Genomic DNA, 56,346 nt, shown 5'->3' on the forward strand with positions numbered 1-56,346 from the left:
TGATTAACTCAGCCTTGCTGGGTCATTTTGCATGGCTTAGTCTAAACTCCAGTAAGAAAAGCCCAAAGACTTATTGTATCCTGGTTCCCAGCCTTCAGGCTGGGAACGAGTTCTGAGAGGCTCCGCCTCCAGTGGCTTGACCAGAGGCAGAGCCTCTGGCAATACATTCCCAGTCTGAGGACTGGGAACGAGGCGAAACGGTGCTACATAAGCCTTTGGGCTTTTCTTAGTGCCATGTATCCCTTTATGTAACAATTACGAATGACGGATTTTTAAAGTTCGGTGTTTGTTACGGACTATCCATAGTAGAACAATTATCAATACAAGCGCTTTGATCGTTGATGGCTCCACTACCTTCTTCACTTCCGTGGGGGTTTGAGGAGTAACATTACACGGAATCTCAACGATCTGTGTGTGATCGGAACTATTACCACTAGGAGTCAGATCGCATTCGCCTTTGTTGGTGAGAGACAAAGGTGTATTTTCTGGAGAAACAGGTATAGGTGGTTGAGATGAAGAAACAGATGGTTGAGCTGAAGAACTATCGCCACTCAGTAGTAGAAGCAGAATTAAACCAAGACCCCCAACGCCAATTATTGGCCAAAGTGGAAAGGAACCAGAACTCTCTGGTACTAAGACATCTCCCGTAGAGCCAGGGAAAGCATCAAAAGCTATTGTTTCTCCGTCCAACGGTAGTGGATTTTCACTCAGCAAAGTATCTCCTGCGATATCTTCTCCTAAGAGCTGATTAAATTCCGCTGGAATCGCATTATTAGGGCGTCCGAGTTCCCCACCATCTTCGGAGTATGGAAAGGATAGGACTTCAAAAATCTTCTGTTGGAGTTGATTCTGATTACCAGAACTCAACGCATCCAAGCCTGTAGAGATTTTATCTAAATAAAAATTTGTCATCTCTGGCGACAGACCTAGAGACTGAATCTGCTCTTGAATATTGGAAATTTTTGAGGCCTCTTCAAACAGCAGTCGTCCGTATGACAATTTCAGGTCTAGTAATCCATTACGGAGGCTAACAGAATCATTGACTCCTGAGTATGGTGCCCAGTAGAACTGCTTGGTTACAAGTCCGAGTCCTTCTACTGGATTGCGACCAAAAGGTTGTCCAAGAAGGTATTGAGATCCATCCATGATTGCGGGGGATGCGTTTCTCCAAAAGGAGGCGTAAGGCACCGCAGAGAGATTAGGATTATTGCCATAGAAGCTAGCGAAATTCTGGAAGTTTTTTTCCCCACCGGCTGCTCGGATCAGAAGGTTTTGATAACTAGTCCCATTGTTTAACTCTACTAATCGTTGGATTACCGATCCAGTCTTATTACAGGTCAGACCAAATCCCACATCACATCCAGGAATGACTCGCATCCGGCTCAAATTCTGGTTATTGATTTGGTACTGGAGATACTCAGACTCCAATCCTTGTTGGATGCCATAGCGTCCAACATTTAGTTGTGCAAAAGCAGACTGACACGTAGTGAGTACTACTGCAACAGATGAAAATGCGATCGCTGCAAAGCGAACTACCTTCGGCATCGCAATTCTTTGAACAATTGATTTAGGCAAGATGCACCTCCACTAGACGACATCAATTTAATTGGGGATTGGTCATTTGTCATTTGTCATTTGTCATTTGTCATTGGTCAAAAATTATTATTCCCCCCTGCCTCTCCTGCTTCCTACTCCCCAATTCAACTCTTAGGTAAATCAATGTTGATTGTGATTCCTGTACCTTTGAGATTTCCTGATGAGAGTGTGTGATATAAGACCAATGCTCGGTTTGGTTGGTCGAAAAGATACCCACGACGCGTAGGTTTAATCTTCCCTTCCTTGACCAAAGAAACGAAGGCTTGTAGATATCTACGTATACCTTGACGGTTGTCTTGAGTAGTATTCGTATGATGCTCAATCAGCATCATAAAGAAGTCTAAGCTACGATTTTCCTGACCTTGAATTAGACTGCCTTCATCTAGGAAAGAACTTGCTATGAGCCTGCTATTAACTTGTTTGACCTTAAATAAAGTAAAGTAACGTCCTTCTTTTTTAGGATCGTTCGCATAACAGACCCAAGAACCCTCTTTATTTTGTGTAAAACCCTGTTCAGCAAGGTAAGAAAGCAAAGAATTACTTGTCTTAGTTTGTGGTGGAGGTAATAAATCTTCAATGGGATCTAAAGAGCAAATCCTCTGTGTTGTTTTTAGTGGATAAACAGCAGGTGTCTGCTGGGTATTGACGCGAAAGGGCTGTGTTGTTTTTCGTGGATAAACAGCAGGTGTCTGTTGCGTATTGATGCGAAAGGGCTTGTCATCAGACATTGCCATGCTAGACATTGCAGCCAACGCAGATAATTGCAGAACGATCGCTCCAAACAAACGAACTATGATATTCATGTTTTTCCTGTTACTCTTACTGACTTTGTGAATAATCGAATTTTTACTAGATCGAGATCGATCTAGCAGTCCTAAACTATTTGTTAAATTTAAGTGTTTGCCTGATTTGATCGAGGGTAGCTTAAGTTTTCACTAATCAAATAGGACTTTTATATATAGGTAACTAAGCACAAAGAGAATCAATATCTAAATAAAACACACAATATTAATGTCTTATTGGCAAGATAAATTAGGCTTTTTGATATTTTTAAATATACAAAAAACTGTTGACATTACGTCAAAACTTTTCTATTTACTCTTGTCTAATTTTTTGCCATCTTAAGAAGGTTTTATGCCTTTCTCGCTGGCTTTGATGATTCCTAAAAAAGAGCTTTAGTTAGCTCTTTAGTACCTTATATAAGCAGAGTTTAAAAAGCTCTGTGCTTTGCACGTTAGGGCTTTTGTTGATTTCCTGGGTAGGTTGAATAATTTTTTGTTTTTTAGAGGTAGCGCACCTAACTAGCTCTTTCAGCATGGTTACAAATTGATGTATAAATAATATCTCCCTGACAGTAAAATAATATTACCATGAGCTTGAGACATGCAACAGTATTGTGGACAGTTGTCAAAGTTGTACACTATGAATCGTAACTACCTCTTCATTAAATTTCATAGCAAATAGGTGAGAGGCAAGCTTAATCTATATTACACACTACTAGTATTAAATTATTAAATAACAACAGTGTGGAAACTGATAGTACTAAGTATTAAATATAGCCTTTGTCTAAGTAAAACACGTATAAAGAATAAATTGCGATCGCTAACCCAACTGTTTAATTACCCTACTAGTAGTCTGTCAACCTAAAAATGTGCTTGTGAGGTTTGGAGAAAGGGGAAAGGGACGAATGTCACTAAGATAAGCGTTAACCCTTGGTATTACTGGTTTTGGGGTGTAGGGTGTGGGGTGTGGGGTGTAGGGAATTACGAACAACTTGGTTTTGTCTGGCGCACTAAAATTCAATTTTTATTAACACTACACCCAACACCCTACCCCCAACACCCTGCCCTGACGATATTTCTACATGAGTCTTCGTGCCATTCGGGAAAGGGACTCATGGTAAGGGATTATAAAACCTTTTCCCTTTCCCCCTTACCCTTTACCCCGCCAAGTTTACTTGGCGAACTACTAGGCGATGTCTATGATGGTCTACGCCTATGCATCAAACAAAGTTGAGTTAGATCGCAAGTATAAAATTTGCGATTTAGCACGCTGTTGGTGTTGTTGCCACAGACCTTATAAGCCTGTAAAGCAGATATTTACGACTTTTCTAATACCAATTCAAAAAATGTTTGCGACAGATAGGGCATCTAAAATAAAATCATAGCCTCAACATTATTCAGGTTGATAATGTTGAGGCTATCAGGATAACAAGCAGCAAATTCTGTAAATAATTATTGATAAACAGAACTTACGCATTGACAGATAAAACAAAAAATGCGTAAGTTCTAAATTAGTTAATTCAATTTAATTTATTACAAAGCACTGCGGCTAGTTAAGGCATTCCACAAGAAGACTGCAACAATAGCACCCAGAACTGCTACTGCAATACCGGGAATACTCAAAGAGGGAGCCGCTAGAGCAAAGCTTCCTGTACTGAAGAATACACCCAAACTACCACCAATAAAAGCACCAACGATTCCTAATAAAATTGTTGCTAAAATTCCGCCGCCTTGATGACCAGGGTAGATAGCCTTTGCGATCGCACCAGCAATTAGACCTAAAACAATCCAAGCAAGAATATTCATTGTTTTTATTTGATAAACGTTTTTTAGTGACAAATACACAATAGCAATCCAAATATTGACATTCAATCTATCAACAGAAGCAATGATCCATAGCCTTGAGGATGAATGCTATTACTTCTCGTGATGAACTCTCTTAATTGAAATGAATAATAAAAAAGCTCCTAGTAGGTATAAAACCAGGAACTAATAAATTTATTGCTTGATAATTGCAGTATATACATTTTTAATGATTGTTCTCATCTACTCCTTTACTTGCATGAATGTAAAACAAGAAAACCAACTGCTTTACCAATTTATCTTTCTTGCATTTCTTGCTGACGCATCGGCATAGCGTCAATTTGCTCAAAAATTGCTATCGCTTGCACTGGTGTAGTTTCTTGGCGCTTAACGCCACCATCTTTGCCGATCAAAATGACGCGAAAATTTTCTTTATTAACCCCAAAGCGATTTCGCAAATAGGCAGCAGAAGACTCATCTATTAATTGTCCGTTGGCATAGCTTTTATCTGTTGCCAAAACTTGAACAAGAACTAAATCTCGATCTTTAAAATCGTTTTGGTGCTGTTTAAATACTTGCATCTGTTGCTGATAGTTATGGTTATCAACAGATGGTGCAAAGAGTAACAGCACCCGATTTTGCCATTTTTGGGAACTGAGGTTAAATGAAGACATTTTGATCGTATGGGTTGAACCTTGAACAGTACCAGCAATACTAACAGGCGATAGGGCTATAGATGCAGCGATCGCCAGAGCGATTAATACTGAGTTATTCACTTCGGGGCTTGTTAGGCTCATAATAACAATGACATAAACGAGGTTTGATGAAATGTCAGAAGCTTGGACAGACTCTTCTCAACTACAACAGTGGCATCAAGGTATTGAAATGGCTAACCGCAATAACATTTTCTGTCATTATCGTAGTTGTAGCGATAAATGGGTAGACTCTGTGATGGATGCATTTTGTAGTAAATGCGGCAGCAAAGATATTGAACATATCTCGTGCTGGCAGTTTCCAGATGATTGAATTAATATCCAAATCAGGCGATAAAATAGCGATCGCTACTTTTGACATTTCCTCTGAAAATTTTGGGTGATTACTTTGTTAAGCTGCGGTAATATCTGCTTGTGCATCGAAAGCGGAATTTGCAAAAATACTCCAGCTTTTCAGATCGATCAACGGTTAACAGTACTCATGTCAGGATAGCGATCGCCAGCTGCTACATTTTTTGGTGCAACTGTTTCCAGTCGATTCAACTCTTGTTCAGTTAGGGTAATTTCGGTAGCTGCAATATTCTCCTCCAAGTAAGTACGGCGTTTTGTACCAGGGATTGGGACAATATCTTCTCCTTGAGCGAGTAGCCATGCTAAAGCAAGCTGACTAGAAGTTACTCCTTTTTCGCTGGCGATCGCTTTGACTTGCTCTACTAATTGCAGGTTTTTATAAAAATTCTCACCTTGAAAGCGAGGAGAATTTCTGCGATAGTCATCAGGTGCAAGATCGTCAGGACTAGTGATCGCACCTGATAAAAATCCTCTTCCTAATGGGCTATAGGGAACAAACCCAATTCCTAATTCTCGCACGGTAGGTAAAATTTCATCCTCTGGCTCTCGACTCCAAAGAGAGTATTCTGTTTGCAGTGCAGTAATCGGGTGAACTGCTACAGCTCGGCGAATCGTCGCCGGGGCAGCTTCCGAAAGCCCCAAATAACGAACTTTTCCTAGCTTGACTAACTCTGCCATTGCCCCGACAGTATCTTCAATGGGGACAGTTGGATCTACTCGATGTTGATAATAGAGGTCAATTACTTCCACCCCCAAACGTTTTAGCGAGGCATCGCAAGCTTGATGGACATATTCTGGTCTGCCATCAACCCCTTTAAAACCACCATCTTCAGTACGGACATTGCCAAATTTTGTTGCTAAAATTACTCGATCTCGGCGATCTTTTATTGCTCTGCCTACTAATTGTTCGTTGGTAAACGGCCCATACATATCAGCAGTATCAAGAAAATTCACTCCGAGTTCTAATGCCCGATGAATTGTCGCGATCGCCTCAATTTCATCACGACCGCTATAGAACTCAGACATTCCCATGCAACCAAGCCCGATAGTTGAAACTTCTAACCCAAGTTTCCCTAGCTTTCTGGTTCTCATAAAAGAATTTCCTACTCAGTAATTGGTCTTAGAATATTACCCTTTTCAGCATTATCCCTTTCCCTTCCACCAAGTCATCTATTATTAGAAGTATTTACTGATATAAGTAAGTTGATTTGCGGGTAATTGACATTCAATTTTACCAGCCGTGTTAAGACGGCTTTCTAGCTTAGGCACATTTATTATGTATTTTCTAATAAATTACTAGCCAGTTGTAGAGAAGCGATGACCAAACGCTGTAAATTGTCTGCTGAGTTCTTTTACAGCTTTGGGTCAACAACTGGCGATTTGTGGTTGTTCTGTTCTGTTGATATCTCATTTAAACTGCAAAATACATAGTTGTAATGCCAAATTGCCAGAACCTTTGAATATAGTATCGTCACTTCAACTTGTTCACTTTTAGCAAAAGTTCGTTAAGCACGCACAATAATGGTCGGTTGTTACATACACCAGTCTGATTGTTATTCGTCAGAATGTAGTGGTGCAATATATTGCACTGTTACAAAAGCTAAATTCAGAGGTAAACTATGTTTCCTTTTTGGGGTAATCCATGTTATGGAAGCGAACCCATTTCGCACAAATCTAGCTTAGAGCGGAAATTAAAATTCTTGATTTGGATGCGAGATGATTTAGAGTCTAAACTGGCTGGTATTAATGCTTCTATTGATACCGTTCGTCAGCAAATAGAACGTTCAAACTCATCTACTTAGAACTTAGCTAATACAGCAATTCATCTCATCAACTATCTAATAAGCAGGTGATGAGATGAATTGCAAGTGAATTGACGACTATTAACCTAGTTAATTAATCAGTCCGTTGTAACTAATAATTGATTGCTGACCTACTCTTTTGGTTAAAGCAGCTATTAGTTATAACGGACTGATTCCTGTGAAGCACCTGCTTCATCCAGGGAGTTTCAAATTTTAGAAATAGCAAAAATGCTTGAAATAGTAGGCATTCCCATCTCTGACAGAAAAGTGCGTAACTCGATGGCTCCTGTCGGTCAAGCGATTACCGAGAAAGAAATTATCCACTCTTCACTCTTGTGGGGTGGACATCTTGTCCGCCCTATGAACTAGGCTCTCGTGTCGCCTACCCCACAATAAAAGTTGTATATTTTTTTATTTGGAAGTCCCCAACAAACTAATAGACACACTTCCAGTTTTCCTTCGACCCAACCCAAAGAATCCAGCTTCAAATCAAATATCAATAACTTTAGGCGATGCTACAAGGATCTACGCCTATGCTTTAACTATTTTATTGTCAACTCATCTCTGTGATTAATAGGTGTGAGCTTTGTGAAGGCATAATCTACACCGCTTGCCAATCACGCGCCACTTCAAGGTTAACCTAGACCTGCCACTAACCCAGGATTCAGTTGCAGTCAGGCTCACCATCAAAAATTGGAATATTTTACAAAAATATTTTTCAACGGTGATTTAAGTACAACATTTGGGAACAATTTATGGAACTCAGATTTTTGTAGGTACTTAGGTAATTTCTAAGTATCTACAAAAAGTAGATAAACCTGTTCAAAATGCAGCCTGAGTTTCCCCAAAAGGGAATAAATCACTAAACTGGCAATATCTATAAAAATGCTTAATTCTGAACTTCAAAAAGACCTTCGCCATAACTTTACTGTCAATGTTATTGAAAGTGGATTTTTTGGTTTTGGGAGTGGTTTTGCTTCATTTTTCACGATTATTCCACTATTTGTTAGCACTCTTACCGATTCTGCATTGCTTATCGGTCTGATTCCAGCTATTCCACGTTTAGGCTGGCAATTACCTCAGCTATTAACAGTTAGTAAAGTAGCTCGCCTACAGTGTTACAAACCAACTGTAATGTCGTTGACAATTCATCATAAGCTTCCTTTTTTGGGATTAGCACTGGTGGCTTTATTACAACTAAAACTCAATCACCAAACTATCTTACTGTTGACATTTGCCATACTCATTTGGCAAGGGCTAGGCGGTGGGTTTAGCGCCACTGCTTGGCAAAGCATGATTGCTAAAATTGTTCCCTCCAGAAAGCTTGGGATTTTTTACGGTACTTTAGCAGCATCTGGTAATTTGATGAGTATTTGTGGTGCTGCGATCGCTGGTTTAGTCCTTAAAGAAGTTGCTCAACCATTTAACTTTGCTCTGTGTTTTTTGTGTGCCAGTTTGGCAATGGCTCTATCTTGGTTTTTTATGTCTAGGACGCGAGAGCCAGTAAATACCACATCATCAGCCTTTGAAACTAGACGTGAATTTTGGGACACTCTGGGTGTAATTCTCCGGTGCGATGAGAATTTCCGTTGCTTTGCGATCGCACGTATGATCTCACAGCTAGCACTGATGCCACTTCCCTTCTATACACTCTATGCCATACATCAATATGGGATGGGAGAAGTTTCTGTTGGGTTAATTACGACTCTATTGATGGTTACACAAACTATTGCTGGATTGGTTTTGGGTTGGTTAGGCGATCGCACAGGTTGCAAGTTAATTTTACAAATTGGTTGTGTGGCTTGTGCATTCAGTTCGATTTTTGCTTGTTTAGCACCCAATGCAGACTGGTTTTACTTGGTATTTATAGGAGAAGGAATAGGTATGATGGCTCTGCAAAATATTGCTGCGGTAATGACCTTAGAGTTTGGCAACCAACATCAACGACCAGCCTATATTGGTCTTGGTAATACCCTTATTGCTCCTGCCACCATCCTTGCTCCCCTACTAGGTGGATGCATAGTAGAGAATATTGACTATAGAACTACCTTCTTAGTAGCAGCTATCGGTGCATTAGCTACAGCACTGCTTTTGCACGTAGGAGTAAGCAATCCACGCTATCTTGAACAAAATTTTGGTAACGATTCAGTTAATATTTTGCCTGAGTAGTAAGCATTTGATATTAATTCGTCATCCCTAATCCGAATGCGCTAGCGTGCTATAGGCGAATGGCACTAAGATAAGTCCAAAGTCTTGTGTTGTCTCGTTCCCAGTCTGAAGACTGGGAACGAGGTTAAATAAGCCTTTCGCGTTTTCTTAGTGCCATTCTGCTATAGGCCCATACACCTGTCACTAACACGCCCTTACTGAAGAGTTGTTAATTAATCAAAAGCAGGAGGCAGAGGAAATATTTTTTATTAATAGTTATTTTTGCCAATCTACACTGTTGATTGACTAACCCAGCATTTTTATCACCCCCTATAACCCTGTATAAATCACTCTTGGGAGTGAAAGTTGGATGATTCTAACTATGGTATGAACCTAAAAGCAGTTAACAAAGCATTGCAAGGTTTAGGCTCATGATATTCATGCCTCATAATTTTCTACTTGTATGGCTGTTTCAACTGCTGTCCGTTGGGGTGCTTGGCGGGGGAATCTACATTCTCTATGAGTGGTATGAACGAGAACTTGTAGGAACGCCCTACTTAGTAGCTGGACTAGTAATGTTTCTGTGGTCTTTTGGCGGTCGTTTTATCAGTTTGCCACTGCTGCGCCGTCCTGGAAAACAGGAACCGAAGTTTATGCGTAGCAAAAGCGTGCAGCGCTTGTCACGCCCAGATGGGAGTGTGTTGCAGGTAGAGTTTTTTGGCCCTGAAGATGGTCAACCAATTATCTTGTCACACGGTTGGGGGCCAAACAGTACTGTATGGTATTATGCCAAACGACAACTAAGCGATCGCTTCCGAGTAATTGTTTGGGATCTACCAGGGTTAGGAAAATCCGCTAAACCGAAAAACAACGATCACTCTATAGCAAAATATGCCCGTGACTTGGAAGCTGTTGTCGCCATAGCAGGGGACAAACCTGTTATCTTGTTGGGACATAGCATGGGCGGCATGATTAACCTGACATTCTGTCGCCTGTTTCCAGAGCAATTAGGGAGTCGCGTGGCTGGCTTAATTCTTGTAGATACTACTTACACTAATCCGGTAAAAACTTGTATCTTCAGCAATCTGGTACGGAAATTACAGAAACCTCTACTCGAACCTGTGTTGTACCTGACTATCGTGCTGTGGCCGATTTTTTGGTTGATGACTTGGCTCTCGTATTTAAATGGTTCGCTGTACATCACCGTCGAACTATCTGGATTTACGGGTACTGAAACACGCGGTCAACTAAATTTTGCAGCATTCTTATCAGCATTGGGTTCGCCTGGTGTTCTGGCTCGTGGCACACTGGCAATGTTGAAGTTCGACGAAACAGACACACTTGCAACTATTAACGTTCCTGTGTTGGTTGTTTGCGGTGGTTCAGATATAGCGACAAAACCTGTGGCAAGCGATCGCATGAAAGCAGAATTACCTTACTCTGAAAGAGTCACCCTAAAACCAGGTGGACACATGGCATTGATGGAACAAAACCAGCAGTTTTCTGAGGCTGTTAGGAGATTTTCTGCTAGCTGCTCATAGCTACCTGAATACTGCACGCTTTGTACATTTTTAACTCAAAATTGGGTTTGGGGAAAAGGTTAAAGGTTTTTGTCCTTTTCCCCTTTAACATGCACCCTTTTCCCCAAGAGTGCAAAAAGTACAAATGCCAAGAGGTCTATTGATAGCTACCTGAATTCCACATTTAGCATCCATCAAAAAATATTGCTCCAGAGTTGACGTTTCGGTGTTTCGCGCAGTCTGTAAGAGCTTCCGCCTTCCCTGCAAGAACTTCCGTCAACACGTTTCGGTGTTTCGCGCAGTCTGTAAGAGCTTCCGCCTTCCCTGCAAGAACTTCCGTCAACACGTTTCGGTGTTTCGCGCAGTCTGTAGCAACTTCCGCCTTTCGTGCAAGAACTTCTGCTTTAACCCCAGTTTTGCACTTTATTTAATCCGCATTGCTTACTACCTTTTGATTAGATCCAAAGTAGAGTTCGCTCAATTCTTCCAAAGAAACATCGGTCTGCGATTCTGGATTACGGAAGTAGGGATGGATAGGAAGGAGTTCAGCGCGAGGGCTTTCCGGTGAAGACACAATTTGCTCAAGCAAAGACAGGTAGTTTTCACCAGTAGATTCCCAAGTGTACTTCTTCAACACCCTTTCCTGACCAGCTTGGGCAAAATACTCCCACTCCTGAGCATCACATAGCAACCGCTCCAAGCCTCGTGCAATATCAGCAGGATCTTCTGGATTGACAAGTACGCCATATTCCCGATCTCCTTGTTGCAAGCTCTCGCTAGGGCCACCGTTCTTGGTTGCTACCACTGGTAAACCTGCTACTGCTGCTTCTAAGGGAGCAAGCCCAAAAGGTTCGTAGAGTGCGGTCAGCGCAAATACTGAGCGGCGTTTAACCATAAACCTATAGGTTGCTGCTAGTGACTCTTGAGATTGATGTAACAAGCTAAATGCACTGATTTTGCCCCACAAATCGTTTTCTTTGACCGCTTCCCGAATCGGGGCTAATACTTCTTCAGCGATTTCGTCGCTAGTCTCTTCTCGTAAAGGATTGTCCAGCGCCCCTGTAATTAGCACCAAGTTAGCTCGTTCCTGAAGTGTTGGACTAATTGCGAAAGCTTGCACTAGCCCCAATATGTTTTTTTTCAGTTCTAATCGACTGGAAGCTAAAATGACGGGCAAATCTCGACGGTCTTCTGCAATGTCCCGTGCCAATCGTTCCTGAATGAACTCGTAAGTAGCCTCCTCGTTTTCGTAACGCGCTTCTGCACCGAAAATCGAGAAATCTGCTCCCGGTGGAATCACTGCAAAGCGGTTTTCGTTGTCTACATCCACTGCACTACTATAGACTCGATGAGAATACTGTTCAAAACGTTCTTGTCGCGTGCTGGTGATATTAACCGCCGAGCGATTCATGCTCAGGCGTTCGGCTAAAATACGATATCTAAAATTAAATTGCTCGTCTATTCCTGTGAGATTTTCTGGGGTGGCTTCCAGTTTGTCGATCTTTTGAGCGCCGAGAGAATGAGCAGTAAAGGTAAAAGGTATGCCTGTCTCCTCTTCAATTAGAACGCCACACAGTCCTCCATCAGCGTAGTGAGCAGTCATAGCATCGGGTAAGCTACCTTCCTGTTGATAAAATTTCAAGATATTGGGTACCCAATCAGCGACAAGATGAGGCCATAACAATTCTTTAGAGAGAAATTCTTTTGGCCCAGCTGGTAAGCGGATAATGCGGACATTATCGATCCCTGAATAAGTGTCAATCGTTTCGGCAAACTCTGGCCACTCCGGGTCAATAATTTGACGGGTGATAATATCAACTTTATGACCCATTTGAGCTATGGCTATAGCGACTTGCCTAACGTAAATTAGTTGACCCCCAAAATCTGGGTGTTTAGTGATGTGACTATTGCCTGAATCAAAATTGCCTTGAGGGTTGAGAAATCCAATGTGCATTGCCCGCTTCCTAATACAGGTTAATTTCTACTAAAGATTTTGCCTGAAGATGGCAGCATAACAGCTTAGTGAGCTTGTTAAAAACTCTCAAGGCTGAAAAATGCAGGCAGTGAGACTGTAGGTAAATACCATCAAAAAGTCAGTCAAAGGGCTTTTATTGATTCCTTTGAGCTTAAACTCAACCAGTACAGTCATTTTCCTAATGCTTAAAGTTAATCATTACTGCGGTACGCGCACATATACCGAATGACATATTTGAAGCGTCCAGATAAATCTGGCTTGCTAGGATGGCATTAGAAATTCATCACATTTGAGTATGACCAAGCAAGACATTCCACTTACGGGAGAGGCGCTGATTAAAGAAGTCTGTCGGCGGATTCGAGTAGCCCGTAGCTATTGGGATGCTCACAACAATGCTGCTTGTCGGGGCGAACGCGATCGCGCTTTAGCCCTTTACAATACCCTGACTAAGGAGCAAAAAGACCAGATTCCGCAAGTGTTGCGGGTGTGGTTGCGTTACCGCAGTGAGAAATATTTTGGCGCACACCGAACGCCGCCAAAGTCAGCACGAAAATCAAAACATATCTAATTTATAGTTATCTACCTGAAGACCAGCGTACAGGCAACAGTGCGCTCACGCTAAAAACCACAGCTAACCCACCCATACCAAACATTCCCCAAGGTACTAAACCTTCCAACGGATTCACCACACGCGCAGTACTTATGGGTTGTTGAGGATTGTAACGTATCACCACTATTTGACCGTTGCTGGAGCGGTAAGACTCATAACTGCCTGTAAAACGAGTGCGTTTGCCGTTGGCTAAAAACTCGATAACTGGCGCATAGGTTTCTTTTTGCTCATCCTTGTTCGTACTGCTGCGATCGCGACGACTGATGCTGTCTACCACCGTACCACGTGTTTCGTTTAGCGTTGCACCTTCGTGGGCGATTATGTTACGTACCCAAAAACCACCGCCAATAAACAGCAATCCAATGGCCAGCCCAATACTTGCGCTTAGTTTGTCATCAAAAGTGTTTTGGTGAGGTTGGAAATTCATGGGTTTGAGGATGGCATCAACAATAAATTTCATCACAGCATCTCAATTACAGCTTACATTTGAAACATTTCTATTTGGCACCACTAACCTTATAACTGCGTCAACTATCTTGCAGCTAAATTACTGCATCAGTTTTTCTGATGTAGTAATTTAACGTTTATATGGTATTAAATATAACCAATTAACCTCATTTAATAAGCAGAAGTAATGACAACTCAGTTTTGGGAAAAAAGTAGAGAAATTAATGCAACTCTAACTAACTTACTATTTAAGCCTGTACACAGACGAGTACTAGTAGGTCTAAGCAAGCTACAGGTAACGAGTCAACAGACATCGCCGTGGATTTTGAAAAAGCGTCTGTTGCCATTATTATGTCTGATATCATTCTTTCTAGTATTGCTACTAAATAGTTTTGCGCCTGCCGTTGCCCAACTACCTGCTCAACCCCGTCAGGAAATTCGGGGAGTGTGGCTAAGTGGTAACGATTTTAGTGTTTTTAGAAATCGTTCACAGGTGCAAGCAGCCATGAGCCAACTGCGGCAGTTAAACTTTAATACTGTTTATCCCGTAGTTTGGAATGATGGTTATACACAATACCCCAGTGCCATCATGCAGAAAGAGGGGATACCCTTTTTCTTCAAGGGAGCAGATGGACAAGATGTAATTGCAGATATTATTACTCAAGCCCGCAGACAAGGGTTACTAGCAATACCCTGGTTTGAATTTGGTTTTATGGTTCCTCTAACTTCGGAACTTGCATCACAGCATCCAGATTGGCTAACACAAAAAGGGGATGGGACTCAAACTTCAATTAGTGCTGCGGGTGAAGTAGCGTGGTTAAATCCCTTTCACCCGGAAGTGCAAAATTTTATCAGGGAACTTGTAGTGGAAGTGATTGCTAAATACGATGCTGATGGCGTTCAATTTGACGACCATACGAGTTTACCTGTGGATTTTGGTTACGATAAGTACACGATTAGTCTATATACTCAAGAAACTGGCAATCCTCCTCCACCCAATCCCCAAGCCCAAGCATGGATAAAATGGCGGGCAGATAAAATTACTGCCTTTATGGTAGACCTTTACCAAACAGTGAAAGCTAAAAAAGCGAATGCTATTTTTTCAGTTGCTCCTAATTACTATAATTTCGCCTATAAAATGCAACTGCAAGACTGGCTAAACTGGGTACGGTTGGGTATTGTCGATGAGTTGGTGATGCAGGTGTACCGTAATGATGTGGAAAGTTTTATCGCTCAAATTACCCGTCCAGAAATTTTAGAAACCCAACAAATTATTCCAACTGGTATCGGGATTATGGCGGGTTTACGAAATCGTCCAGTTGCCATCCCACAAATCAAATCACAGGTAGAAGCAGTGCAACAACGTGGTTTAGGTATCGGCTTTTTCTACTACGAAAGCCTTTGGGATATTGCCCCTGAACCAGCAGCGCAACGCCAGTCGGCATTTGCGGCTCTTTTCCCAAATTCAGCGTTGCGCGATATCTCGCAAAATACACCCCGCCAGCCAACTTTTAACACCATAAGCTTACCTTTATATCCAAAACCTTCCCTTGGGCAACGTGTTCGCGGTTATTTTTTGGAAGTTGCGATCGCAAATGGTCAACCAAAACGTATTTTATTAGATACAGGGTCAGCAGGGCTAAGAGTTCCTAAAGAGTTTTTAGGTAATTCTCCCATCCAAAGAACAGGTCAAAATATCAAGGAAGTATTAAGTGATGGTACTATCCTGGAAGGAGAATTAGTTTACACTAATGTCCGGTTTGGTTTGATTCCCACCGCCGAACCTGTTCCCGTACAGCTTGTTACTAATCGCCAATGTAGCGCCAACAAACCTAAGTGTTCAGCAAACAGTGGTGTACCATTTTCGGGAATTATCGGTGTTAACTATTTTGAAAAATCACTTCCCTATAACCCGTTGAGAAAATTACCAGGCAATCTGAGTAACGGATTTATTGTCGTTGGTAATAGTGGTAGTAATAATAATGGCAGCCTAATTCTCGGTTTAACTGCCGAGAATCAAGCAGGTTTCAAAATGGCTTCTTGGAGTCAACAACCTGAAATTAATGGTGTACCCGGTAAAAGATGGGACTCTCGACTGAACAAAGTTTGTTTAACTCTTGCTGGGAGTTCTGCGAAAAATTTGTGTAATAGCAGAGCGATCGCTGATACTGGAACTATTAATGGTTTAACTGAATTCAAGTCAGCTTCTACAGCAGGTAAACTCAAACCCGGACTATTAGGGTCAGCAAATGCTGTAAAAGTAGGAATTAATGGCATTTTTGATTACAGTTTGACACCAGGAACCCGTGACGGATTTAATCGCTGGAATTTGAGCATCTCGCCACAATCAGAACTGACTGTATTTGTAAATCCTGGAATCGCTTTGTTTGATAAATACGATGTACTCTTTGACCAAGTTAATGGTAAACAGGGTTTTCGTAGTCGGCGGTGAGAAGAAAGTAAAAACTTGCTTACTTAGATAGCGTTCAATTAACCCAGGACTTACGCAAACAATGGCCAAAACCCTGATGTAGAGACGCGATTTATCGCATCTTAAAAGACCAATGATTTACACCAATAACCCTTCATCCAAATGAAGGGTTTTGAACCCTAAACTTTCAGTTACCCTGAACGTTGAAAGACTACTGAAAGATTATTAGCTGGCATTTGGTAAATCTGTTGCAAAATCAGATTTTGTGCCCTAGCTACTGCTATGACATCATCCAAGTTACGCACACCCCACTCTGGGTTTTCAGTGCGTAAATATTCGTCAAAAGCTGCATTACTCGCAGCTATATGTTCTCCACCTTGTTTGAAGGGGCCATATAAATAGAGGATACCTCCTGCTTTTAGGATACGACCTGCCCCTGCCATCAACCCCAGACAGGCTGACCAAGGTGAAATGTGAATCATATTGATGTTGACAATGGCCACAATTGGCTTCGTATTCAGCCAATCCAATCCACCATTTTCCACAGCCCAAACTGGTTCTTTTGCATCTAGCTCAAGCGGTGCATAAACGTTATCACATACATTGTGTTCAGTCCATGAAATAATGCTGGCTCTTGATTGTGGATTTACATCGGTTGGGAGCCACAGATAATCTTTGAGCTTGGATGCAAAAAAGACTGCGTGTTCGCCAGTACCACTTGCTATTTCTAAAATAGTGCCACTCTCCGGCAACACTTGTAAAAGTACTTCTAGAATTGGTTCGCGGTTACGCTCGGTTGCTGGTGCGTATTTTCGTGCGTCTTGTGGTGTCATCTGGCTCGTTATATTTATAATTAATCGGAACAAATATTAAACGAAGAACTCTACTTAATCTTGATAAAATATTTGCACAAGTTTGAGCAAATCACTTTTTGCAGGCTCGCCGTCATACAACCATTTTATTAAATCATTAGGTGATAACCAAAAACTTTCAATAAAATCATTTTGTATCATCATTAAATCTCTCTGGAATTTGAATTGGCTAATTAAAATATACGCCAATGTTAACAACTGTACGCAATTTGAAATGTTGAAGTGAATTCAATACTTTTCGCTTTGTGAATTTGTGATTCTAAATCGGGTTTTGAGAAAATGGAAAAGGGGAAGGGTTAAAGGTTTTTTCTTTCCCTTTTCCCTTCCCCTTTTTTCCTGAACTGATAAGTATTAAGAGTGCATTGCTTTGGAGTGGAATGCTTAACAAAGTCAAATCAAACGGTCGTCAGGAGACGGAGACGAAGATAAATAACTTTTGACTAGAATCTTTAGTTTATTTTTAGCCAGAGGCCTTCATGAATTTGCCTCTCTAGCTCAAGAAAAATTTTCTCGAAATTGGATCTTGTTTGAGGGATTGAATAAAATCTCTCAAAGTCATCATGCTGCCTGTTAAGGTGAACTTAGGAGTGCCATTTTGAGCAACGATTCTTACTTCATTGTCTTGGATCTGAATCTTATTTTTAATAATATCCCATAGAGCATCGAAGCTCTCATCATCCTTACAACCATTGGCTTCCAGGAATTTTTGGCGTACTTCTGTTTTTAGCGCCAGTGCTTCTGCTGCTTGAGTACGCGCCTCAAAGTGCTTAACTACATCTTCATAGGCACTTTCTTTCAGAGTTTTGTTTTCAGCCATAACTTGTTCTAACTGAGTTTTGATGGCTTTCAATTGGGATGCTAAAGCGGCTGATTTTTGATATTCAACTTTTAAGGCTTGCTTTGCATTGGCTAACAAGGTTTTATAATCTAGCCGATCTTGATTTTTTTCGGATTGCATTTTTATCTCTCGATCGACACATTTTCGGCGATTAACTCTCGTCAGTTATATAACAAAACTGGCGAGAGCTTAGTAAATATTATCTGTGTTATCTGAGCATCAGCTATTTCACCAATAATGGTGATTCAGAGTGAGGATTCTCCTGAATACTACTCAAACTAGAACTAATGTGGGAGCGGATAGCTCGTTCATAAACACTAGTCTGCTGAGTGCGTACCCCTACAGCCTGATATATTAAGTTAACTTCTGGAAACTCAGACCAATACATCAAAAAAATGTCTTTAGCTGGAGTAATAATTTCATAATTATTCTCTTGTCTTTTCTTTCTAAGTTTACAATTATTTAGTTGTAATTTTTGTCTGAATAGTTTTTCAAATTCTGGAATTAAATCTGAAGTAGTTTTCATGGTTAATACACGTTAAAACGTGATAATTATGCAAAGATTATCTGTTGATATTACTAAGTATGACACTTCAGATACCTCTTACAACTATAGTGTATCAGTTATCGGGTATTTGAGAAGAGTATTCAGAGGCAGGGTCATTCGTTGGCGTACTCCCTGATGGAAAAGTAGGCTGTGCGATCGCTGTCACCTTTTACTCAGGATTTTTATGGTACAAATCTACTATTTACTAACTTATACTTACCAAAAGTTTAGCCGCTTGTAATGTTATGTCAGTATAGCTAGTACAGCCGAAAGTTTGTCTGCCTTTAACCAGCTGCTCAAAACAACTTTTCTGCCTATTGTCTGCTGAATTGAGATGATAGCTGGATTGACACCAAGTTGTACTAGTTAGCAGAAACACCCTGTATAATTACACCACTAAATCATTTTTAGGGCCAAACTTTGCCAGGTATTGACTACCCAATACTGTTCGGTTCAGGCAAGAGACGCGATGAATCGCCGTCTCTACAATCTACCTACAGGCTACAGCCTGGGCCTTCAAGACCCTCTGCAAAACTGATTAATTCCAAGTACTCTGGATTTTCCACAAGCTGTTTAGCAGCTAGCAATCCGGCAATGCTCCAAGTTTGATAAATTCGGGCTTCTTTGCCAATTAAACGACCATTGTTGCCATCGTAGTATTCCGGGAATTTATCTCTAAATAAACGCCTTTCGGCAATAGCGATCGCTGCTTGAGCAAGTTCTGTTCGACCGGCTTTCAATGCCGCAGAGGTAAATAACCACAGTAAAACCGGCCAGTTACCGCCGTTGTGATAAGACCAAGCTCTGTTTTTAGAGTCACATCCTGTAACAATTCTCCACTCTAAACCATCCATTGCGGGAAAGCAAATTTTAACAGGCATATAGCCGATTAAGTCTTGCCAACATTGGGCGAATAAATTCATAATGCTTTGAGATTCTTTAACGCTAGCTAAGGAAGTTAAAATTGCCATCAGATTTCCTAGAGCAAAAAAGCGGAAATCTATCCGTCCCGGCCCCAGATTTCCCGCTAAATATCCTCCAGTTTCGGGCAACCACTCGGTCAACCAATTAGGAATTGATTCTGAATTGATGTTGAATTTATTAACAATTTCTTTACCAAATTCGTTATCTTTGTAACGATAGATTTCCCCCAATCGCTTTAGGTCTAGCCAATAATAGTTGCGGATATGATATTTCAAAGATCCCAATCGCCTATTGACTTTGCTAAGGTAGCTATCGCCATCCCCATCTGGTAAAAGCAATTCACTAGCAGCTCTCAAAGACGCGTAGAATAACACCTGAATTTCTAAAGGATGTTCGTAAACTCCCATCCGACGGTCAATCATAAACGCGCCATCGGGAACTAACATTGTTGGGTACATGGAAAACCGATGTACTAAGCAAAGATCCAAAATTAGTTTGATTCCGGCTTGAAAATCTGGCTGACGCGCTAGAGTTAAATCACCTGTAGCTTTTTCATAAGCTCGTAGCAGGAGAATCCACCACATACAAGAATCAACTGGGGGAACACGAGCGATCGCTTGCTCTCCAAAATCAGCGACCAAAAATTCCTCGTTCCCCTTAGAATGAACCTTGAAACTGGCAGGCATTAATCCTGCTCCCGGTTCAAAGCAATCTATCTGCTTTTCATGACTTTGTAATTTCAGTGTTTCTACTAAGAAGTTACGCACAATCTCTGCTTTGCCATGCATGAGAAACACCAAGGCAGAAGGGACAAAATCGCGAAGGAAGCACTGGTCATAATTGAGTGCATCTGACTCGGGGTCGTGGGCGGCTACAGTACCAATGGGTTTTCCTTGGTAATAAATTACAGAATTTTCCAATAATTCCCAGGCTTCTGCTTGCATCTGACTGTTCTTATCGATCGCGCTAATCATAGGCGTTGAATTCCACTAAGGAGTATGTATCGGCTTAATTGTGGAAAGTACGCCAGCCTAACCTCAAGCTGACCAAGATTCCCGAAAGTCAAGCATATACAGTCAAGTCGCTTCGCTCCAATTCAAAACTTGTACTGAGCTTGTCGAAGTATTCAAAATTATCAATTCAAAATTAAAGACAATTAGTGGGGGCAAGGAGTGTTTAATAGTTTCACGGGCGCAGAGATAAGCACTCCGGAGATTGACTGCAATTACTCGGTCAAAGTATGCTGTGGTAACTTCGTGGAATGGACTATACCTGATGTTCCACCTGTAATTAAAACATTCTTTCCTTTTAAGCCTATCATATTTCTTGCTTAAGCTGCTAAAGTTCAAAAATGAGGCTACAGATTCAAGAGATGGAAACTTATACCAATTCAATCTTGGGTAAAGATGCGATGAATCGCGTCTCTACAAATGGTCTATTTGTCGTATTCTTTTTTCAAATTGGTATTAACTTGAATCTGACACCTTTTAATTACAAATTGCTATTAATCTCTATCGCAAATTCGCTGGCACTTGTTCAGGGACTACCCAATAGTAAACAGTTTTACCCTCTACATTGAGAGTCTGCTGTGGTTTCCAATCACCCATATCGAAGGCGTGGGAAACAATGCGAGTCCCAGGTTTAAGTTCTTTCAACAGCTTGGGACGAAGTTTGGCATTGATCTCTGGCAGTAAATAAAGTGTAACTACTGTTGCTTGACTCAAATCAGTGTTGAACAAATCTTGTTGGACAAACTTGACGCGATCGCTTACTCCTGCCTTTTGGGCATTAGCATTAGCTTCTTTGATGCGATCGGGGTCAATATCTATACCGATGCCGCGCGTACCAAATTTTTGTGCCGCAGTATTGACAATTCTTCCATCACCACTACCAAGATCGTAAAGCACATCATTTTTACCCACTTTTGCCACTTGTAACATTGCATCTACCACTGGCTGTGGTGTAGGTACATAAGGAACATCTCCAGGACGTTCTTGGACTTGATCTGTGGGAGTTGTCGCCGCTGGTGTTTCGGTTTCGGTCTGACCTGTTAAAGTAGAAGGTTGTTGTGTTCCGGCTTCCAAATCTTGTTGTTGCGGCGTACACCCAGCAATTCCTAAACTGGTAATACTAACGCTTGTAACCAGTAAAAACAGAATTTTTTTGAAGTCCATGAATTTTCTCCTTTGTCAATAGTTATTGGGCATTGGGCATTGGGCATTGGGCATTGGTATTAATTATTCTCCTCTGCTCCTCTGCTCCTCTGCCCCCCTGCTCCCCTGCTCACTCGTCTCACGTCCTACGTTGACGGTAGTTATTCCAGAACAATAGGGGAATACCTGCTGCCACGACTAAAACACCTGCGATCGCTCCCACACCTGTATAAACCAAGCTTGAGTACAGCAAGTAAGCGCAGACGGCGCAAAATAGTAATGGAGTGAAAGGATAAAATGGCACACGGAAAGGGCGAACTATGTGGGGTTCGCGGGTGCGCAATACCAGCAGTGATACGCCGGAAAGCAAAAAGAAAAACCAAAATATCGGGGCAGTGTAATCCACCATTGTTTCAAAGCCTTTGCGGGTGAGCGTGCCTAAAAAAACCAGTGCTAAGGCGATCGCTGCTTGCAAGAATAAGGCATAGGTAGGACTGCTAGGACGTTGTTGCCAGCGTCCCATAAAACCAAATAGCGAAAAATCCTGTCCCAGTGCGTAATTGGTACGCGCTCCAGTAAAGATTGTGGCGTTGGTTGCTCCCAAAGTCGCGATCGCAATCAGCACACTGATAAACAAAGCTCCCGGTTCACCCCAAAGAGAGCGCATTAAATCTGCGGCTACTGCTTCTGACTGTGACATATTTGCTAATCCCAGTCCCCGTAGGTAAGCCAGATTGATTAGCAGATAAATGGTTGTAATGATACCAATACTCCACATTAGCGATCGCACAATATTACGTCGTCCATCTTGAATTTCTGCGGAGATGTAAGCCGCTTCATTCCAACCGCCATAAGATAGCAACACAAACACCATCGCTAGTCCCCAAGTTCCTGATGATGCAGATTCTACAGGAGTGGCAGAATTAGGAATGGCGGTAAGCCCAATAATAACTACCAACAACAAACCTAGAACTTTCGCAGCACTCAGTAAGTTTTGTGTCCACTTACCCTGTTGCAAACCGACGATGTTCAAAGCAGTTAAAAGTGCGATCGCTATGGCTGCATATATAGAAGACGAAAACGTGCCTAGCCGCCATATCTGAGAAACATAATCGCCAAAAACAAATGCCAAAAGAGCAATGGAACCAGTTTGAATCACTGTCATCCGCGCCCAAGCAAATAAAAAGGCGACTCTTTGCCCGAATGCACGTTTCAAATAATAGTAGACACCACCAACATCTGGATAGACAGTGGCCAACTCTGCATAGCACAGCGCTCCTACTAGAGATACCACACCACCCATTAGCCAAAAAAGCAGTACAGCAATATCGCTACCTGCTTGACTGGCCACTAGAGCCGGAGTTTCAAAAATCCCCGCTCCGATGACAATACCGACAATTAGAGCCACTGCGTCTGATAATGTCAGGGATGGTTTGGGTGTTGCTAGTTCAGTTGATGTTGTTTGATCGAGCAAATTGTAGTTTTTACGTCTACTCACATTATTTCCTTATAGTGTTGAGTTGGGACTTTTGGCTTTGTTTTACAGTCTTTGTTCAACAGAGGAATCATCTATATACTCCAGATTTGGGAACTCACGATTCAATAAGACCTTAAATCACTGTTGTACCTGTACTTCTATGGTTAACAACAAATGTGATGAGAATGTGACAGTCACCAGCGATACAGCAGATTTCAAATTATATTCATCTGGTAACATTAGATTAACTTCCCTGCGATGCTTACCACTGTAAGCATCGCTCTAAATTCTTTTGCCAGACAACAGCACTCTACAAATACAGTAGAAAATCTGAATTGGTAAAACTTCTTCCACTAGTGAGATTTATATTCATCTAAAGAATGATTGACTCATAGGGGGTAATCGTGCTGGTTTGATTAAAAAGCTGGTACTGCTATGCGTAATTTTTATCCTGCACACGTTTCATTGATTGAAAATTGATACTTTATTTACGCCCTGTTGTACTCAAGACAGCGATCGCTCCATAGTTTCGCTTAAGTAGGGATGCATATATGTGCGTTGTTAATTAATAAATAATGTATCGGCTTCTTAATCCCTAATTCTTTAGTATCTGCTACTGGGGAAAAGTAAAATGTCTATTATTTCACCTACTACCAAACCTAATACAGCTAGGACAGTTATAACCCAAAATGAATCTAGTTTATTGTAGCCAGAAAAGCGCATTTCTAAATCAGCTAAAAGCGTAGTGGCTAAGGGTATCATAAAGAGCCTTAATAATATTGACCAAGTTGCTACTAAAGCAATTGATATACTTAAAAACAAGATAACAACTAAAGTTTTCGAGCCAAACTCGATTAAACGCTCTAACCAAGAAAAACTTTTTCTTGCTACAGCTATAACCATAGCAACAACAAAAGCTCCTACTAACCAAATAATATGATTAGCAGCAAGATACCATCCCAAAAGAATGTAAGCCAATAAAAGGAATATTAAAGGCATTAAAGGAATCCTGTTAAAAAATTCCATATTTATACTGCCAAGGCTTAGAAAAATACCAAGTTAATCTCTTAATTCTATTCAAAAAATGTTACACCAATCACGATACCAAAGACTATCAGCATCAATGACGTAATTTGTTCACCTAAATAATAGCCTAGAGAATATAATCGTTAAAAACGGTTGTAATAATTGTATCTGGCTGACCCTTGTAACACCACTGATGTACTTAAATACTATAAAATAGCGATCGCTCTGTACAAGTTGCATAAGTCCCGATCTATTTACTCGCTTCTTGAGAAATATTATGCTCTAGTCCAAAAAATAGGACTTGGTGTCGCTCGACAAAACCTCGTTATGTCAGTGTTAACTAAGTAGTGTATGTAATATATTAATTTTTTTGTATTATAAATAACTTAAAAAAAGTTTATTAGCTCGTGATCTAGATCAGTGCTAAAAGCTCAAGATACTTCCCACAATAGATTGGGGCAAAGTCTAATTCTATAGCTAATTTGCATATCCCAAATTTGTCTGTATATTTAAACATTGGCATTAATTTTATGAGAGAAGTTATCCCAGAAGAAAAGACATATTTAGAGCTTTCCGAAGCTGGTGGAAGCTCTCACAAGTTTTATGAAGTGATAGTTCAAGATAACCAATTAACTATACGTTACGGTCGTATTGGCGACTGTGGGCAAACTCAAACAAAAGCTTATCCAACTTCTGAGAAAGCGAAAGCAGAGGCTAGTAAAAAAATTAAAGAAAAGCTCAAAAAAGGTTACGAGGTAGCTGTTATGGGTGTTCGCCAAAAGCGTCCTGTGACACGCCGCCAAGTCAGCAGCACTATTTCCAACGCAAAACAAGCTCCGATTATTTGGAAGTTTGCTTCATCTTCGGCTGCTTTTGGAATTTTCATTGATGCCAAACGTTGCTGGGTTGGGAATCAAGCAGGTCAAGTTTTTGCTTTAAATCATCAAGGTCAAGCGATCAATCGCTTTAAGCTTCCTGATGGTGTTAAATGTTTAGTTGCCGATGATATTTGGATTTATGCTGGTTGCGATGATGGTAATGTTTACGACCTGACAGGCAAGCTACCGCGTCTGAGCTATAAAATTGATGAAAATGTTGATATTTTTTGGTTAGATATCAAAGATGGATTGTTAGCCGTCTCTGATGCCAATGGTGGCGTAACGACAATCGATCATGATGATGAATCACAGTGGACTCGTCTAAGCCAAGGCGATTCCGGCTGGATGGTACGTTGTGACCAATCAGGGATTTATCACGGTCATAGCAAAGGCGTGACTATGTACGATCGCCTTGAAGGTCGGATGTTATGGCATCAAAAAACTCAAGGCAGCGTACTGTTTGGTTGGCAAGAAGCATCAACAGTCTATGCCGGAACAAGCGACCATAAAGTTTACTGCTTTAATAAAAATGGGGAAGTTGGCTCCGTTTTCAAATGTGATGCGTCAGTTTACTCTTGCGCTACCGCACTTAACGGCAAGTATGTGTTTGCTGGAGACAATAGTTCTTCCATTTACTGCTTTGATGAGCTAGGAGAGCGTCTTTGGAAGCTTTCTACAGGGTGTGGCTCGGCTTTATCTATGCAGTTTTTCAACAACTATATTTATATTGTTACAACAGATGGTTATTTGGCTTGCATTGATGCTAGTGAAACTGCGATTGGCTCTGCTCAAACAGGCACAGTTCCCGAAGCTGTAGTAATTAAAGCACCATTAGGTGAAGGAGTTGCACCCTCATCTGTTCTAGAGACTACTACAAATACAAGCTCTGGGGTTATTGTTGAATGCTTTCGAGAAGGAAGTAAATTGAGAGTTCGTGTTGTTTCTGATGGTTACAACCACAACTGGAAAGTTCAGTTTCCCAAGGATATTCGTATTGAAGGTGCGCGTTACCTTGTTCAAGAAATACGTGAATCAGCTAGTGGCGGATTCTACCGTGCTTATGGTGATATTCAAAAATTAGTTTAACTAGATAGAGCCTGAGCTTCAGCGCTACAACGCTCAATATTTGAGGCGATCGCAACATCTCTCAAAAAACACCGACACTAAAGCATTCAGTCCCAGGTTAAACCGTAAAGACTGCGATCGCCCTTGAGCAAATTGAAACTAAGAATGAAAAATAGCACAACGCCCCATGCTCAATTACAAAATTCCCAAAAAATGGTTAATTTTGATGACAGTGGCTTTGATATCTGCCTTGTCGCTGGCGATCGCTTCTTCTGCCTCAAGTATTTATTTATATGGCAGGAGTAATAATAATATCAAGGCAGATGCAGCAATTGTTTTAGGAGCGGCAGTTTGGAAAGAAGAACCATCTCCTGTTTTCAGAGAGCGAATTAACCACGCCATTAACTTATATAAAAATGGATTTGTTAAGACAATCATTTTTACTGGCGGAGTTGGGGAGAGTAATGAACCAGCTGAAGCTATAGTTGGGAAAAATTATGCGATCGCACACCAGGTAAAAGCTGCTGATATTCTCATTGAGACTCAATCTCGCACAACTCACCAGAACCTCAAAAATGCTTTGGAAGTAGCGAATGCTCACCAATTAACCAAGTTTCTTATTGTCAGCGATCCATTGCATATGAAGCGAGCCGTATTGATGGCACGAGGCTTAGGAATGGATGCACATTCGTCTCCCACACCTACTACCCGCTATCGCAGTTTTCGCAGTCAGATGGAGTTTTTGAGCCGAGAAACTTATTTTTACTTTGTCTACTTAGTGTTTAAAATATAGCCGTAGCGGACTGCAACTAAAAATGCCCAATATTAGAAAATAAAGCTGTAACCTTTTCCCTGTATAAATTAACTAACATTATCAACCTTTGTAATTAGATAGTTTCGAGGCGAAAATGCTTAAATGCTCTAGCTGCTTCAGGAATTAGCTCAATGTACCAATACCCATTCGTTTCATCTGCAAACCAATTAACTATTGCAAGTGCTGGTTGACCAAATTCATCATCTTTTACTCCAAAAAATTTGCAAAATTTTCCACCTAAATGACCAATTTGTCCCGGAGAATCACCATCATATTCAGCAGCTTCAGATAACTCCCAAGTACGTAATCTGCGATTATCTTTCATCAAGTAACAATGTTGATATAACTTATCCAAGATAGCTTTATGTCCTAGAGTTAATCCCTCATAAATTGAATGGAATGCCTCTAGATATTCTTCTTCGGAAAAAATACAACGTTCAGCATATTTAATCACTTTATTATTCCCCTTTCTATTTTCCAGAATACCAACATTGAGCAAAACAAAGCTTGATGCCAACGGCAATATTTACCATATCTCATGTTTGAGATTGTCAAATCGCAGCAAGAGGTTTATTATACCTTTGCTGCGATTTGAACCTTAATTGCGTGTAGCTTCCAGTAGGCGAGAAAAATAGAAGCGAGTCTTTGTCATTGCCCGTCGTTGCAAAGAAAAGCCATTGCTTTCTAAGATTTTCACCACATCAGCCTCACGATGTAAATAAGCACGAGTGGCTTTACTTGGCCCAGGAAAGAAACTGCCAATTTTCTTGAGTATACTCAGGGCGCAGGTCTTCGGCGCAAAACTGAGAATTATCCGCGACTGTGCCAAAGAACAGAGGTGAGATATCATCTCATCGGCTTTTTCTTGAGGGTAATGGATGAGAACATCTAGGCAAATAACGGTATGGTAGCTACCACTCAACGATTCTAAATCCTGCACCGCAAAAGTAGGATTTTCGTTATTTCCCAAAGTTTGCTTTGCTCTATCTCTGCCTTCTTCTACCATTTTTTCCGAAATATCGGTGGCATAGACTTTGGCACCATCGACTGCCAGGGGAATGCTGAGACTACCGACACCACACCCAGCATCACAGATTGATAGCTCTGGTAAATTGTTATCAGCCTTCAGCCAACCGAGAACTGTATCCACAGTTTGCTGGTGTCCATTGCGGATGTCTAATTGGACTTTGTTGACTTCGCCATCGCCGTAGATTCGCTTCCAACGGTCAAACCCTGTGGAATTGAAATATTCGCGAACAATCGTTTTGTCATCGGCTGCGTTCATAAACTTCGATTTTTAGGGGTTCCCAATGCTTAAAGTTATCATTGATAGGAACCTATAAGAGCGGTCTTCCAGATTTTTCTAGATGGCTTCATATAATATTACTATTATGGTTTTTTTGACATACCCTAAGACCCTGTGAATTTAGGGTGGTATTGGGTTAAAAAAGAAACATGAAAATCATCAAACCTATCACCAATTGGTTAGAAACCCGCGCCAGTGCCCCTGCATACGGCGGTTGGGTACTAACTGCAACGGCTATTTGTTTTTTTGGCGCAGGTATCAATACGATGGCTGGTTGGCTTTACGCCATTAGCGGCATTAGTTTTGCCCTTTTGGGTGTAGCAGCCATCTTACCGCCGCGATCGCTCACAGGTCTATCCATCACTCGCCGTCCCATGCAACCTGTGTCAGCAGGCGACGATCTAACGGTGGAATTAGAAATCTGCAATCAGACACAGCAGCCTGTAAGTTTATTGCAAGTTGAAGATATACTCCCCTTCGTCTTAGGGAAACCAGTACAAAAGGCAATCGAAACAATTCCTAGCCAAGGTAGTTACCGTTGGGTATATTACCACCCGACTGTGCGTCGGGGTGTTTATCGCTGGCACACAGTTGAACTTGGTTCTGGTGCGCCTTTGGGTTTGTTTTGGTGTCGCCGTCAGCGTGATTGTGCTGCGACAGCGATCGTTTATCCCACAGTGTTACCCTTGGCTACCTGTCCCCTAATAGATGAAATGGGACAAGAAGAGAGCAAAAGGGGCGATCCTCGTGGTAAACCCTTGCAAACAGCGACAACGGGGCTGGTGCGATCGCTCCGTCCCTACCGTCTAGGAGATCCTACTCGCTTGATTCACTGGCGGACTAGTGCCCGTTATGGCGAATTAAGGGTGCGGGAGTTAGAAATGGTGACAGGTGGACAAGAAATAGTGATTGCCCTTGACAGTACTAGCAATTGGGAAGAAGAAAACTTTGAACAAGCAGTAATTGCCGCAGCATCTTTGTACTTTTATGCACAGCTACAAGAATTACAGGTGCAACTGTGGACAGCATCAACAAATTTAATCAAAGGCGATCGCTTTGTTCTAGAAACCTTAGCAGCAACCACAGCCTTAGAAGATGCCAGTTCAGTTGTTCCTAAAAGCTATCCTTTGATTTGGCTGACTCAAAACCCCCTGAGCCTTGCTACTCTTCCTCAAGGTAGTCGCTGGGTTTTATGGCCAAATATTTCCTCACCAGCAGAACCAGAGGTAATTAGTTGGGAACACCCTGGTATAGTTTTGCAAAGCGATCGCCCACTGCAACCCCAGCTACAAAAAACATTACATTCATAAATCAATTCAAATTTTATAATTTCAAAGACCGCTGACAAGTTCAACTTCTGCGATTTCTGAGATTTTCTCCGATCCCAGGACACCGGATATATCAGCCTTTGAGCAAATGTCAAACAATTTGAGGGGAAAAGGTTGGGGAAATACACCCAGTAATCCCCACATGAGGCTGAGGTACAATGCAAAGAAATATTTAAATTATGAACGACATGATCGCATCAGAACATAACACAAAATCCAGCGATAAAAGCCTAGAGGCAATGCGGCATTTTTCCGAACAATACGCCAAGCGTACTGGAACATACTTCTGTTCTGAACCTTCTGTCACCGCAGTTGTGATTGAAGGATTAGCCAAACATAAAGACGACCTGGGTGCGCCTTTATGTCCTTGTCGCCATTACGAAGATAAAGAAGCTGAGATTCACGCCACATATTGGAACTGTCCTTGTGTGCCAATGAGAGAACGCAAAGAGTGCCATTGCATGTTGTTCCTCACCTCTGACAATGAGTTTGCTGGAGATAAACAAGAAATCTCTCTGGAAACAATCAAAGAAGTACGAGACAGCATGGGATGAGCGAAATCATCCCCCAAGAGTTTTGGCAAGGCGTAGAACAGTTCAATTCTGGACAGTTCTACGCTTGTCATGACACTTTAGAGGCTTTGTGGATTGAAGCTGGCGAACCGGAAAAAAGCTTTTATCAAGGAATTCTCCAAATTGCTGTGGCACTGTATCATTTGGAAAATCGGAACTGGCGAGGTGCTGTAATTCTATTGGGAGAAGGCAGCAATCGCCTACGCCGTTACCCATCTAGTTACAGCGGCATTGACGTAGATGAGCTATTGAGCGAGAGCGCAGTGTTGTTGACGACATTACAGCAAATAGGGCCAGACTTGATTGCTGCTGGCAATCTGGGCGAAAATCAAGTCTTATCTTTGCCTAAAATTGTGCTAACGACTGATTAGACATAGGAGTGAAATTAATTATGCGTTACCTGAAATCCTTGGTAGGCAAAATTCATCTAGCCGAGGGCTTCCCGTACTACTACGTGGAAGCAAGCTACGCATAGCGTCTTTGTTAAAAAAAGAGTATTGTGTCTACGTCATTTTCATTCAGATGTCAATTACCTGAAACCTTGAGGTTGGGGGTAGCGTCACTATTTCAGCCAGTAGTTATCAGAAATCACTCCAGATTGTATATTTCATAATCTGGATAAAGTACTTGAGATAATTAGAATGCAAGCTGAAATCCTAAATCCCCAATTGCTATGATGCCCTGCTATCAATTGCCCTTATCCCAGATACGTCGCTTTGGATTAGCTTTAATGCTGCCAGCTACACTTTTGGGCGCTTTTCCCTTCCCTACCCAAGTGCAAACCGCTACTGCACAAACATCTCAGGCAAATCGCCCCCTAACTATCCGCGCTGATGTACAAGAATATGACGCGAAAAATCAAGTAATCACCGCTCGCGGTAATGTGCAAATGTTGTATCCGGCTCGCCAACTTCAGGCAACATCTGCCCAAGCACAGTATTTTAGTAAAGAACGCCGAATTGATTTCAGTGGCAACGTCTATATTTTGCAACAGGGCGGTAACAGTATCCGAGCAGAGAAAGTAACCTATTTAATTGATGAAGGGCGATTTGTTGCTTTACCCCAATCCAACCGTCAGGTAGAGTCCATCTACATGGTGCAAGAATCAGATAATAATGGACAAACTGCGACACCTGCCCCAAAAACACCACCTTTGAAGCCTTCTAATTAGCATTTACCACCAAGAAAGGGTGCTTCCAGCGTGAAAATTGTTTTAGAAAATATTCATAAATCTTACGGCAAGCGAGTAATTGTCAATCGTGTCAATCTTTCTGTTGCTCAGGGGGAAATCGTTGGTTTACTAGGCCCCAATGGGGCTGGTAAAACGACGACTTTTTACATTGCCACAGGTTTAGAAAAACCCAATCAAGGAAAAGTTTGGCTGGGTAATGTAGACGTGACGGGAATGCCAATGCATCAAAGGGCACGACTGGGTATTGGTTATCTAGCACAAGAAGCCAGTGTTTTTCGCCAACTCTCGGTAGAGGATAATATTCTGTTAGTGCTAGAGCAAACTCATGTGCCACGATGGGAATGGGCAAGGCGACTCAGAACTTTACTGCGGGAGTTTCGGTTGGAAAAATTAGCTAGGAGTAAAGGAATTCAACTTTCTGGTGGTGAGCGACGGCGGACGGAATTAGCAAGGTCTTTAGCTGCTGGACAAGAAGGGCCAAAATTTTTACTTTTGGATGAACCATTTGCCGGAGTCGATCCGATCGCAGTCTCAGAAATTCAGCAAATCGTAGCACAACTGCGCGATCGCGGCATGGGTATCTTAATTACAGATCATAATGTCCGTGAAACCCTAGCCATAACCGATCGCGCCTATATCATGCGTGAGGGACAAATTCTTGCTTTTGGCGCTGCTGACGAACTCTACAGCAATCCCCTCGTGCGGCAATATTATTTGGGGGATAATTTTCAAGTCTAAATTAACAATTATTTAGTTAATAATCTCCCAGGATATTTTGATTTTTGATTTTTCAGCATGAATTTATTAGTTTATTTTTAGCTATTAAGTATTTAATTTTGATCTTAAATACACTAGAGATGTTTTGCTTTGCCAGGGTTGCCAATATCTAAATTTTAAAATTGCTTATGATATCAAAGAAGCTCACGTATTTTAATAGTCTCTATTCGCTGCTGCCTTTTACGATCATGGATCGCTATCTTGCCAGCGAATTGTTAGCGCCGTTTTTCTTTGGTGTCGGAGCTTTTTCATCAATTGGCGTCACCATTGATGCTGTATTCGATCTCGTTAGAAAAATTGTCGAATCTGGGCTACCTATAGACATTGCTATTCAAGTTTTTTTGTTAAAATTTCCCAACTTTATCGTTTTAGCCTTCCCCATGTCTACGCTGCTGGCTACTTTGATGACCTACAGTCGTCTTTCTAGCGAGAGCGAACTAATTGCCTTGCGTGGTTGTGGTGTCAGTGTCTATCGCATGGTGCTAACTGCTGTGATGTTAAGTCTTGTAGTCACAGGAATGACATTTGTGTTTAACGAAGAAATTGCACCAGCAGCAAATTATCAAGCGGCGATGACTCTGGATAAAGCGCTTAAATCAGACAAGCCCACTTTTAAACAACAAAATATTTTCTATCCTGAATACCAGGATGTTGTCCAGCCAGATGGCTCTAAAAATCGGATATTGACACGCTTATTTTACGCCGACCAATTTGATGGTAAGCGAATGAAAGGGTTGACAATTATAGATCGCTCAACCAAAAATCTGAATCAAATTGTCGTATCAGAATCGGCTCAGTGGAATCCTTCTCAAAATGTCTGGGATTTTTACAACGGCACAATCTATTTTGTCGCAGCCGATCGCTCTTATCGTAACATCGTCAGATTTGAACAGCAACAACTGCAACTACCGCGCACGCCATTAAGTCTAGCAGAAAAAAGCCGCGATTATGGTGAAATGAATATTGCCGAAGCACTACAGCAACTAGAAGTGGAAAATCTTGGTGGCGATCGCCAAAAAATTCGTAAACTTGAAGTGCGGATTCAACAAAAAATCTCTTTGCCCTTTGTATGCGTGGTTTTTGGTTTGGTAGGTGCAGCGATGGGAAGCATACCCCAGCGAACGGGGAGAGGTACCAGCTTTGGGATTAGTGTCATAGTTATATTTTCGTACTACTTAATATTCTTTGTTAGTGGGGCGATGGCACAAGCAGGTGTCCTTTCTCCGTTTATGGGGGCTTGGTTGCCCAACTTTCTTTTTTTGGGAATAGGTTTATTCTTATTGATGCGAGTTGCGAGAAGGTAATACCAATTCAAAATTCAAAATTCAAAATTCAAAATTCAAAATTAGGAAAGCTAAACAGAACAAAGGTATGTTCGTATGTATCTGTCGCATTTTTTTTTAAATTGGTATGAATTGAGGAGGATGCGGAAGTAGACAAACAATTATTAAACATCTGGTGAAATTAAATATGCGTTATCCATAACCCTTGTAGAAACATAGCAGTGCTACATTTCTATATTCCTTTTTCACCAGATGTCTATTATTCTCCTTCATCCCCACACTTCAATTACGGATGATAATTTCGACATTCTGGTGCATTGGGGTTTTCCTTGCAGTATTCTTCAAAAGAAACTTTCGCTGATATCATACCCTCAGCTTTTTGATGAGCTGCTTCTGCCTGAAGTTCTTCTACCTCATCCCAGGCAGCTGCACAGGCTTTAGAATAAGCACTTTGTTCGGTGCAAATAGCACGAGCTTGCTCAATTGCTTTTTGAATTCTCTCCTCCAGCAGTAGCGCTTTTGGTGCTTCCACAAAGTCGCTTTTAGTCAAAATGTCGGTAATCGAGATGATCCCCAACAGCTTGCCTTGAATCACAGGTGCGCGATGAATACCAGTATTAGCGAATAACCGCGCTACATATTCCACACCCAAATCAGGATTGACCACGATGCAGGGCTTGCTCATAATTTCATAAACCCGCACTTGCTTTGGATCTTTCCCGTAGGCTGTTATTTTATAAACAATATCTGTTTCTGTGACAATACCATAAGCATCATTGTCATAGCGACGATCCACAACCAGCGCCCGCAATCCTTTATCCTTCATCAGCCCCACCGCTTCAGCAACAGTTGCCGAACCGCGAATGGTAACTACGTCTTTGGTCATGATATCTTCAGCTTTCATCATTGTTGTAGTCTCCTGGTTAATAGTCCGGTGCAGCACTGCGCCCTCATGGACGTATCGAAGCGTTGCAGCGCAAAGTTTGCTCTAACTAGAAAGTAAAAAAAGTGGAACTTTTGCCCAGCTACAACAATAAATTAGACCAGTTGTCAACTTATGATGTTATCCAATGTAACCAATGCCCAAAAACCAAGCATGAATTGTGATAACATTCTGCGGATCAACAAATATTTATTTTTTAATTGCCGAAAATCGCCGCATTTTCCAGAAATAGCTAGAAATCAAATTGGTAATAATATGAGCAACAATCGGCACTAACAAGTTGCCCGTGAGCAGAGCGCTATATGCCAATATCATCCCGACAATTGTTGCCCAAATTACATAAGGCCATTGTTGGGAACCGCTAAAATGCAAGATGCCAAAGCAAAGACTGGATACAATTACAGCTGTCAGATCGGAGCCTAACGCTGGTAGTATCACACCTCTAAATAACAATTCTTCACTCAATCCGGGTAGCAACCCCAGCCAAATTAAATCTGGTAAAGCTAAAGGCTTCAGTACGATTTCTAGGTAATAATCTGCACTCTTACGATAGGCAGTCCATAGACGGTAAGTTAAGCCACTTAACGCGGTGAGTACAAACCCCAACCCTACACCTAATAGCGCTTCTCTTGGATTCAAGTCCCAAGAAAATAGCGAAAAGTTGCCAAAGTATAACGAAAGTTTAGCGACTATCAACAAAATGATTGCAGTCGCTCCCATCGCCCCAAGTACTTGGATGCGCGTTAGGTATGGAATTTCTGGCTCTTGCTTTTGTTGTTCAATCACAGGTTTTTAAAGGGAGAGGGGGCATTGGGCATTGGGCATTGGGTATTGGGAATTGGGAATTGGGCATTGGGCATTGGGCATTGGGCATAACTCCAAACTCCAAACTCCTAACTCCAAACTCCTAACTCCTAACTTTTAATTACTGACTGCAAAGGTAATAATTTGGGACGGAGAGCGGAGGGATTGATGCCTGCTTTATGTGCTACTAATACACCTACTGCTTCTAAATATGAGTTTACCTGTATAGATTTGATCCCCAACGGTTGGGGAGGAACTTTTATTAGAGTTTTATTTTCTTCTACTGTAATTATTTGGCATCGTTTTTGGCTTAAGCTCAGTAAGGCACTGCTACCACAGGCAGTTGCAGGTGCGATCGCAGCATCCACTTCATCTGCCCAAATATCTCCTTGCTGTGATGCGATCGCTCTCTCTATTATAAATTGTGGGGCACGACTTAATCCTACAAGCACGCAAGGCAAAAAGGTATAACCCAATTCTTCGGCGGCGGAACGGGGAGATAAATCTGGTTGCGGAGGTTCGCTTAAAAGGGCGGGTGAATGGGCACAAGGAATTTGAAAGGTTCGCACTAGCAAATGGCTAATTACGGCTTCTGCACCCGCTAAAGAATCTACCCCTTCACCTTGACGATATTTCTGTACTGCTTCTGAGTCCATATCATCCGGGAAACGGGCGACAACTGCGATCGCTTCTGCCCCCGCTTTTTTTATTAATATCTCGGCTGCTCGTAACAAGCTATCTGGGTTGCCAATTGTTCCCCAACTAGCCCCCGATGCTGTAGTCCGTAATTCTACATTTAATGGCGCATCCGTAATTACATAATCTGTTAAGGTTAATCCCAGAGTTGCTCTGACTGCATCGGCGGCTTGTATATGTCGTAGTCGTAACTCTGGCTCAATGCCTTGGTCTAAAAGCAAACCTACTTTGTTGCTGCGGACTGGACGCAACCCCCAGCATCCAGAGGCGAATTTGTCAAGTCCGTAACCTTCAACATAAAAAGCATTGGGGAGATTCCAATACAAACTTGCGCCATTGAGGACATTGGGGTGAGTAATTAGGCGATCGCAAACCTGTGCTATAACTCTGGCAACAGGCAAAGCATCTCCTGCATAACCCCCAATGGCAGCCCCAACGCCAGTTGGTACAATTAAGATAGCGGTGTACATATTGAGTGATGAGTGATGAGTGATGAGTAATGAGTTTATAAATCAAAAGCCATCAAATCCTAACTCCGAACTCCTAACTCTTGGAAAGACTTGGGTTAATCGCGTCTCAACTCCCAACTCCTAACTCCTAACTCTCAACTGTCGTAACAACGGCTTCAACTGTAGCTTTTTGTTCGTCAACGTCCACAGAAGTAACTGCCCAACGCAGAGGTTCGCCTTGTCTCTTTAACTCTGTTTCAATTACTTCTAGTAACTCTGCGGGAGTTTCTTGTAAATCAATTTCTGCGGTAATAAAATGAGTCGTCATTTTGGTAATTCCTGTTAATTTCTAGTTTCTAGAATAGCTGATTTTATCTGCAATTAAATACTTGCGTAATTTATCAGGTTTGGTAATCTCCGCAAACAGTTATTCAGTTATGAATAATCATCCGATATACTGATAACTGTTCGCTGATTATTTGCCTTTGCCAAATTGTAATTGATAAACTATGTCTTCCTTTTCCGTCTGAATTTTCAAATCAGAAAGGGGTTTGGCAACACAAAGCAATACGTAACCTTGCTTTTGCAAATCTGGACTAACGCCCATACCATCAGTTTGATCCACAGTTCCTTCGCTTATTTGACCGGCGCAAGTTGTGCAGACACCTGCATTGCAAGAACTCGGCAGTTCCAAACCAGCAGCATCGGCAACTGATAAGATCGTCTCATTTTCAGGAACTTGCAAGGTATGAATTTTGCCTTGGTGATCAATTTCTACGGTGTAAGTTTTGGGCATATACAAAAGAAGGTCATGCTACGGACAAATTTATTAGTTTATCTGAATTAGTTAAAAATATCCAGATGTTACTATAAAAGTTTAGGTAAAAGATTGATAATTATAGCAACTAATTCTGAATAAGTTATAGATTAGTAACATTATTGACTACACAATACCCAAATAAATTAGTTAAATTTGCTTATTATAAATATGCGCGTAGGCGTAGCCCGCCCTAGGCATCGCGTTTGATTAGAGACTGTATCTGTAAGTCTGCCTTTTGGCATTGGTTCGATGTCTTGGAAAGTTGACACCACACAAAAGAAGGCGGCTTGGTCGCTTTATGTGGAATTGGTGACGCGCATTGCTGTAAAACCTTTGGAAGTTGACCAGGGTTTGGTACGAGAAGCGATGAACTCTCTTTATAGTTTATTTGGCACTACCCGCGAAGTTCTCAAAGCTGCCGGGCCGGATGTGGGTGCTTCTCGTGATTCAGTGGGGGGAATTGCGATCGCTGTAAATCAACAATACACACTCTGCACAATGTTACAGCATTAAGGCTTAAGGTTACAGCATTAAGGCTTAAGGTTACAGCATTAAGGCTTAAGGTTACAGCATTAAGGCTTAAGGTTACAACATTAAGGCTTAAGGTTACAACATTAAGGCTTAAGGTTACAGCATTAAGGCTTAAGGTTACAGCGATCGCAGTTGACATAGAAGACAGACCATTTGTAGGGTTACAGCAATGCTGTGCCCTATTGTCATGTTGCTCAAACATAATATTATTTTGCTGAAAATCACCCTTTGATGATTAAATTCCGAGAAATCACGGACATAAAGAAAAACTTTTACTAAAAAAATGCGCTTTTTGCTGAACCAAAATCCAGGTTAATTGAGACAAAATAGCTTTGTAAAGCTTTTAAAAGTGTAAATTTATGGCTAGAAAAAAACGTAGTTCCCGGATTTTAGAAAAAGCTGAATTTAGAGTTGCCGGACTGAAAGCTATCGATCCACAGATCAATTTTGATAATACTTACAACTTGCAAAACCTGACTCAGTTAATAGACAATTTTCACAATATGCTTGATGATTATAACGCTGCTATAGCTATGATTGACTCTTCTAGAAATAAGCTGGATGACATGGAAAAAACCTTAAGTCAGGTTTCAGACAAAATGCTGACGTGGGTTGGTTGCAAGTACGGCAAAAACAGCAACGAATATGAACTTGCAGGTGGCGTTAGAGACAGCGAACGTATCCGTAAAAGCCGATTGACACGCTTGAAATCTAACACAGATAAAACATCAGATGAAAATGCAATAACCACCTAGTATCGCTACGCAAAAGTCAAAAGTCAAAAGGCTTGTAGAATCTGCTTTTAACTTTTTTAGAATGGTATCTGTAAAAATACAAGGTGGCCAGATTCCCGACTTCTTTGAGAAGTCGGGAATTTATTTCATCACGAATGATTCAGAACTGCTATATAATAACACTTTATATTAACCCAAAACTTCCGAAATCTTAAAATTGAATGACCAGGTTTATACATGATAAATTTGCCAAAGATTATCTAGAAGAATTATTAAAAGATTACGGAGAAGTCAAAGCATCAGAAAAAGTCTCAGGAGAGATTAAAGAAATAGATGTTTTATTCACTCCTGCCAAACAGCAAAGCTCTAATATACAAATACTGGGAATGCTTGGAAGATTTGCTGAAAATCCTGCAATTATAGAACCATACCGCAATCCAGCTTCTACCGATGAAATCTGCGACTGTATTCTCAAATTATTAGAAATAAAGGCTCTGCTGCGACGAGAAGCTAAAACTAATAAAATCAAACTTCAGGACTCCGAAATTCCCAAATTGTGGGTTCTTACACCTACCATATCTGAAACTAGATTGTCTAGCTTTGGAACTATACAAAAAACAGGTTGGTTATCAGGAGTACATTTTCTGCCAGATGCCTTGCGAACAGCAATTGTAGCAATACACCAACTACCCCAAACACCAGAGACATTATGGTTGAGGCTTTTAGGTAGGGGAAGTGTGCAATCACAAGCGATTATCGAGTTGCAAGCGTTACCATTAGATCATCCATACCAGAAAGCAACTCTCGAATTAGTTTACAACTTGCGCGAAAACTTGAGAGTAAACCAAGAATTAGAAGCAGATGATAGGGAGTTAATTATGCGGCTAGAACCACTTTATCAAAGAGACAGAGAACAAGCCAAAGAAGAGGGAAGGCAAGAAGGAAGGCAAGAGGGAAGGCAAGACTTAATACTGCGTCTACTAAATCGCCGTATTGGTGAAATTGATGCATCATTAATCGTGCAAATTAAAGGCTTATCCATTGAACAATTAGAAAATTTAGGAGAGGCATTGCTAGATTTTTCTAGTGTTGCTGATTTAGAAACTTGGTTAAACCAACAATCAATCTAATTCATTTTGATTGATAAAGAGTTAATTATGCGACTAGAACCACTTTACCAAAGAGACAGAGAACAAGCCAAAGAAGAGGGAAGACAAGAAGGAAGGCAAGACTTAATACTGCGTCTATTAGATCGCTGTATTGGTGAAATTGAGGCATCATTAATCGGGCAAATTAAAGGTTTATCCATTGAACAATTAGAGAATTTAGGAGAAGCATTACTAGATTTTTCTAGTGTTGCTGATTTAGAAACTTGGTTAAACCAACAATCAATCTAATTTATTATTGCTACACCTGGCGACTAGAAGTCGCGGCTATACAAACGAAACCCACCTCTGTGGGTTAAAAATTCTTGATTTACTCTTAGTCCACGGAGATGGACGAAAGTTTGTGTAGTAGCGAATTTTATTGCCTTATATTTTCCAAAATTTCAGTATAAAAAAGTTGCTAATAACCAATTACCAGTAAGGCTTTCATCATAAAAATAAGCTAAACTCTTATAGCCAAGTCTTGCCTAAAAATATTTCATAATTGAAGGGAGAACATCCCAATGGAGAACATAAAAATGCTAGAACAATATCGTAAACACGTTGCCGAAAGAGCAGCACTCGGTATTCCCCCTTTACCATTGGATGCGAAGCAAACCTCAGAATTATGTGAATTACTGAAAAATCCGCCCAAGGGTCAAGAGGAGGTATTATTACATTTATTGAGCGATCGCGTTTCTCCTGGTGTCGATCCAGCAGCTTATGTCAAAGCTGGATTTCTCACTGCGATCGCTAAAAAGGAAATCACTAGTCCCTTGGTTTCGCGCATAGAAGCAGTGCAATTGCTGGGGACGATGGTAGGTGGTTACAATGTGCAATCTTTAATCGATTTGCTGCAATGGCCCACCGTATCCCTCTCCGACTCTTCCGAAACGCCTCTGGTAATGGGTGGACAAGGGAAGGAACCCATCGCCGCCTACGCCGCCAACGCTTTAAGCAAAATCCTCTTGGTGTATGATGCCTTCCACGATGTTTTAGAGTTGTCTAAAACCAATCCTTTCGCCAAACGGGTGATTGATTCTTGGGCGGAAGCTGAATGGTTTACCAGTCGCCCCACAGTTCCAGAAGCGATTACTGTCACCGTTTTTAAAGTTCCTGGCGAAACCAACACCGACGACTTATCCCCCGCCCAAAGCGCCACAACTCGCCCAGATATTCCCTTACACGCCTTAGTGATGCTAGAGTCACGGCAACCGGGAAGCTTAGCAACCATTGCCGAATTGAAGAAAAAAGGGCATCCTGTAGCTTACGTGGGAGATGTAGTTGGTACAGGTTCCTCGCGTAAATCTGCCATCAACTCAGTATTGTGGCACATGGGAAATGATATACCTTTTGTGCCAAACAAACGCGCTGGGGGTTATGTTTTAGGTGGTGCGATCGCGCCAATTTTCTTTAACACAGCAGAAGATGCCGGTGCTTTGCCTATTCAGTGCGATGTCACCAAACTCGAAACCGGCATGGTAATTACCATCCATCCCTACAAAGGCGAAATCACCAACGAAACAGGCGAAGTCATTTCCACCTTTGCCCTCAAACCTGACACTATCCTCGATGAAGTCCGCGCAGGTGGACGTATCCCCCTACTTATTGGACGTACCCTCACCGATAAAACTCGTCTTGCACTTGGTTTAGAACACAGCACAGTTTTCACCCGTCCCCAGCAAGCTTTTGATACAGGCAAAGGCTACAGCCTAGCACAGAAAATGGTAGGTAAAGCTTGCGGATTACCTGGTGTGCGTCCCGGCACATCCTGCGAACCCATCATTACTACCGTTGGTTCTCAAGATACCACAGGCCCCATGACCCGCGACGAATTAAAAGAACTCGCCTGTCTTGGTTTCAGTGCAGACTTAGTGATACAAAGTTTCTGCCACACAGCAGCTTATCCCAAACCAGTAGACATCCAAACCCATCACGAACTCCCCGATTTCTTTGCTTCTCGTGGCGGAGTCGCCCTGCGTCCCGGTGATGGTATCATCCACTCTTGGTTAAACCGAATGCTGTTACCCGACACCGTGGGAACTGGCGGCGACTCTCACACCCGCTTCCCCTTGGGTATTTCCTTCCCCGCCGGTTCTGGATTGGTGGCGTTTGCAGCCGCCTTGGGTGTCATGCCTTTAGATATGCCAGAGTCAGTTTTGGTAAGATTCAAAGGTGAATTGCAACCAGGTGTCACCCTGCGCGATGTCGTGAATGCCATTCCTTACGTAGCAATTCAAAAAGGTTTGCTGACAGTAGAGAAACAGAATAAGAAAAACGTCTTTTCCGGGCGAATTTTAGAAATTGAAGGTTTGCCAGATTTAAAAGTTGAACAAGCCTTTGAACTCACCGATGCTAGTGCCGAACGTTCTTGTGCCGGATGCACAATTAAACTGAGTGTAGAGACAATTTCTGAATATCTGCGTTCTAACGTAGCGTTGCTGAAAAATATGATAGCACGGGGCTATCAAGATGCGCGTACCATGCTGCGCCGTGTGGCAAAAATGGAAGAATGGTTAGCAAATCCCGTGTTATTAGAAGGCGATGCTGATGCGGAGTATGCCGAAATAATTGAAATTGATTTGAACGAAATCAAAGAACCAATTGTTGCTGCTCCCAATGATCCCGATAATGTTAAGTTATTATCAGAAGTTGCTAACGATCCAGTGCAAGAAGTATTCGTCGGTTCTTGTATGACGAATATCGGTCATTATCGGGCAACAGCGAAAGTTTTGGAAGGCGCAGGTGAAGTAAAAACTCGCTTGTGGATAGCACCACCAACCCGCATGGATGAACACCAATTAAAAGAAGAAGGTGTATACAGCGTTTTTGGGGCTGCGGGTGCTAGAACAGAAATGCCAGGATGCAGTTTATGCATGGGCAATCAGGCGCGAGTTGCTGATGGCACAACAGTATTTTCTACCTCTACCCGCAACTTCAATAATCGCATGGGTAAAGATGCGCGAGTATATCTTGGTTCAGCAGAATTAGCCGCAGTTTGTGCGCTGCTGGGACGGCTACCGACACTGCAGGAATACTTGGATATTGTGGCGAGTAGAATTGAGCCTTTTGCCGATAATTTGTATCGGTATTTGAACTTCGATCAAATCGTCGGTTTTGAGGATGAAGGGCGCGTGATTTCTAAAGAGGAGCAGGCGTTGTTAGTTTAGTATAGTTTAATTAGGTGGGTGTTATTTATGCCCACCTAATTTTTAGCGTTTCCAAGAGGAATGTGAATGACTAGTCCATCTTTTATAAATGAACAAAATCTTTACGAGCAAGATTTTTACTTATGGACACAAACAATTGCCCAGCAGTTAAAAGAAAATAATTTTAATGAAATAGATATACCTAATCTAATTGAAGAAATTGAAAGCATGGGTAGGAGCGAAAAACGCGAGTTAAAAAATAGATTAATTGTACTATTGATGCACTTATTGAAATGGCAATATCAACCAGAAAAGCGTAGTGAAAGTTGGCGCAGTACCATTTCTGAACAACGTATCTGCATTGAAACATTATTAGAAGATAGTCCGAGTTTGCAACCTCTACTTGCAGAAGTATTTGAAGATTGTTATCAAAAAGCTTGTCTCAAAGCATCTGATGAAACAGGGATTAAATTAAATTTCTTTCCTAAAGAATCTCCTTTTACATTAGAAGAAACTTTAAAAAATAATTAAATTTTTATCGCCGACTTCTTTATACCATTTATTTGTGAGGCTGCGCCAAATTTTCTTTCTTCCTTTGTGTCCTCTGCGCCCTTTGCGGTTCGTTCCTTATATAATTTGGCGCATCTTTATACAAAATTGGTATTAGTTCATTTTTTTACTTGTTAACCTCAAAAATTGTGTTATAGTTTACATAACTATTTTAAGTATTAAAGTTAATTTTCAAAAAGTTTTTCTGGATTGTTCAATAACTCCAGACAAGAAAAGATAGGAGAATTAGCCTTATATTAAAGGTTAAGTAATATTGAGTTGAAGTTGTGCTAATGACAAATGATTTCTATACATTTCACTATCCACCAGAATTTTTGAAGCTTCTTATTGAGACAATCCCATTATTATGTCCCTCAAAGAAAGATGTATTACTATTTTTTATAGGTGCTGGTGTTGACTCTAGTTTAATTGACGATCTTACTATAGTTGTCAACACCAAGCGTGATAGTATCTCCAAATATGAAATAGTCCGAACTGTATTGACTCGATTGAATGAAAAAGCAGATGCAGCTTTACGAGAAAGACGAGAAATCGTAAAACGAGTTGTTGAGTTTGAGACTTTCTCTACGTGTTGGGAACAAGATCAATGGAAAGCGAGAGGTCTCGTATCAGAAGTCAGGCGAGTTGTTAACGTTAAAGATTCTTTTACAAAAATACAGCAAGAACGAGACGAGGAAAAGAAAAAGCGTTTAGTAGAATATCAAGCTAAACTAGATGTAATTAAACAAAAACAGAAAGAGTTAGCTACCATCAAAGCAGACTTATTTGCTTTATTCCGCGAATCAGATCCTTACAAGCGAGGGAAAGCATTAGAAGGTGTTCTTAATCGTTTATTCCAAGCTAGTGGAATCCTGCTTAGAGAGGCATTTACATTAACAGGAACTGAAGCTGAAGGCATTATTGAACAGATTGATGGTGTAGCCGAAATTGACGGTGAATTGTACCTTGTTGAAATGAAGTGGTGGAAAACACCTTTAGGGCCTGGTGAAGTTTCACCTCACCTAGTACGAGTTTTTGGTAGAGGTAATGCGCGTGGTATTTTTATCTCAAATTCCGAGTATACTGACGCTGCTATTATTACCTGTAAAGAGGCACTTAGCAAAGCTGTTGTAATTCTATGCCAACTAGAAGAAATTGTCTTACTTTTAGAGCAAGAATCTGATTTCAAAAAATTTCTCAAGGATAAAATTAGTGCTGCAATCATTGATAAAAAGCCATTATACAAGCCGTTGAGCTTTTAATATGATATCCGGCAAATTATCCATAATATAGGAGTTATTAAAATGCTTGAACTTCACAAAAGCTATGTTATTGATGACAATCAACAACCTATTGCCGTACAAATTCCTATCGCTGAATTTGAAAAAATTGAAGAAATTCTTGAAGATTATGGGTTAGCAAAACTCATTGAGGAAGTAGAGGAAGAAAAACCACTATCAAAAGATGAAGCACTACAATATTATCAATCACTAAAAGAAGAAAATGTGGCAAGTTGAATATACCAAAAGGTTCTTGAAAGAACTTGCTGCTTTACCAGTTGAGATTCAAAGCCGCATAGAACCTATTGTCTTTCAAGAACTTGAATCAGAGAATTCCTTTGAATTAGGATATCTTGAAAAGCTGAAAGGCTATAGTGATAAATATAAGATTCGAGTTGGTGATTATCGTATTGGCATTACTCTTGATCGAGCAACAAAAACATTAATTTGCCAACGAGTTGCTCACCGCAAAGACATCTACAGAATTTTTCCTTGAAGCACTGTAAAACTTGTTATCACTACTGTATATATACCCTAATACCAGTAAAGCAACAAATGCTGTGTGACAACAATTTATTGATTTTATAGATGTCATTTGCAGTCAAGCTTTAGAAGTACAAAGATAACAATGTTTTCACCTAATTGACCATTTTATCAGCGCGATCGCACCCTTGCACTTCGCACACAGACCTAACCCCCCAACCCCCTTCCCTACAAGGGAAGGGGGAGAAATCCGGCTCCCCTCTCCGCTTCGGAGAGGGGCTGGGGGAGAGGTCAACTATAATCTAAAAATAAACACCTATTTTCATACTTTATAAATGAATAATTCAACACCCGAAGAACCCTCTTCAGTTAAAAAAGAAGGAACTCGCAATATTGTAATCGGATACAAAGCAGACTTAGTTAAAGTGCAACGTGCCAAAGAACTTCGTCAGCAAATGACACCAGAAGAAAAAATCCTTTGGCAACATCTTCGTGCTAATCGCCTGAATGGTTTACACTTTCGTCGTCAACAGATTATCAATGGTTTTATTGCAGATTTCTACTCTCACGCAACTGCATTAGTGATAGAAGTAGATGGCAAAATTCATGAACAACAAGCCGAATATGATGCAGAACGAGACAAAGTTTTGTCAGCTAGGGGACTGCGTTTGTTGCGAATTAAAAATGAAGAAGTCAGGCACGAACTTGATAAAGTCTTGATGCGTATTTCCACAGCTTGTTCTCAAGAGACCTAACCCCCCAGCCCCCTTCCCTACAAGGGAAGGGGGAGAAATCTGGCTGCCCTCTCCGTTTCGGAGAGGGGTTGGGGGAGAGGTCAATCTATGCGATCGCGTATGTTCCAAAACAAGGCAACGGATTTGTATTAAGTACGTATGTAATAAACCTTATGAGGGGAGATCGACGGTTAAGATAATGTCAACTTGATAATACTTCATCAAAGTATCGATCGATTTCTGCTTTCAGTATGTCAAAGTCTACAGGCTTGGTTAAGTGGCATTTGAAACCAGACTTCAGCGCAAGCTGCCGATCCTCTTGGCTACCATAGCCGGTAAGTGCAATCAGAATTGAGCGAGTAAATTTGGAGTCTTTACTCAGTTCCTGTGCAACGGCGAATCCATCCATTTTGGGAAGTCCAATATCACAAATAATTACATGAGGCTCAAGCTTCTTTGCAGTTTCTACCCCTAAAATTCCATCCTTGGCAATGGAAACTTCATGCCCAAAATACTCAAGTACTGCTTGTAAGGATAAGGCTGAATCCTCGTTATCTTCGATGACTAAAATCTTCAACGACTTTTTCGCCGCCTCTGTAATCTCTAGTTCGTTGTCCGAGGCTGTAATCTCTTCGCACATAGGGAGAGTGACTTTGAATTCTGCTCCCAAATTTATCCCTCTACTTGAGGCTTCAACATTACCACCATGAAGTTCTACAAGACTTTTGACTACTGAAAGTCCCAAACCTAGCCCGCCCCGCGAACGATCTAAACTGCGATCGGCTTGGGTAAACGGCTCGAAAAGTTCTGGTAATATTGTCGGTTCTATCCCGATGCCTAAGTCTCTTACAGATAAGACTGCTACACTACCTGAGCCATTCTCACCTGGAATACATGAGAGATCCACCCAGATCGTTCCATCTGGCTGGGAAAACTTTAAGGCGTTATCAAGAAGGTTCCCAAAGATTTGGAAGAAGCGAGTGGAGTCAACATAAGCCCACACGGGCGCTTTTGGCAGGTCTTCTACAACATTAAGGTTCCATCTCTTGATTGCTTGTGCATGGTCATTGAGACTTTGGCGAACCAATTCTACCAGATTAACCTTCTCAAGGTTTAATGAAATCTTCCCATAAGTGATGGACGACACGTCAAGTAACTCGTCGATCAATTTCGAGAGGTGCTTAATCTGGTTTTGCATCATTAAAACTGTTTCTCCGACTGCACCAGTCTTTCCTAGCTTCAACTTGAGAAGCTGAACGCCGTTGGAGATGGGGGCAACGGGATTCCTCAGTTCGTGAGCTAGCATGGCAATAAATTTGTCTTTTAAGGCATTTTGGTTCGTCAGTTTCAGGAAAAGTTGCACGTTTGCGATCGCAACTGCTGTAGTATCAGTCAAAATCTCAAGCATTCCGATCTCTTCAGGTGTGGCTAGGTGGTGTGTACTCCAGTAAGCTCCGATCGCACCCAGGGGATCGGAAACCCGAATCGGAACCATCACTAAACTTTTGACAAAAGTTACCTTGTACGCCTCAATCGGAATTCGTGCATCCTGGTAAATGTCCTCAATTACGGCTGCTTTTTTATTGAGCATTGCCCAACCAGAGATGCAAGACTTGAGGGGAAAACGCATACCTTTCCAAAGCGGGCCAATGGCGTTTTCATCGACATAGTGGCAACATTCACCATCCCGCAATACAAAAGTTACTCCATCAGCATTTGTGAGATCGCGAGCAGCCAAACGCACAATCTCAATAATTTCTTCAATAGTCCGCACACAAGCCAAATCCTTCACGACCGAAAGCAGCCTGTTGTAAGAGGAAATGCTATAGCTTTGGTCTGAATTCTGTTCTTGAGAGATGGAGGTTTGTAATATATTTTTCATAAAGAACTCCGAACAAAAAGATACCAGTATCAAAACTTAGGTAAAACGGGTAGGTTCAGCAGACATCTACTTTTAATCGTAATCTTAACCTCTATATTGGGAGTACAATCTGTTACCGCATTTTTACTTTTCCTTATATAGTATGAAATTCTTCAAAATTGCTAAGTAAATATTCGTAAGTTACTTTTATTTCTTAATGCAACTTTTGGTGTTTATTGACGGTGGTTACGTAACAGCTTAAACTCGTTATTTAGACGTAGTATTTGCAACAAAATCGAAGATGCGTCACAATCCTTCGTAGACATCGCCATCGCAGACAAATTATTTGGCGATCGCTAAATAATACTCAAATCGCTCCCGGAGTTGTTCAACCGTCAGATTTTGAGTCCAGTACTCCACTAAGGCGTGACCAAATGCCCAAGCATTGCGATCGGGTGCAGCGGTGTTTTCCAGCAGTAGCGGCCAAAGGGCTAGCAATTCAAAGTTGACCGAGTTAGGGTTAAAGAGCGAGAAAAGCTCATATCCCATTTGCAGTTTACCAATGACAATCGGCAACTGTTCCACAGGAATTTCCTTTGCCAGCATATACGCTAAAGCTGGAGATCCGGTTGAGAGGGTAGAAACAAACTGAAGGACGGGACTTTTGAGCAATGCCGTTAATCCTTGTGTTGTCGTCATTTGGAAGGTGTAGTGGTCGATGATTTTGGCGGCGGCGACGATGCGAGTTTCTAGGTTACGCAAAAAGCGGGCGAGACGGAGTTGCTTGGTAGGTGCGATCGCATCCACTAATCCTAACGATAGCGCTTCTACTCCCCAGGCAACTCGATTTGTTTTGCTGTCGCCTGTAACTACGGGTAGAACGAGATTACAGAAGTTTCCTAGCTGTTTGGCACGATATTCAGTGGCTTCTCTAATGGCAATTTCTTTGGGGCGATCGCCCCATTCCCAATCATAAGGCGGTTGCCATTCGCGGATGGGACGTAGCCGATCTACCTGGGTGACGATCGCGATCGCAGGTAAATCTGCAACTTCTGCTTTGATGTCTTGCAAAAAGTCCACATCCATTTGTAGGGCAGGATCGAGGGCAGGAGTAGCTAACAGCAGCAAATCTGAATTAATGGCATAATCAAGCACCAAATTTCGGAGTTCGGCACGGTTGACTTGTTCGTAACCAGGTGTGTCCAAAAGCGTCAGGGTTTCCCCACTTTCAGTCTGCCATTGATAACTCTGAATGCGATCGGTACTGGGTAAAACGTCAACTGCTGCGAGATCCGCCTGAAATAGCGTATTAATCAGGCTACTTTTTCCCGATCCCGTGCGCCCCACCAGCAGAATATTTACGGGTTTTTGCTCAACCGCCTCGGCTGGTTGAGCTTGAGTCAGGATTTCTCGGAGTGTTTGAGTTTTTGGCTTGGGTAAAGTTGCTGGAGAAGCTACGGTTGCTGGAACTGGTAAGGTGCTACGTCCGTAAAGTGCGATCGCTTGTCGGCATAAGTTTCTCAAGGCAGCTTCCCGGAATAACTGGCTCAAATTCCCCAATAATTGCTGAGTTGCTTGGTTACTAGAACCCTGACTGGCTTGTTTTGCCACCGCCGCCACCGGATTTAAGATCCACTGTGCCCAGTTCCAAGCTTTCCAGAATTTCCGAGCCGATGGTTCCAACTTTCGGTAGACTTCATATCCTTGGTATGCTTGTCCAACCGTCACCTGATTGAGGACAGGGGATAACTTTTGCATCCACTTATCCATATCATCCACCGTTCCCCGAATCAGCCCGTAAGCTTGGGGGACGTAAATATTCAACAGGGGATATTGAACTTCAGGATTGTAGATATGAGCGATCGCCACAACTAAATCCTGACATCGCGTCCAAAAAGCTTGCCAGTCTTCCCAAATCGGGCGATCGCTTTGTGCTGCTTGGAGAATCTCTTGAAGGGCGGCTTCTGCAAGCTTTGTGGTGTCACTTCCCACTGGTAGCTCTACTTTATCCTCTGCTGTCGATTCCAGTTCTTCACGAACTTGAGTTAATACAGCTTCCACTTGGTTAACAGCTGGTTGAGTCCATTTGACTAGCAGCCAACGCCAACCAACAAATAAAACGGTGAATATACCCCAAATCCAATTAATGCCCCACGCGTGAATTTGTGAACCGGCAGACACCAGTAAGAAAATGATGATAAACGCGATCGGAATTGCTAAGACTACCCACTGCCACAGTTTTAACCGCACCATTGCCCCATACCTGCTTTGAAATGTTGGGAAATTCGAGTTTTTGTCAAAATTACTCTTATAAAAAGTCTATCGTCTCCAATGCAGGCAGGATGGGGCGGGGGAAAGGGAAAGAAAAAACCTTTAACCTTTTCCCAAAACCCAACTCCGAATTAAAAATCCAAAACCCCAGCAGTATTGGTAAACCAACTAATATTTTTGAGTGCTTATATTGATAAAAGCTATGTAAGAATTCAGAAGGACTGAATTCAGAATAGTTAAACAATCAGGAGAACATTCTATGAATAAATATACCAATTATTCTAGATTCCTGATAAATTCTGGCTCCGCTCCTGGGTGCTGAATTCTTACAAAGCTATTAACGTTTTAAATACTTATTTAAATACTTAATATTAGTTAATCTTAGAGATAGTTGGTAACAAAAAGTTTTAACAGAAATTCCCAGACGATAAAATTTGCGGACGATATCTAAGGCAAAGTATGGTACGCGCAGTCGCAGTGGGTAACACACGGGCAGATATAACCAGTAGTAAGCCTTTTTGAGGTCATTCCACTTTGAGCAAGCTTCTTGATGCAGGAAATCTGATATATCTACGACTAATCCTCTGCCTTGGTACATCATGACATTACGCCCGTGGACATCATGAGGGTAGAGTCCACGACTTCGCGCATAGTCAAGAGCTTCATCGATGTCCTTTATTACCTGCTTGGGAATTAGTAAACCAAAGTGCATACAATCATAAAGGGTTGTTCCATAAAGCCGTTTCAAGACTAAAAACCCATCCTTGGCGTAGAAACACTCAGAAAAGGCTGGATGATAACCTAGACGGTGGTAAACTTCTACTTCCTCTTCAAAACCTGGCCGTCCTGGGGCATAAATCTTAACTACACAGTCAGGGGAATCGGGGTGATAAAATACTGCGGCGTAGTTTCCTTTGCCAAGCAGGCGCCAAGGTTGCGGAAGATAACTGACCTTAATTGGATTATGGGGATTGACACTTTCAATCTGTAATCTAGGCAGTAGTTCCTGATAAATGCTTTTGACTAACTGTTTTAGGGGCAATTTGTCCATATTAATTCCTTAGCCAATTTACGAGGTTTGGGAATAAGGTTGACTTGAGTGAATTACGACCTAAATGACACCGTTGCTACTTACCGTTAACAGTAAAGATGGCAATTTTTATCCAAAACTCATTGCGATATTGATTTTTCTATCAACAATTCCGATCCTGCTTCACCCTCACCCAGGTTATCAGAATTAGCAGATTTAGAAAAACCATCTGCTACATCTTTGATAAAACCAGCTACAGGTACCGCAACTAGTAAACCCAAGACTCCGCCAACATTGGTTCCTACAAGCAAAGCAATTAATACCCATATTGGTCTAATGCCAGTAAATTTGCCTAAAAGACGGGGTGCGATCGCCTGATCGATTAACTGATCGATGACAACAGCTACCGCAAAAACCTTAGCTGCTAGCCAAAAGTCATGTGACGCTATTATTAAAGTTATTAAAACCAGACTGACGACATCACCAAAGGGAATTAAGCTCAAAAGTCCAACTCCCAAACCAAAGAGTAAACCAAACTGGACTTGAAAAGCTAAAAATAATAATGTTATAGAAACACCCATCAACAAAGCCAAACTTACCTGACCAATTAAGTAATTTTGGAAGTTTTGCTGAATAGACTGGCTTATCTGCTGGGCAATATTTCCAGGTAATTTCTTAAATATCGCCTCCCAAATTCTTGGCCCATCTAACAACAAGTAAAAAGTTAGCACTACTGTGATTAACGCCTCAGAAACACTATCAATTGTATCTATGATAATACTTAAAAGTTTATCTGAAATAAACTCTATTTCATTAGGTAATTGGTCAGTTACTTGTGCTAATAGCTGACTTAAATTTACATTTAATTTATGTTTAAAAAACCAATTATTGAGAATCTGAAGTTTTTCTTCGCTAGAATCAATCCATTGGGGAAAGACTTTAACCATTTCATTGAATTGCTCTAAAACAATGGGTACTAAAGTGATACCCAAAGCTACAACAATTACCAATGCTAATATAAAAACCAATGCTACTGCATAGCTGCGTTTAACTCTCCGTTGTTGGAGAATCGAAACAGGATAGTTTAAAATAAATGCAAGCAAGGTAGCCAATACAAGAATTGTGACAACAGGTTGAAAGTTTTTAATCAGCAAAAATGCTAGCCAACCATTGAGGAATACTAGAGGAAATAACAGCGTAAAAATTAACCATCTAAGTAATTGGTTCAGGGGAAAATTCATAATTAATTTCAAAGTGAAAATTATTCTATTTACGAGATTTAACCGAGTAATTAAATTTGCTCAAGAGGAAGTAGACAAGAAAAACCTTTCCCGACGCTCCACTTCCCATTATTCCAATGATTAACTTTCAGCAAAAGCTAAAAATTGCTCCTCATTTATTCGCCCTGCTTGATACAGAGTATTAGTAATTTCCGAAATAGTTAAAACCGCATAGCTACGATAACCATTTTGCTGTAACCTATCTTTCACTCCTTGTTCGTGGTCGATAAATACCACAATATCATTAACCTTTAATCCAGCTGATTCCAACTTTCCTGCCCCTTCCATAACACTTTTGCCACTAATGAGAATATCGTCAACCACTACAACTGTTTCACCAGCATGAAAGTTACCCTCAATTACTCTCCGAGTTCCGTGTGCTTTCACCTCTTTACGCGGGAAAATCATCGGACAATGAAGGCGCAAAGCTAAACCAGTCGCAGTCGGTAATGAACCATAGGGAATACCTGCTAATCTATCAAAATTTAGATTCTTCAAAATATCCTCATAAGCTGTGAGAACTTGATTAAAAACTTGGGGATTGGAAATAATTTTGCGTAAGTCGATGTAATAAGGAAATATCGCTCCTGATGCTTGGACAAAGCTGCCAAACATAATGCAGTCAATATCATAAAGTTGTAAAATCAAATCTTGGTGGGGGTGCTGATTTAGAAAACAAACATCAGGAAACCACACAGAACAAGTAGAATTTTCGGAAATAATTTCAGTTTTGATTTGATTAATTTCTGCACGTAGTGACTGGAGTTCTTTTGATAATTCGATATTTACCAACATATCTTGAGGAATAGGAATCAGTAAACCATCACCATTACTATTCAAGCCAGCTTCTAAAATTTGTTTCAGGTTTTGTCCCTCCGCCCAGATGCTACGCGCCATAATGATTCGTTCAGGTGCAACTGCTCGAATAAGTGCTAAAACTTCAGGATTTGTAGTTCCCACTTCCAAACCCAATTGTTCTGGAGTACCCCAGGTTTTGGATTCTTTTACTACCTGTAAATAAAGGGGTGATTCGTTTGTCGGATATTGCTGTAGAGCTTCTGCACCTGGATTAGAAGTACAGCATAAAATAAATACTGCTTTATCAGGATAGACTAAAAAAGGTGCTATGTGATCTTGTCCTGTATAAGGACTGAGAGTGATTGCGTCCACTTGCCATTGTGTAAACACAGTCTGGGCAAAGATGCTACTAGTATTTAAGTCACTGTGTTTGGCATCTAAAATCACTGGAATATGGGCTGGAATCGCTGCTAAAGTTTTGTACAGTAGTTCTAAACCAGGAATACCTAAAGCTTCGTAAAAGCCAAGTGTCGGTTTATAAGCACAAACGAAATCAGAAGTTTCTGCAATAATAAATTGTAACCACTTTTCCAAACCAGTGATGAGTTCTTCAGATTCATAACGCCCAGGCATCATCTCTGGATTTGGATCGAGTCCTACAAATAGTAAGCTTTGATTTTGTAAGATATTTCTATTCAATTTATCAAAAAAGTTCATTTTTTTTAAATAGTTATTGGCCATTGGTCATTAGTCTTTGGTCATTTATCCTCTCGTTTATTTATCTCCATGACCAAGTTTGTTTACGAAAACATTGATTCTGTTAGTTGAGTCCCTCCAGCTTTTTTCCCTAATTGATAGTGAATTACTACAAATAAGATAACCATCGGCACTGAGGCAAAGTGAACAATTCGCAATGCTTGCCAATCGCCAAAGCAATCCACAATCCAGGGAAATTGAGCAGGTTTATACATTCCTATCCCTGTAAATAATGCCAGCAGCAAAATAGGAATAATTGCTGTATAAGCAATCCGATGCCAAGCATAAATTAGGCGTTGAGAATTTTGAGTTTTTTGTAATGCTTTCAAGTCATTAGCACCGACAAAGCGATGTCGCCAACGTCGGGTAATTAAAATGTAAATTCCATACCACAACAGATTCAGCGAGAATAGCCACATTGCTGCAAAATGCCAGTGTCTACCTCCTGCCAGCCAACCTCCTAAAGTAAATATCCAAGGAATGTGCAAACCTGCGCGTCCACCAAAAACAGGGTTAGCGTTGTAAATTTGTAGTCCACTGGTGAGCATGATAAATAGACTAATGATGTTACACCAGTGGAAAATTTTGGCTCCTGTTGCTTGAGTGGGTCGCTTTCGAGTTAGAGAGGTAACGTTGGAAGTCATAAATTTTGACTGATAAAATTTGCTGTTTATCTGTCTTGGGTAAATAGCCCAGCAAGTTTGGGTGGGTATTGCTCATTTTTATTTTCCCATCATTTAGATTTAGTATTTTGGCATTGATGGTCTACCATCTGCTGTTTGATTACCAGTAGACCGATGTCAATCCAATACCTAAATCAGCAGCGCAGCAGTACAGGATTGCTCTTTCTTGGTGGAATGGGGTTTTGTGACAACCCTAGAGTTGTCAAACGATCGCATTTTGGCTGGCGAATGCGAGAGCGTTTTTTATCCAGTATGTATTGGTGATAAACGCGGTTTACTTTTTAGACATCCTTTAAGATTAAAACATCAACAGGTATCAAACATCATTTAAGCAAGGAGAATAAGATGGCTAACACAGATAATCTCATAGGTGTGAGAAATTTGGGTATTGCGATCGCCGATTCCTTCATTGGTAGCACTGCTGCAAAAACTCCTCAGATATTGGAAGTTACTGGTCAAGGAGAGGTCAATGTTGCTACCACTTTAACTGATGTAGAATTGGGGATTAAAATACAGGGAAAAACTGCAACCGAAGTTCAACAACTTGTTGCTCAACGTTCAAGTGCGGTAGTTGATGCACTGCAAAAGCTTGGCGCGCAAGAACTTCAAACTACATCTATTCAACTAAATCCTGTTTATAGTTATGAAAATAGTACTCAAACCCTAACAGGTTTTGAAGGTCTCAACACACTTGAGTTTGAGTTACCAACAAATCAATCTGGAGCAGCAATTGACAAAGCTATTCAAGCAGGCGCAAATGTCATACAGAATATCAGCTTCACTGCCTCAGACGAAGCATTGCAGCAGGCACGCCTGCAAGTTCTGAGCGAAGCTGTTAAAGATGCTAAAGCTCAGGCTCAGGCTGTTTTTAGTACCTTGCAGTTAACCCCCGGACAGATTATTGACATTGATATCAACTCAGATGATAATCCTAGACCATCTCCCTTGGTGTCTAATTTAACAGCAGATAGGACTTTTGCAACAGCTAGTACAACTCCTATAATTGGTAGTCCTCAAACGGTAAAAGCTAGTGTTTCTCTGGATATCGGTTATTCTCCAAATTCAGCAGGGACTCTTGCTTCGGCTACTGATAATCTCATCAGTGTGAGAAATTTGGGTATTGCGATCGCCGATTCTTTGATTGGTAGCACCACTCCAAAAACTCCTCAGATATTGGAAGTTACTGGTCAAGGAGAGGTCAATGTTGCTACCACTTTAACTGATGTAGAATTGGGGATTAAAATACAGGGAAAAACTGCAACCGAAGTTCAACAACTTGTTGCTCAACGTTCAAGTGCGGTAGTTGATGCACTGCAAAAGCTTGGCGCGCAAGAACTTCAAACTACATCTATTCAACTAAATCCTGTTTATAGTTATGAAAATAGTACTCAAACCCTAACAGGTTTTGAAGGTCTCAACACACTTGAGTTTGAGTTACCAACAAATCAATCTGGAGCAGCAATTGACAAAGCTATTCAAGCAGGCGCAAATGTCATACAGAATATCAGCTTCACTGCCTCAGACGAAGCATTGCAGCAGGCACGCTTGCAAGTTCTGAGCGAAGCTGTCAAAGATGCTAAAGCTCAAGCTCAGAGTGTTTTTAGTACCTTGCAGTTAACCCCCGGAGAGATTATTGACATTGATATCAACTCAGATGAGAATCCTAGACCCTCTCCCTTGGTGTCTAATTTAACAGCAGATAGGGTTTCTACAACTCCTATAATTGGTGGTTCTCAGACGGTAAAAGCAAGTGTTTCTCTAGATATCGGTTATTCTCCAAATTCAGGAGTGATTCTCGATCTACCTCTTAATGGATTGCAGCAATTTGCTTAATCAGGACTTATGCAAGTTACACAAGCACGTGGCGGACTACACCGCGCTCAATACCGTTCGGTTAAGGAATTTTTTGGTTGAGGCAGGCGGCGGCCGCCTTGTTAATACATCGACTTGTATTGTGAATGCGGCGGCCGCCTTGTTAATACATCGACTTGTATTGTGAATGCGGCGGCCGCCTTGTTAATACATCGACTTGTATTGTGAAGGCGACGGTCGCCTTGTTAATACATCTGACTTTTCCCGTTAAGTCTCTTTTGCAAGCAGCCAACCTTCACAAAGGTCAT

The 56,346-nt window shown here is 41.3% G+C and carries 53 protein-coding genes and 1 pseudogene; 27 read left to right on the forward strand and 27 right to left on the reverse strand.

What is annotated here, in order from left to right; translation table 11 throughout:
* Positions 1-255: 255 nt before the first annotated feature.
* The 4 genes from RMX89_RS25635 to RMX89_RS25650 form a co-directional block, all read right to left on the reverse strand.
* Complete coding sequence (locus RMX89_RS25635) at positions 256-1,575, reverse strand: hypothetical protein (protein ID WP_322690936.1); 1,320 nt, start codon at positions 1,573-1,575, stop codon at positions 256-258.
* Positions 1,576-1,700: 125 nt separating this feature from the next.
* Positions 1,701-2,399 (reverse strand): hypothetical protein, encoded by a 699-nt coding sequence (locus tag RMX89_RS25640; protein ID WP_322690937.1) that lies wholly within the window; start codon positions 2,397-2,399, stop codon positions 1,701-1,703.
* A gap of 1,512 nt (positions 2,400-3,911) precedes the next feature.
* A complete protein-coding gene (locus tag RMX89_RS25645; RefSeq protein ID WP_104909288.1) occupies positions 3,912-4,184 on the reverse strand; it encodes a GlsB/YeaQ/YmgE family stress response membrane protein in 273 nt (90 codons plus the stop codon).
* Between the two features lie 293 nt (positions 4,185-4,477).
* Positions 4,478-4,978, reverse strand: coding sequence for a DUF4174 domain-containing protein (locus tag RMX89_RS25650; protein ID WP_322690938.1), 501 nt, complete (start codon positions 4,976-4,978; stop codon positions 4,478-4,480).
* Positions 4,979-5,009: 31 nt separating this feature from the next.
* Here RMX89_RS25650 and RMX89_RS25655 point away from each other — a divergent pair, with 31 nt between their 5' ends.
* A complete protein-coding gene (locus RMX89_RS25655; protein WP_322690939.1) occupies positions 5,010-5,207 on the forward strand; it encodes a hypothetical protein in 198 nt (65 codons plus the stop codon).
* Positions 5,208-5,356: 149 nt separating this feature from the next.
* On the opposite strand, the gene RMX89_RS25660 is transcribed toward RMX89_RS25655, so the two are convergent.
* Positions 5,357-6,337 (reverse strand): aldo/keto reductase, encoded by a 981-nt coding sequence (locus RMX89_RS25660; protein ID WP_322690940.1) that lies wholly within the window; start codon positions 6,335-6,337, stop codon positions 5,357-5,359.
* 527 nt (positions 6,338-6,864) lie between these two features.
* Between RMX89_RS25660 and RMX89_RS25665 the strand changes: the two genes are divergently transcribed.
* From RMX89_RS25665 to RMX89_RS25680, 4 genes are all read left to right on the forward strand, one after another.
* Positions 6,865-7,047, forward strand: a complete 183-nt coding sequence (locus RMX89_RS25665; RefSeq protein WP_322690941.1) for a hypothetical protein — start codon at positions 6,865-6,867, stop codon at positions 7,045-7,047.
* Positions 7,048-7,275: 228 nt separating this feature from the next.
* On the forward strand, positions 7,276-7,416 hold the full coding sequence (locus RMX89_RS25670; RefSeq protein WP_322690942.1) for a hypothetical protein: 141 nt from the start codon (positions 7,276-7,278) through the stop codon (positions 7,414-7,416).
* 516 nt (positions 7,417-7,932) lie between these two features.
* Positions 7,933-9,216 (forward strand): MFS transporter, encoded by a 1,284-nt coding sequence (locus RMX89_RS25675; RefSeq protein ID WP_322690943.1) that lies wholly within the window; start codon positions 7,933-7,935, stop codon positions 9,214-9,216.
* A 419-nt stretch (positions 9,217-9,635) separates the two neighbouring features.
* Positions 9,636-10,736 (forward strand): alpha/beta hydrolase, encoded by a 1,101-nt coding sequence (locus RMX89_RS25680; RefSeq protein ID WP_322690944.1) that lies wholly within the window; start codon positions 9,636-9,638, stop codon positions 10,734-10,736.
* 406 nt (positions 10,737-11,142) lie between these two features.
* On the opposite strand, the gene RMX89_RS25685 is transcribed toward RMX89_RS25680, so the two are convergent.
* Positions 11,143-12,669, reverse strand: a complete 1,527-nt coding sequence (locus RMX89_RS25685; protein ID WP_322690945.1) for a glycosyltransferase — start codon at positions 12,667-12,669, stop codon at positions 11,143-11,145.
* Between the two features lie 316 nt (positions 12,670-12,985).
* On the opposite strand from RMX89_RS25685, the gene RMX89_RS25690 reads away from it, so the two are divergent.
* Entirely contained in the window at positions 12,986-13,258 is a 273-nt protein-coding gene (locus RMX89_RS25690) for a Precorrin-3B methylase (RefSeq protein ID WP_322670920.1), read from the forward strand.
* A 7-nt stretch (positions 13,259-13,265) separates the two neighbouring features.
* Here the strand turns inward: RMX89_RS25690 and RMX89_RS25695 are convergent, their stop codons facing one another.
* Positions 13,266-13,760: a DUF3592 domain-containing protein gene (locus tag RMX89_RS25695; RefSeq protein WP_322690946.1), complete on the reverse strand. Its 495-nt coding sequence runs from the start codon at positions 13,758-13,760 to the stop codon at positions 13,266-13,268.
* 174 nt (positions 13,761-13,934) lie between these two features.
* Here RMX89_RS25695 and RMX89_RS25700 point away from each other — a divergent pair, with 174 nt between their 5' ends.
* Positions 13,935-16,199 carry a glycoside hydrolase family 10 protein gene (locus RMX89_RS25700; RefSeq protein ID WP_322690947.1) on the forward strand — a complete coding sequence of 755 codons (2,265 nt, stop codon included), beginning with the start codon at positions 13,935-13,937 and terminating at the stop codon, positions 16,197-16,199.
* 170 nt (positions 16,200-16,369) lie between these two features.
* Here RMX89_RS25700 and RMX89_RS25705 read toward each other — a convergent pair whose 3' ends face one another.
* From RMX89_RS25705 to RMX89_RS25740, 7 genes are all read right to left on the reverse strand, one after another.
* The gene (locus RMX89_RS25705; protein ID WP_322690948.1) at positions 16,370-17,011 is read right to left on the reverse strand and encodes a DUF938 domain-containing protein; all 642 of its coding nucleotides are present in this window, start codon (positions 17,009-17,011) and stop codon (positions 16,370-16,372) included.
* Positions 17,012-17,540: 529 nt separating this feature from the next.
* Positions 17,541-18,008, reverse strand: a complete 468-nt coding sequence (locus tag RMX89_RS25710; RefSeq protein ID WP_322690949.1) for a hypothetical protein — start codon at positions 18,006-18,008, stop codon at positions 17,541-17,543.
* Positions 18,009-18,111: 103 nt separating this feature from the next.
* Complete coding sequence (locus RMX89_RS25715) at positions 18,112-18,414, reverse strand: hypothetical protein (RefSeq protein WP_292810531.1); 303 nt, start codon at positions 18,412-18,414, stop codon at positions 18,112-18,114.
* A 515-nt stretch (positions 18,415-18,929) separates the two neighbouring features.
* Positions 18,930-20,333 (reverse strand): glycoside hydrolase 100 family protein, encoded by a 1,404-nt coding sequence (locus RMX89_RS25720; protein WP_322690950.1) that lies wholly within the window; start codon positions 20,331-20,333, stop codon positions 18,930-18,932.
* A 537-nt stretch (positions 20,334-20,870) separates the two neighbouring features.
* Positions 20,871-21,533: a class I SAM-dependent methyltransferase gene (locus tag RMX89_RS25730; RefSeq protein ID WP_322690951.1), complete on the reverse strand. Its 663-nt coding sequence runs from the start codon at positions 21,531-21,533 to the stop codon at positions 20,871-20,873.
* A gap of 118 nt (positions 21,534-21,651) precedes the next feature.
* On the reverse strand, positions 21,652-23,010 hold the full coding sequence (locus RMX89_RS25735) for an APC family permease (protein WP_322690952.1): 1,359 nt from the start codon (positions 23,008-23,010) through the stop codon (positions 21,652-21,654).
* A 582-nt stretch (positions 23,011-23,592) separates the two neighbouring features.
* Positions 23,593-24,015 (reverse strand): hypothetical protein, encoded by a 423-nt coding sequence (locus RMX89_RS25740; protein WP_416211803.1) that lies wholly within the window; start codon positions 24,013-24,015, stop codon positions 23,593-23,595.
* A 542-nt stretch (positions 24,016-24,557) separates the two neighbouring features.
* Here RMX89_RS25740 and RMX89_RS25745 point away from each other — a divergent pair.
* Positions 24,558-25,979: a WGR domain-containing protein gene (locus RMX89_RS25745; protein ID WP_322690971.1), complete on the forward strand. Its 1,422-nt coding sequence runs from the start codon at positions 24,558-24,560 to the stop codon at positions 25,977-25,979.
* 166 nt (positions 25,980-26,145) lie between these two features.
* Positions 26,146-26,751 carry a YdcF family protein gene (locus RMX89_RS25750; protein ID WP_322670912.1) on the forward strand — a complete coding sequence of 202 codons (606 nt, stop codon included), beginning with the start codon at positions 26,146-26,148 and terminating at the stop codon, positions 26,749-26,751.
* A gap of 94 nt (positions 26,752-26,845) precedes the next feature.
* On the opposite strand, the gene RMX89_RS25755 is transcribed toward RMX89_RS25750, so the two are convergent.
* Both RMX89_RS25755 and bchM read right to left on the reverse strand, forming a co-directional pair.
* Positions 26,846-27,226, reverse strand: a complete 381-nt coding sequence (locus RMX89_RS25755; protein WP_322690953.1) for a hypothetical protein — start codon at positions 27,224-27,226, stop codon at positions 26,846-26,848.
* A 144-nt stretch (positions 27,227-27,370) separates the two neighbouring features.
* Entirely contained in the window at positions 27,371-28,057 is a 687-nt protein-coding gene (gene bchM / locus RMX89_RS25760) for a magnesium protoporphyrin IX methyltransferase (protein ID WP_322682980.1), read from the reverse strand.
* Positions 28,058-28,227: 170 nt separating this feature from the next.
* On the opposite strand from bchM, the gene RMX89_RS25765 reads away from it, so the two are divergent.
* The 6 genes from RMX89_RS25765 to RMX89_RS25790 all read left to right on the forward strand — a co-directional run bounded on the left by RMX89_RS25765 (position 28,228) and on the right by RMX89_RS25790 (position 33,251).
* Positions 28,228-29,388 (forward strand): DUF58 domain-containing protein, encoded by a 1,161-nt coding sequence (locus RMX89_RS25765; RefSeq protein WP_322690954.1) that lies wholly within the window; start codon positions 28,228-28,230, stop codon positions 29,386-29,388.
* A gap of 206 nt (positions 29,389-29,594) precedes the next feature.
* On the forward strand, positions 29,595-29,960 hold the full coding sequence (locus RMX89_RS25770) for a ferredoxin thioredoxin reductase catalytic beta subunit (RefSeq protein WP_292854015.1): 366 nt from the start codon (positions 29,595-29,597) through the stop codon (positions 29,958-29,960).
* A complete protein-coding gene (locus RMX89_RS25775) occupies positions 29,957-30,349 on the forward strand; it encodes a DUF309 domain-containing protein (protein WP_322670909.1) in 393 nt (130 codons plus the stop codon). Before RMX89_RS25770 ends, RMX89_RS25775 begins: the two co-directional genes overlap by 4 nt.
* A 302-nt stretch (positions 30,350-30,651) precedes the next feature.
* On the forward strand, positions 30,652-31,149 hold the full coding sequence (locus RMX89_RS25780; protein WP_322690955.1) for an LptA/OstA family protein: 498 nt from the start codon (positions 30,652-30,654) through the stop codon (positions 31,147-31,149).
* 30 nt (positions 31,150-31,179) lie between these two features.
* Positions 31,180-31,908: an LPS export ABC transporter ATP-binding protein gene (lptB, locus tag RMX89_RS25785; RefSeq protein WP_322670907.1), complete on the forward strand. Its 729-nt coding sequence runs from the start codon at positions 31,180-31,182 to the stop codon at positions 31,906-31,908.
* A 227-nt stretch (positions 31,909-32,135) separates the two neighbouring features.
* Positions 32,136-33,251, forward strand: coding sequence for an LptF/LptG family permease (locus RMX89_RS25790; RefSeq protein WP_322670906.1), 1,116 nt, complete (start codon positions 32,136-32,138; stop codon positions 33,249-33,251).
* A 265-nt stretch (positions 33,252-33,516) separates the two neighbouring features.
* On the opposite strand, the gene RMX89_RS25795 is transcribed toward RMX89_RS25790, so the two are convergent.
* From RMX89_RS25795 to RMX89_RS25815, 5 genes are all read right to left on the reverse strand, one after another.
* Positions 33,517-34,137 (reverse strand): CP12 domain-containing protein, encoded by a 621-nt coding sequence (locus tag RMX89_RS25795; RefSeq protein WP_322670905.1) that lies wholly within the window; start codon positions 34,135-34,137, stop codon positions 33,517-33,519.
* Between the two features lie 225 nt (positions 34,138-34,362).
* On the reverse strand, positions 34,363-34,959 hold the full coding sequence (locus tag RMX89_RS25800; RefSeq protein ID WP_322690956.1) for a CPBP family intramembrane glutamic endopeptidase: 597 nt from the start codon (positions 34,957-34,959) through the stop codon (positions 34,363-34,365).
* 128 nt (positions 34,960-35,087) lie between these two features.
* On the reverse strand, positions 35,088-36,143 hold the full coding sequence (locus RMX89_RS25805; protein ID WP_322682975.1) for a DUF3326 domain-containing protein: 1,056 nt from the start codon (positions 36,141-36,143) through the stop codon (positions 35,088-35,090).
* A gap of 127 nt (positions 36,144-36,270) precedes the next feature.
* Positions 36,271-36,450: a hypothetical protein gene (locus tag RMX89_RS25810; protein WP_322690957.1), complete on the reverse strand. Its 180-nt coding sequence runs from the start codon at positions 36,448-36,450 to the stop codon at positions 36,271-36,273.
* 147 nt (positions 36,451-36,597) lie between these two features.
* Positions 36,598-36,918, reverse strand: coding sequence for a 2Fe-2S iron-sulfur cluster-binding protein (locus RMX89_RS25815; RefSeq protein ID WP_322670901.1), 321 nt, complete (start codon positions 36,916-36,918; stop codon positions 36,598-36,600).
* 273 nt (positions 36,919-37,191) lie between these two features.
* Between RMX89_RS25815 and RMX89_RS25820 the strand changes: the two are divergent.
* The 10 genes and pseudogenes from RMX89_RS25820 to RMX89_RS25865 all read left to right on the forward strand — a co-directional run.
* A pseudogene (locus RMX89_RS25820) lies at positions 37,192-37,416 on the forward strand (hypothetical protein); the annotation flags it as partial.
* Positions 37,417-37,832: 416 nt separating this feature from the next.
* Complete coding sequence (locus RMX89_RS25825; protein ID WP_322670899.1) at positions 37,833-38,228, forward strand: hypothetical protein; 396 nt, start codon at positions 37,833-37,835, stop codon at positions 38,226-38,228.
* Between the two features lie 200 nt (positions 38,229-38,428).
* Complete coding sequence (locus RMX89_RS25830; protein WP_322690958.1) at positions 38,429-39,337, forward strand: DUF4351 domain-containing protein; 909 nt, start codon at positions 38,429-38,431, stop codon at positions 39,335-39,337.
* A 27-nt stretch (positions 39,338-39,364) separates the two neighbouring features.
* A complete protein-coding gene (locus RMX89_RS25835) occupies positions 39,365-39,604 on the forward strand; it encodes a DUF4351 domain-containing protein (protein WP_322690959.1) in 240 nt (79 codons plus the stop codon).
* 287 nt (positions 39,605-39,891) lie between these two features.
* Positions 39,892-42,522 (forward strand): bifunctional aconitate hydratase 2/2-methylisocitrate dehydratase, encoded by a 2,631-nt coding sequence (acnB, locus tag RMX89_RS25840; RefSeq protein ID WP_322690972.1) that lies wholly within the window; start codon positions 39,892-39,894, stop codon positions 42,520-42,522.
* Positions 42,523-42,588: 66 nt separating this feature from the next.
* A complete protein-coding gene (locus RMX89_RS25845) occupies positions 42,589-43,032 on the forward strand; it encodes a DUF29 domain-containing protein (protein WP_322690960.1) in 444 nt (147 codons plus the stop codon).
* Positions 43,033-43,343: 311 nt separating this feature from the next.
* Positions 43,344-44,312 carry a restriction endonuclease gene (locus RMX89_RS25850; RefSeq protein WP_322690961.1) on the forward strand — a complete coding sequence of 323 codons (969 nt, stop codon included), beginning with the start codon at positions 43,344-43,346 and terminating at the stop codon, positions 44,310-44,312.
* Between the two features lie 42 nt (positions 44,313-44,354).
* Positions 44,355-44,567, forward strand: a complete 213-nt coding sequence (locus RMX89_RS25855) for a hypothetical protein (protein WP_322690962.1) — start codon at positions 44,355-44,357, stop codon at positions 44,565-44,567.
* Positions 44,554-44,826, forward strand: a complete 273-nt coding sequence (locus tag RMX89_RS25860) for a type II toxin-antitoxin system RelE/ParE family toxin (RefSeq protein ID WP_322690963.1) — start codon at positions 44,554-44,556, stop codon at positions 44,824-44,826. The genes RMX89_RS25855 and RMX89_RS25860 overlap by 14 nt, the downstream gene beginning before the upstream one ends.
* A gap of 322 nt (positions 44,827-45,148) precedes the next feature.
* Positions 45,149-45,568 (forward strand): endonuclease domain-containing protein, encoded by a 420-nt coding sequence (locus RMX89_RS25865; protein ID WP_322690964.1) that lies wholly within the window; start codon positions 45,149-45,151, stop codon positions 45,566-45,568.
* Between the two features lie 181 nt (positions 45,569-45,749).
* On the opposite strand, the gene RMX89_RS25870 is transcribed toward RMX89_RS25865, so the two are convergent.
* The 6 genes from RMX89_RS25870 to RMX89_RS25895 form a co-directional block, all read right to left on the reverse strand.
* Positions 45,750-47,429: an ATP-binding protein gene (locus tag RMX89_RS25870; protein WP_322690965.1), complete on the reverse strand. Its 1,680-nt coding sequence runs from the start codon at positions 47,427-47,429 to the stop codon at positions 45,750-45,752.
* Between the two features lie 321 nt (positions 47,430-47,750).
* Positions 47,751-49,661: a GTPase family protein gene (locus RMX89_RS25875; RefSeq protein WP_322690966.1), complete on the reverse strand. Its 1,911-nt coding sequence runs from the start codon at positions 49,659-49,661 to the stop codon at positions 47,751-47,753.
* Between the two features lie 355 nt (positions 49,662-50,016).
* Positions 50,017-50,730 carry a serine/threonine protein kinase gene (locus RMX89_RS25880; protein ID WP_322690967.1) on the reverse strand — a complete coding sequence of 238 codons (714 nt, stop codon included), beginning with the start codon at positions 50,728-50,730 and terminating at the stop codon, positions 50,017-50,019.
* Positions 50,731-50,849: 119 nt separating this feature from the next.
* The gene (locus tag RMX89_RS25885) at positions 50,850-51,950 is read right to left on the reverse strand and encodes an AI-2E family transporter (RefSeq protein ID WP_322670889.1); all 1,101 of its coding nucleotides are present in this window, start codon (positions 51,948-51,950) and stop codon (positions 50,850-50,852) included.
* A 120-nt stretch (positions 51,951-52,070) separates the two neighbouring features.
* Positions 52,071-53,504 (reverse strand): bifunctional orotidine-5'-phosphate decarboxylase/orotate phosphoribosyltransferase, encoded by a 1,434-nt coding sequence (locus RMX89_RS25890; RefSeq protein ID WP_322690973.1) that lies wholly within the window; start codon positions 53,502-53,504, stop codon positions 52,071-52,073.
* An 83-nt stretch (positions 53,505-53,587) separates the two neighbouring features.
* Positions 53,588-54,187 (reverse strand): cytochrome b/b6 domain-containing protein, encoded by a 600-nt coding sequence (locus RMX89_RS25895; protein ID WP_322690968.1) that lies wholly within the window; start codon positions 54,185-54,187, stop codon positions 53,588-53,590.
* 153 nt (positions 54,188-54,340) lie between these two features.
* Here RMX89_RS25895 and RMX89_RS25900 point away from each other — a divergent pair, with 153 nt between their 5' ends.
* The gene (locus RMX89_RS25900; protein ID WP_322690969.1) at positions 54,341-54,490 is read left to right on the forward strand and encodes a hypothetical protein; all 150 of its coding nucleotides are present in this window, start codon (positions 54,341-54,343) and stop codon (positions 54,488-54,490) included.
* A gap of 81 nt (positions 54,491-54,571) precedes the next feature.
* Positions 54,572-56,059, forward strand: coding sequence for an SIMPL domain-containing protein (locus RMX89_RS25905; RefSeq protein ID WP_322690970.1), 1,488 nt, complete (start codon positions 54,572-54,574; stop codon positions 56,057-56,059).
* The last annotated feature ends 287 nt before the right edge of the window (positions 56,060-56,346 follow it).

The sequence above is a fragment of the Nostoc sp. DedSLP04 genome (genome assembly GCF_034530775.1).
Classification (GTDB): Bacteria; Cyanobacteriota; Cyanobacteriia; order Cyanobacteriales; family Nostocaceae; genus Nostoc.

Excerpts from the sequence above, each read along its gene's own strand:
- RMX89_RS25655 (WP_322690939.1), top strand. The coding sequence starts at position 5,010 with ATGTCAGAAGCTTGGACAGACTCTTCTCAACTACAACAGTGGCATCAA.
- RMX89_RS25750 (WP_322670912.1), top strand. The coding sequence starts at position 26,146 with ATGCTCAATTACAAAATTCCCAAAAAATGGTTAATTTTGATGACAGTG.
- RMX89_RS25875 (WP_322690966.1), bottom strand. The coding sequence starts at position 49,661 with ATGGTGCGGTTAAAACTGTGGCAGTGGGTAGTCTTAGCAATTCCGATC.
- RMX89_RS25895 (WP_322690968.1), bottom strand. The coding sequence starts at position 54,187 with ATGACTTCCAACGTTACCTCTCTAACTCGAAAGCGACCCACTCAAGCA.
- RMX89_RS25665 (WP_322690941.1), top strand. The coding sequence starts at position 6,865 with ATGTTTCCTTTTTGGGGTAATCCATGTTATGGAAGCGAACCCATTTCG.
- RMX89_RS25645 (WP_104909288.1), bottom strand. The coding sequence starts at position 4,184 with ATGAATATTCTTGCTTGGATTGTTTTAGGTCTAATTGCTGGTGCGATC.
- RMX89_RS25680 (WP_322690944.1), top strand. The coding sequence starts at position 9,636 with ATGCCTCATAATTTTCTACTTGTATGGCTGTTTCAACTGCTGTCCGTT.
- RMX89_RS25830 (WP_322690958.1), top strand. The coding sequence starts at position 38,429 with ATGACCAGGTTTATACATGATAAATTTGCCAAAGATTATCTAGAAGAA.
- RMX89_RS25885 (WP_322670889.1), bottom strand. The coding sequence starts at position 51,950 with ATGAATTTTCCCCTGAACCAATTACTTAGATGGTTAATTTTTACGCTG.
- RMX89_RS25790 (WP_322670906.1), top strand. The coding sequence starts at position 32,136 with ATGGATCGCTATCTTGCCAGCGAATTGTTAGCGCCGTTTTTCTTTGGT.
- RMX89_RS25835 (WP_322690959.1), top strand. The coding sequence starts at position 39,365 with ATGCGACTAGAACCACTTTACCAAAGAGACAGAGAACAAGCCAAAGAA.
- RMX89_RS25815 (WP_322670901.1), bottom strand. The coding sequence starts at position 36,918 with ATGCCCAAAACTTACACCGTAGAAATTGATCACCAAGGCAAAATTCAT.
- RMX89_RS25720 (WP_322690950.1), bottom strand. The coding sequence starts at position 20,333 with ATGATTAGCGCGATCGATAAGAACAGTCAGATGCAAGCAGAAGCCTGG.
- bchM (WP_322682980.1), bottom strand. The coding sequence starts at position 28,057 with ATGAACGCAGCCGATGACAAAACGATTGTTCGCGAATATTTCAATTCC.
- RMX89_RS25685 (WP_322690945.1), bottom strand. The coding sequence starts at position 12,669 with ATGCACATTGGATTTCTCAACCCTCAAGGCAATTTTGATTCAGGCAAT.
- RMX89_RS25890 (WP_322690973.1), bottom strand. The coding sequence starts at position 53,504 with ATGAACTTTTTTGATAAATTGAATAGAAATATCTTACAAAATCAAAGC.
- RMX89_RS25765 (WP_322690954.1), top strand. The coding sequence starts at position 28,228 with ATGAAAATCATCAAACCTATCACCAATTGGTTAGAAACCCGCGCCAGT.
- RMX89_RS25845 (WP_322690960.1), top strand. The coding sequence starts at position 42,589 with ATGACTAGTCCATCTTTTATAAATGAACAAAATCTTTACGAGCAAGAT.
- RMX89_RS25855 (WP_322690962.1), top strand. The coding sequence starts at position 44,355 with ATGCTTGAACTTCACAAAAGCTATGTTATTGATGACAATCAACAACCT.
- RMX89_RS25730 (WP_322690951.1), bottom strand. The coding sequence starts at position 21,533 with ATGGACTTCAAAAAAATTCTGTTTTTACTGGTTACAAGCGTTAGTATT.
- RMX89_RS25650 (WP_322690938.1), bottom strand. The coding sequence starts at position 4,978 with ATGAGCCTAACAAGCCCCGAAGTGAATAACTCAGTATTAATCGCTCTG.
- RMX89_RS25705 (WP_322690948.1), bottom strand. The coding sequence starts at position 17,011 with ATGACACCACAAGACGCACGAAAATACGCACCAGCAACCGAGCGTAAC.
- RMX89_RS25770 (WP_292854015.1), top strand. The coding sequence starts at position 29,595 with ATGATCGCATCAGAACATAACACAAAATCCAGCGATAAAAGCCTAGAG.
- RMX89_RS25825 (WP_322670899.1), top strand. The coding sequence starts at position 37,833 with ATGGCTAGAAAAAAACGTAGTTCCCGGATTTTAGAAAAAGCTGAATTT.
- RMX89_RS25640 (WP_322690937.1), bottom strand. The coding sequence starts at position 2,399 with ATGAATATCATAGTTCGTTTGTTTGGAGCGATCGTTCTGCAATTATCT.
- RMX89_RS25775 (WP_322670909.1), top strand. The coding sequence starts at position 29,957 with ATGAGCGAAATCATCCCCCAAGAGTTTTGGCAAGGCGTAGAACAGTTC.
- RMX89_RS25710 (WP_322690949.1), bottom strand. The coding sequence starts at position 18,008 with ATGCAATCCGAAAAAAATCAAGATCGGCTAGATTATAAAACCTTGTTA.
- RMX89_RS25860 (WP_322690963.1), top strand. The coding sequence starts at position 44,554 with ATGTGGCAAGTTGAATATACCAAAAGGTTCTTGAAAGAACTTGCTGCT.
- acnB (WP_322690972.1), top strand. The coding sequence starts at position 39,892 with ATGCTAGAACAATATCGTAAACACGTTGCCGAAAGAGCAGCACTCGGT.
- RMX89_RS25740 (WP_416211803.1), bottom strand. The coding sequence starts at position 24,015 with ATGGAATTTTTTAACAGGATTCCTTTAATGCCTTTAATATTCCTTTTA.
- RMX89_RS25660 (WP_322690940.1), bottom strand. The coding sequence starts at position 6,337 with ATGAGAACCAGAAAGCTAGGGAAACTTGGGTTAGAAGTTTCAACTATC.
- RMX89_RS25695 (WP_322690946.1), bottom strand. The coding sequence starts at position 13,760 with ATGAAATTTATTGTTGATGCCATCCTCAAACCCATGAATTTCCAACCT.
- RMX89_RS25700 (WP_322690947.1), top strand. The coding sequence starts at position 13,935 with ATGACAACTCAGTTTTGGGAAAAAAGTAGAGAAATTAATGCAACTCTA.
- RMX89_RS25810 (WP_322690957.1), bottom strand. The coding sequence starts at position 36,450 with ATGACGACTCATTTTATTACCGCAGAAATTGATTTACAAGAAACTCCC.
- RMX89_RS25670 (WP_322690942.1), top strand. The coding sequence starts at position 7,276 with ATGCTTGAAATAGTAGGCATTCCCATCTCTGACAGAAAAGTGCGTAAC.
- RMX89_RS25795 (WP_322670905.1), bottom strand. The coding sequence starts at position 34,137 with ATGATGAAAGCTGAAGATATCATGACCAAAGACGTAGTTACCATTCGC.
- RMX89_RS25715 (WP_292810531.1), bottom strand. The coding sequence starts at position 18,414 with ATGAAAACTACTTCAGATTTAATTCCAGAATTTGAAAAACTATTCAGA.
- RMX89_RS25690 (WP_322670920.1), top strand. The coding sequence starts at position 12,986 with ATGACCAAGCAAGACATTCCACTTACGGGAGAGGCGCTGATTAAAGAA.
- RMX89_RS25870 (WP_322690965.1), bottom strand. The coding sequence starts at position 47,429 with ATGAAAAATATATTACAAACCTCCATCTCTCAAGAACAGAATTCAGAC.
- RMX89_RS25865 (WP_322690964.1), top strand. The coding sequence starts at position 45,149 with ATGAATAATTCAACACCCGAAGAACCCTCTTCAGTTAAAAAAGAAGGA.
- RMX89_RS25905 (WP_322690970.1), top strand. The coding sequence starts at position 54,572 with ATGGCTAACACAGATAATCTCATAGGTGTGAGAAATTTGGGTATTGCG.
- RMX89_RS25675 (WP_322690943.1), top strand. The coding sequence starts at position 7,933 with ATGCTTAATTCTGAACTTCAAAAAGACCTTCGCCATAACTTTACTGTC.
- RMX89_RS25900 (WP_322690969.1), top strand. The coding sequence starts at position 54,341 with ATGTCAATCCAATACCTAAATCAGCAGCGCAGCAGTACAGGATTGCTC.
- RMX89_RS25780 (WP_322690955.1), top strand. The coding sequence starts at position 30,652 with ATGATGCCCTGCTATCAATTGCCCTTATCCCAGATACGTCGCTTTGGA.
- RMX89_RS25880 (WP_322690967.1), bottom strand. The coding sequence starts at position 50,730 with ATGGACAAATTGCCCCTAAAACAGTTAGTCAAAAGCATTTATCAGGAA.
- RMX89_RS25850 (WP_322690961.1), top strand. The coding sequence starts at position 43,344 with ATGACAAATGATTTCTATACATTTCACTATCCACCAGAATTTTTGAAG.
- RMX89_RS25805 (WP_322682975.1), bottom strand. The coding sequence starts at position 36,143 with ATGTACACCGCTATCTTAATTGTACCAACTGGCGTTGGGGCTGCCATT.